Annotated in this window: 55 protein-coding genes and 1 tRNA gene (2 of these 56 cut by a window edge); 15 read left to right on the forward strand and 41 right to left on the reverse strand. The window is 36.9% G+C overall.

Annotated elements, in window-relative coordinates:
- The 10 genes from BM383_RS12195 to BM383_RS12240 form a co-directional block, all read right to left on the reverse strand.
- Positions 1 to 303: the 5' portion of an L-dopachrome tautomerase-related protein gene (locus tag BM383_RS12195; protein ID WP_093025425.1), read on the reverse strand. 816 nt of this gene lie to the left of the window's left edge; only the first 303 of its 1,119 coding nucleotides appear in the window; it begins with the start codon at positions 301 to 303; its stop codon lies beyond the left edge, outside the window.
- Positions 304 to 308: 5 nt separating this feature from the next.
- Positions 309 to 674: a VOC family protein gene (locus tag BM383_RS12200; RefSeq protein ID WP_093025426.1), complete on the reverse strand. Its 366-nt coding sequence runs from the start codon at positions 672 to 674 to the stop codon at positions 309 to 311.
- Positions 674 to 1,537: a shikimate dehydrogenase gene (gene aroE, locus BM383_RS12205; RefSeq protein ID WP_093025427.1), complete on the reverse strand. Its 864-nt coding sequence runs from the start codon at positions 1,535 to 1,537 to the stop codon at positions 674 to 676. Before aroE ends, BM383_RS12200 begins: the two co-directional genes overlap by 1 nt.
- Before the next feature lie 77 nt (positions 1,538 to 1,614).
- Positions 1,615 to 1,935 carry a putative quinol monooxygenase gene (locus BM383_RS12210; RefSeq protein WP_177229116.1) on the reverse strand — a complete coding sequence of 107 codons (321 nt, stop codon included), beginning with the start codon at positions 1,933 to 1,935 and terminating at the stop codon, positions 1,615 to 1,617.
- A 63-nt stretch (positions 1,936 to 1,998) separates the two neighbouring features.
- Positions 1,999 to 2,361 (reverse strand): EthD domain-containing protein, encoded by a 363-nt coding sequence (locus tag BM383_RS12215; protein WP_093025429.1) that lies wholly within the window; start codon positions 2,359 to 2,361, stop codon positions 1,999 to 2,001.
- A gap of 28 nt (positions 2,362 to 2,389) precedes the next feature.
- Entirely contained in the window at positions 2,390 to 3,016 is a 627-nt protein-coding gene (locus BM383_RS12220; protein WP_218157937.1) for a VOC family protein, read from the reverse strand.
- Positions 3,017 to 3,027: 11 nt separating this feature from the next.
- Positions 3,028 to 3,528, reverse strand: a complete 501-nt coding sequence (locus tag BM383_RS12225) for a PPC domain-containing DNA-binding protein (protein ID WP_245766580.1) — start codon at positions 3,526 to 3,528, stop codon at positions 3,028 to 3,030.
- Positions 3,525 to 4,112, reverse strand: coding sequence for a cupin domain-containing protein (locus BM383_RS12230; protein WP_218157938.1), 588 nt, complete (start codon positions 4,110 to 4,112; stop codon positions 3,525 to 3,527). Before BM383_RS12230 ends, BM383_RS12225 begins: the two co-directional genes overlap by 4 nt.
- Before the next feature lie 23 nt (positions 4,113 to 4,135).
- The gene (locus BM383_RS12235) at positions 4,136 to 4,420 is read right to left on the reverse strand and encodes a putative quinol monooxygenase (RefSeq protein ID WP_093025430.1); all 285 of its coding nucleotides are present in this window, start codon (positions 4,418 to 4,420) and stop codon (positions 4,136 to 4,138) included.
- A 17-nt stretch (positions 4,421 to 4,437) separates the two neighbouring features.
- Complete coding sequence (locus tag BM383_RS12240) at positions 4,438 to 5,802, reverse strand: amidohydrolase family protein (RefSeq protein WP_093025431.1); 1,365 nt, start codon at positions 5,800 to 5,802, stop codon at positions 4,438 to 4,440.
- 268 nt (positions 5,803 to 6,070) lie between these two features.
- Between BM383_RS12240 and BM383_RS12245 the strand changes: the two genes are divergently transcribed.
- The 3 genes from BM383_RS12245 (at position 6,071) to BM383_RS12260 (ending at position 8,644) form a co-directional block, all read left to right on the forward strand.
- The gene (locus tag BM383_RS12245) at positions 6,071 to 6,928 is read left to right on the forward strand and encodes an AraC family transcriptional regulator (RefSeq protein WP_093025432.1); all 858 of its coding nucleotides are present in this window, start codon (positions 6,071 to 6,073) and stop codon (positions 6,926 to 6,928) included.
- A 557-nt stretch (positions 6,929 to 7,485) separates the two neighbouring features.
- The gene (locus tag BM383_RS12255) at positions 7,486 to 7,770 is read left to right on the forward strand and encodes a DUF1896 family protein (protein WP_093025434.1); all 285 of its coding nucleotides are present in this window, start codon (positions 7,486 to 7,488) and stop codon (positions 7,768 to 7,770) included.
- A gap of 325 nt (positions 7,771 to 8,095) precedes the next feature.
- Positions 8,096 to 8,644: a hypothetical protein gene (locus tag BM383_RS12260; protein WP_093025435.1), complete on the forward strand. Its 549-nt coding sequence runs from the start codon at positions 8,096 to 8,098 to the stop codon at positions 8,642 to 8,644.
- A 24-nt stretch (positions 8,645 to 8,668) separates the two neighbouring features.
- Here the strand turns inward: BM383_RS12260 and BM383_RS12265 are convergent, their stop codons facing one another.
- Together BM383_RS12265 and BM383_RS12270 are read right to left on the reverse strand one after the other, a co-directional pair.
- The gene (locus BM383_RS12265; RefSeq protein WP_093025436.1) at positions 8,669 to 9,874 is read right to left on the reverse strand and encodes a site-specific integrase; all 1,206 of its coding nucleotides are present in this window, start codon (positions 9,872 to 9,874) and stop codon (positions 8,669 to 8,671) included.
- A 238-nt stretch (positions 9,875 to 10,112) separates the two neighbouring features.
- Positions 10,113 to 10,194: transfer RNA gene (locus BM383_RS12270), tRNA-Leu, on the reverse strand.
- 147 nt (positions 10,195 to 10,341) lie between these two features.
- Here BM383_RS12270 and BM383_RS12275 point away from each other — a divergent pair.
- From BM383_RS12275 to pth, 3 genes are all read left to right on the forward strand, one after another.
- Positions 10,342 to 11,283 (forward strand): ribose-phosphate pyrophosphokinase, encoded by a 942-nt coding sequence (locus BM383_RS12275; protein WP_093025437.1) that lies wholly within the window; start codon positions 10,342 to 10,344, stop codon positions 11,281 to 11,283.
- Positions 11,284 to 11,310: 27 nt separating this feature from the next.
- On the forward strand, positions 11,311 to 11,916 hold the full coding sequence (locus tag BM383_RS12280) for a 50S ribosomal protein L25/general stress protein Ctc (protein ID WP_093025438.1): 606 nt from the start codon (positions 11,311 to 11,313) through the stop codon (positions 11,914 to 11,916).
- A gap of 86 nt (positions 11,917 to 12,002) precedes the next feature.
- A complete protein-coding gene (gene pth, locus BM383_RS12285) occupies positions 12,003 to 12,569 on the forward strand; it encodes an aminoacyl-tRNA hydrolase (protein WP_093025439.1) in 567 nt (188 codons plus the stop codon).
- Between the two features lie 51 nt (positions 12,570 to 12,620).
- Here the strand turns inward: pth and BM383_RS12290 are convergent, their stop codons facing one another.
- The gene (locus BM383_RS12290; protein WP_093025440.1) at positions 12,621 to 15,299 is read right to left on the reverse strand and encodes a zinc-dependent metalloprotease; all 2,679 of its coding nucleotides are present in this window, start codon (positions 15,297 to 15,299) and stop codon (positions 12,621 to 12,623) included.
- Between the two features lie 185 nt (positions 15,300 to 15,484).
- On the opposite strand from BM383_RS12290, the gene BM383_RS12295 reads away from it, so the two are divergent.
- Entirely contained in the window at positions 15,485 to 17,569 is a 2,085-nt protein-coding gene (locus BM383_RS12295) for a zinc-dependent metalloprotease (protein WP_093025441.1), read from the forward strand.
- A gap of 109 nt (positions 17,570 to 17,678) precedes the next feature.
- Here BM383_RS12295 and BM383_RS12300 read toward each other — a convergent pair whose 3' ends face one another.
- Positions 17,679 to 18,074 carry a hypothetical protein gene (locus tag BM383_RS12300; protein WP_093025442.1) on the reverse strand — a complete coding sequence of 132 codons (396 nt, stop codon included), beginning with the start codon at positions 18,072 to 18,074 and terminating at the stop codon, positions 17,679 to 17,681.
- 24 nt (positions 18,075 to 18,098) lie between these two features.
- Positions 18,099 to 19,118 carry a phenylalanine--tRNA ligase subunit alpha gene (gene pheS / locus BM383_RS12305; protein WP_093025443.1) on the reverse strand — a complete coding sequence of 340 codons (1,020 nt, stop codon included), beginning with the start codon at positions 19,116 to 19,118 and terminating at the stop codon, positions 18,099 to 18,101.
- Between the two features lie 119 nt (positions 19,119 to 19,237).
- Here pheS and BM383_RS12310 point away from each other — a divergent pair, with 119 nt between their 5' ends.
- Positions 19,238 to 20,068 (forward strand): endonuclease/exonuclease/phosphatase family protein, encoded by an 831-nt coding sequence (locus BM383_RS12310; protein WP_093025444.1) that lies wholly within the window; start codon positions 19,238 to 19,240, stop codon positions 20,066 to 20,068.
- Here the strand turns inward: BM383_RS12310 and BM383_RS12315 are convergent.
- On the reverse strand, positions 20,055 to 20,414 hold the full coding sequence (locus BM383_RS12315) for a hypothetical protein (protein ID WP_093025445.1): 360 nt from the start codon (positions 20,412 to 20,414) through the stop codon (positions 20,055 to 20,057). The two genes, BM383_RS12310 and BM383_RS12315, sit on opposite strands and share 14 nt — an antisense overlap.
- A gap of 74 nt (positions 20,415 to 20,488) precedes the next feature.
- Here BM383_RS12315 and BM383_RS12320 point away from each other — a divergent pair, with 74 nt between their 5' ends.
- Positions 20,489 to 21,010, forward strand: coding sequence for a CvpA family protein (locus tag BM383_RS12320; protein ID WP_093025446.1), 522 nt, complete (start codon positions 20,489 to 20,491; stop codon positions 21,008 to 21,010).
- A 32-nt stretch (positions 21,011 to 21,042) separates the two neighbouring features.
- Here BM383_RS12320 and BM383_RS12325 read toward each other — a convergent pair whose 3' ends face one another.
- The 8 genes from BM383_RS12325 to BM383_RS12360 all read right to left on the reverse strand — a co-directional run bounded on the left by BM383_RS12325 (position 21,043) and on the right by BM383_RS12360 (position 30,199).
- A complete protein-coding gene (locus BM383_RS12325) occupies positions 21,043 to 21,795 on the reverse strand; it encodes a tetratricopeptide repeat protein (RefSeq protein WP_093025511.1) in 753 nt (250 codons plus the stop codon).
- An 11-nt stretch (positions 21,796 to 21,806) separates the two neighbouring features.
- Positions 21,807 to 23,576, reverse strand: coding sequence for a BatD family protein (locus BM383_RS12330; RefSeq protein ID WP_093025447.1), 1,770 nt, complete (start codon positions 23,574 to 23,576; stop codon positions 21,807 to 21,809).
- Between the two features lie 18 nt (positions 23,577 to 23,594).
- Positions 23,595 to 24,476 (reverse strand): tetratricopeptide repeat protein, encoded by an 882-nt coding sequence (locus tag BM383_RS12335; RefSeq protein ID WP_093025448.1) that lies wholly within the window; start codon positions 24,474 to 24,476, stop codon positions 23,595 to 23,597.
- Positions 24,473 to 25,522 carry a vWA domain-containing protein gene (locus BM383_RS12340; protein WP_093025449.1) on the reverse strand — a complete coding sequence of 350 codons (1,050 nt, stop codon included), beginning with the start codon at positions 25,520 to 25,522 and terminating at the stop codon, positions 24,473 to 24,475. Before BM383_RS12340 ends, BM383_RS12335 begins: the two co-directional genes overlap by 4 nt.
- Positions 25,523 to 25,531: 9 nt before the next feature.
- Positions 25,532 to 26,533 carry a vWA domain-containing protein gene (locus BM383_RS12345; protein WP_093025450.1) on the reverse strand — a complete coding sequence of 334 codons (1,002 nt, stop codon included), beginning with the start codon at positions 26,531 to 26,533 and terminating at the stop codon, positions 25,532 to 25,534.
- On the reverse strand, positions 26,533 to 28,239 hold the full coding sequence (locus BM383_RS12350) for a hypothetical protein (RefSeq protein ID WP_093025451.1): 1,707 nt from the start codon (positions 28,237 to 28,239) through the stop codon (positions 26,533 to 26,535). The genes BM383_RS12345 and BM383_RS12350 overlap by 1 nt, the downstream gene beginning before the upstream one ends.
- 1 nt (position 28,240) lies before the next feature.
- A complete protein-coding gene (locus BM383_RS12355; protein ID WP_093025452.1) occupies positions 28,241 to 29,107 on the reverse strand; it encodes a DUF58 domain-containing protein in 867 nt (288 codons plus the stop codon).
- Between the two features lie 90 nt (positions 29,108 to 29,197).
- Positions 29,198 to 30,199: an AAA family ATPase gene (locus tag BM383_RS12360; protein WP_093025453.1), complete on the reverse strand. Its 1,002-nt coding sequence runs from the start codon at positions 30,197 to 30,199 to the stop codon at positions 29,198 to 29,200.
- 182 nt (positions 30,200 to 30,381) lie between these two features.
- On the opposite strand from BM383_RS12360, the gene BM383_RS12365 reads away from it, so the two are divergent.
- Together BM383_RS12365 and BM383_RS12370 are read left to right on the forward strand one after the other, a co-directional pair.
- The gene (locus tag BM383_RS12365) at positions 30,382 to 31,245 is read left to right on the forward strand and encodes an aldo/keto reductase (RefSeq protein ID WP_093025454.1); all 864 of its coding nucleotides are present in this window, start codon (positions 30,382 to 30,384) and stop codon (positions 31,243 to 31,245) included.
- A gap of 12 nt (positions 31,246 to 31,257) precedes the next feature.
- Positions 31,258 to 32,013: an SDR family NAD(P)-dependent oxidoreductase gene (locus tag BM383_RS12370; RefSeq protein ID WP_093025455.1), complete on the forward strand. Its 756-nt coding sequence runs from the start codon at positions 31,258 to 31,260 to the stop codon at positions 32,011 to 32,013.
- A gap of 60 nt (positions 32,014 to 32,073) precedes the next feature.
- Here BM383_RS12370 and ygiD read toward each other — a convergent pair whose 3' ends face one another.
- The 4 genes from ygiD to BM383_RS12390 all read right to left on the reverse strand — a co-directional run bounded on the left by ygiD (position 32,074) and on the right by BM383_RS12390 (position 34,775).
- Positions 32,074 to 32,943: a 4,5-DOPA-extradiol-dioxygenase gene (gene ygiD / locus BM383_RS12375; RefSeq protein WP_093025456.1), complete on the reverse strand. Its 870-nt coding sequence runs from the start codon at positions 32,941 to 32,943 to the stop codon at positions 32,074 to 32,076.
- Between the two features lie 15 nt (positions 32,944 to 32,958).
- Positions 32,959 to 33,453 (reverse strand): VOC family protein, encoded by a 495-nt coding sequence (locus BM383_RS12380; RefSeq protein WP_093025457.1) that lies wholly within the window; start codon positions 33,451 to 33,453, stop codon positions 32,959 to 32,961.
- A 46-nt stretch (positions 33,454 to 33,499) separates the two neighbouring features.
- Positions 33,500 to 34,072, reverse strand: coding sequence for a YceI family protein (locus tag BM383_RS12385; protein WP_093025458.1), 573 nt, complete (start codon positions 34,070 to 34,072; stop codon positions 33,500 to 33,502).
- A 121-nt stretch (positions 34,073 to 34,193) separates the two neighbouring features.
- Positions 34,194 to 34,775, reverse strand: a complete 582-nt coding sequence (locus tag BM383_RS12390) for a Crp/Fnr family transcriptional regulator (RefSeq protein WP_093025459.1) — start codon at positions 34,773 to 34,775, stop codon at positions 34,194 to 34,196.
- A gap of 153 nt (positions 34,776 to 34,928) precedes the next feature.
- On the opposite strand from BM383_RS12390, the gene BM383_RS12395 reads away from it, so the two are divergent.
- Together BM383_RS12395 and BM383_RS12400 are read left to right on the forward strand one after the other, a co-directional pair.
- The gene (locus tag BM383_RS12395) at positions 34,929 to 36,065 is read left to right on the forward strand and encodes an ATP-binding protein (RefSeq protein WP_093025460.1); all 1,137 of its coding nucleotides are present in this window, start codon (positions 34,929 to 34,931) and stop codon (positions 36,063 to 36,065) included.
- A gap of 93 nt (positions 36,066 to 36,158) precedes the next feature.
- Positions 36,159 to 37,232: an alpha/beta hydrolase gene (locus BM383_RS12400; protein WP_093025461.1), complete on the forward strand. Its 1,074-nt coding sequence runs from the start codon at positions 36,159 to 36,161 to the stop codon at positions 37,230 to 37,232.
- 90 nt (positions 37,233 to 37,322) lie between these two features.
- Here BM383_RS12400 and BM383_RS12405 read toward each other — a convergent pair whose 3' ends face one another.
- Entirely contained in the window at positions 37,323 to 38,567 is a 1,245-nt protein-coding gene (locus BM383_RS12405) for a DUF4374 domain-containing protein (protein ID WP_093025462.1), read from the reverse strand.
- A 12-nt stretch (positions 38,568 to 38,579) separates the two neighbouring features.
- The gene (locus tag BM383_RS12410; protein WP_093025463.1) at positions 38,580 to 40,934 is read right to left on the reverse strand and encodes a TonB-dependent receptor; all 2,355 of its coding nucleotides are present in this window, start codon (positions 40,932 to 40,934) and stop codon (positions 38,580 to 38,582) included.
- Positions 40,935 to 41,035: 101 nt separating this feature from the next.
- On the opposite strand from BM383_RS12410, the gene BM383_RS12415 reads away from it, so the two are divergent.
- Entirely contained in the window at positions 41,036 to 42,007 is a 972-nt protein-coding gene (locus tag BM383_RS12415; RefSeq protein WP_093025464.1) for an AraC family transcriptional regulator, read from the forward strand.
- Between the two features lie 55 nt (positions 42,008 to 42,062).
- On the opposite strand, the gene BM383_RS12420 is transcribed toward BM383_RS12415, so the two are convergent.
- Positions 42,063 to 44,213 carry a M3 family metallopeptidase gene (locus BM383_RS12420; protein WP_093025465.1) on the reverse strand — a complete coding sequence of 717 codons (2,151 nt, stop codon included), beginning with the start codon at positions 44,211 to 44,213 and terminating at the stop codon, positions 42,063 to 42,065.
- A gap of 125 nt (positions 44,214 to 44,338) precedes the next feature.
- On the opposite strand from BM383_RS12420, the gene BM383_RS12425 reads away from it, so the two are divergent.
- A complete protein-coding gene (locus tag BM383_RS12425; protein ID WP_093025466.1) occupies positions 44,339 to 45,064 on the forward strand; it encodes a metallophosphoesterase family protein in 726 nt (241 codons plus the stop codon).
- Between the two features lie 217 nt (positions 45,065 to 45,281).
- Here the strand turns inward: BM383_RS12425 and BM383_RS12430 are convergent, their stop codons facing one another.
- From BM383_RS12430 to BM383_RS12475, 10 genes are all read right to left on the reverse strand, one after another.
- Positions 45,282 to 47,168 (reverse strand): sodium:solute symporter family transporter, encoded by a 1,887-nt coding sequence (locus tag BM383_RS12430; RefSeq protein WP_093025467.1) that lies wholly within the window; start codon positions 47,166 to 47,168, stop codon positions 45,282 to 45,284.
- Positions 47,169 to 47,183: 15 nt separating this feature from the next.
- Positions 47,184 to 48,359, reverse strand: a complete 1,176-nt coding sequence (locus BM383_RS12435; protein ID WP_093025512.1) for an aldose epimerase family protein — start codon at positions 48,357 to 48,359, stop codon at positions 47,184 to 47,186.
- A gap of 19 nt (positions 48,360 to 48,378) precedes the next feature.
- Positions 48,379 to 49,869, reverse strand: a complete 1,491-nt coding sequence (gene araA / locus BM383_RS12440; protein WP_093025468.1) for an L-arabinose isomerase — start codon at positions 49,867 to 49,869, stop codon at positions 48,379 to 48,381.
- 24 nt (positions 49,870 to 49,893) lie between these two features.
- Positions 49,894 to 50,598 (reverse strand): L-ribulose-5-phosphate 4-epimerase, encoded by a 705-nt coding sequence (locus tag BM383_RS12445; RefSeq protein ID WP_093025469.1) that lies wholly within the window; start codon positions 50,596 to 50,598, stop codon positions 49,894 to 49,896.
- Entirely contained in the window at positions 50,582 to 52,273 is a 1,692-nt protein-coding gene (locus BM383_RS12450) for a ribulokinase (protein ID WP_093025513.1), read from the reverse strand. The genes BM383_RS12445 and BM383_RS12450 overlap by 17 nt, the downstream gene beginning before the upstream one ends.
- A gap of 83 nt (positions 52,274 to 52,356) precedes the next feature.
- Positions 52,357 to 53,484: a glycoside hydrolase family 43 protein gene (locus tag BM383_RS12455; protein ID WP_093025470.1), complete on the reverse strand. Its 1,128-nt coding sequence runs from the start codon at positions 53,482 to 53,484 to the stop codon at positions 52,357 to 52,359.
- 24 nt (positions 53,485 to 53,508) lie between these two features.
- Positions 53,509 to 54,504, reverse strand: a complete 996-nt coding sequence (locus BM383_RS12460) for an arabinan endo-1,5-alpha-L-arabinosidase (RefSeq protein WP_093025471.1) — start codon at positions 54,502 to 54,504, stop codon at positions 53,509 to 53,511.
- A 234-nt stretch (positions 54,505 to 54,738) separates the two neighbouring features.
- Positions 54,739 to 55,515 carry a family 43 glycosylhydrolase gene (locus BM383_RS12465; protein WP_317040081.1) on the reverse strand — a complete coding sequence of 259 codons (777 nt, stop codon included), beginning with the start codon at positions 55,513 to 55,515 and terminating at the stop codon, positions 54,739 to 54,741.
- Positions 55,516 to 55,528: 13 nt separating this feature from the next.
- Positions 55,529 to 57,136, reverse strand: a complete 1,608-nt coding sequence (locus BM383_RS12470) for an arabinan endo-1,5-alpha-L-arabinosidase (protein WP_093025472.1) — start codon at positions 57,134 to 57,136, stop codon at positions 55,529 to 55,531.
- 27 nt (positions 57,137 to 57,163) lie between these two features.
- Positions 57,164 to 57,671: the 3' end of an alpha-N-arabinofuranosidase gene (locus BM383_RS12475; RefSeq protein WP_093025473.1), read on the reverse strand. The gene runs 1,049 nt beyond the window's last position; only the last 508 of its 1,557 coding nucleotides appear in the window; its start codon lies off the right edge, out of view — the gene reads right to left on this strand; the stop codon is at positions 57,164 to 57,166.

The raw sequence follows: 57,671 nt of genomic DNA on the forward strand, positions 1-57,671 counted from the left end.
ATACATTCCGTGTGGCGACACCAGCCAATCTTTTACCGGCTTTGCAGAAGGATAAACAAAGTTCTTGTCTGGCCAGGGCGCTAAATTGCCGTCTTTCAATTCTGCCAATGCAAATTCCTTGTGATTGTCTGCGTGTCTGGGGAAGCCGAGAAAAACCCTGTTGTCCGAACTCACGGCAATGCCCGACATATCGGGATTGGGCGGACTGATGCGGGCAATGACCTCATAGTTTTGCTGCGCCATTATCATTTGGGTTTTTAGGATGAGTAAAATAACCCAACTTAATTTGATCCATTTTCTCATTCGTTCTATAATTTTATGTGTTCTATCAATTCAAATCTGTTCCCGAAAGGGTCACGGAAAAAACAACGTTCCCTTCCTTCAATTTCGGACGAAAAGCTGATTGCCACCTGCTTTTCTTCCAAAAATTGTTTTGCCTGCATTAAATTCGAAACGGTAAAAGCCGGATGCCTATCGGAATGGCTCTGATGACCGTCTTCCTCCCGTAAATGCAACTGGATATCGCCCATTTCAAACCATATTGCGCCCCGTGGATGATTGCCGGAGATTTCTTTTAACTGTAACACCTCGGCATAAAATTGACGTGCCGCTTCTTTCGCTCCATGTGGAATAGTGATGAGTATATGGTCGATATTTTTTAATAAGTGGTTCATTATTCGATATTCAATATCTTTTTTAATGCAATGTGCATCACCGAAGGATCCACATCAACGCCGGTCCAATATTTTATTCCAATTACACCTTGGTTTACCAGCATATTCAGGCCGTTTACAGTCTTGCAACCTTTGGCAGAAGCCGTTTTGAGCAAATGCGTTTGCGGCGGATTATGGATGCCGTCTGCTATTACCATATTGGGCAGGATACTGTCAAAATCGATGTTAAGTTGCTGGTCCACATTTGGAAACAAGCCCACGCTGGTAGCATTAATTACGATTTCGGTATCGGGGGAAATGCTGTACTTTTCTGTCCAGGGATGATAAACTGCTGTTACCGGCGTATTTTTGTTCAGATTTCTCACTACTTCTTCGGCTCTTTCATTGGGACGGTTTACAACTGTAATAGTTGCAGCGCCAGCCAATGCCAATTCCACCGATACGGCACGTGCTGCACCGCCGGCACCAAAAAGTGTAATTTTTTTTCCAGCAGGGTCGACCACTTCTTTCAATGCCTGAACAAAGCCTTTACCGTCTGTATTTTCGCCAATCCATTTACCGTCACGGTTGACGATGGTATTGACCGCACCGATAATCCTGGCCGATTCGCCCAGACCGTCTAAGTATTGAATAACGCTGACTTTATGAGGGATAGAACAGTTGAAACCGGCCCAACCCATTGCTTTGGCACCCTCTACGGCCGCTTTCAGGTTTTGCGGGCTCACTTCGCAATTCAGATAACGGAAGTGCAAGCCGTGATGGCGGTAGGCGGCTTCTACCATCGCTACGGTTGGGTTTTCTGCCGCCGGCTGGGCAAAAGAACCCGTAATTGCCGGCAAAAAATCTATAAACGGTTTATCCATTTGTTTAATAATCTAATTCGTTACTGTTTGTAATAGTCTTTAGATATTTCTGTGTTCCAACTACAAATCCTTTTAATTTACTTGTGTAATGTGCTTACAGTGTTTAAGAATGTCACTTTATTATCTTGGCATTTACCTTGCAATTGTTTTCCGAAATCTTTTGTATGCTGCTGTTCTTTATGGGATACCAATGCTGCTTCATCTTTGAAAATCTCAAAAAGGACGACCGTGTTGTGCGCATCTTTTTTGGTGGAAAGAGAAAACAGCAAACATCCCGGCTCTTTGGATGCCTCAGCCTGGATAGTTTTAACAGCATTCAAAATATCTTTTTCATAACCTTCTTTTGGCGTTATCTCTGTGATAGCAGCCAGCGTGCCTTCTATTTTTTTCTGTGCCATAGCATTTATATTGTACAACATGAGTGTTGCAATGAGTATTATTTTTAGGGACTTCATAGCTTTTTATTTTAATTCGGTGATGTCTCCGATGATATCATCCTGATAACCCAGCATTACCAAAGTGTTGGCGTGATCGAGGAACGTCAGCTCATCAGGCCAAACCTTTTCTTTGTAAAAATCGGAGGAAAGCACTTTGTCCAATCCGTCTACACTGTCGAACCAAAGTTCTGCGGTGCCGTCAAAATCATTGACCCCAATCACTGCGGATTTTTCCTTGATGGGATGGGTCTGTAAGTAACGTATGACGTGGTCTTTGGCTTCAGGAATCTGCCTGAAGAGAGGACCGTGCTTTTCGATATGATGTTTTACAAATTCTTCTTGTGTCAATTTCGGGTTGCGTTTCAGCAACATGGTCATCTTAATCATTGCTTTATTTTTTTTTGCATTAACAGATCTATTTTTTCGGTGTCCAGCGGTGCAGGGATTTATCTTTAAGCCCGTCGGGATAGGTAATCAATTCTATCAACGTTCCCCAAGGCGCTCTTCCGTAAACACCTTTGTTGCGAGGGCCATCTTCCACATTCGCCAGTCCGTGTGGCGGAGAGAGCAATTCTCCACCGGCAGACGTAAACTGTTTGCAGGCAGCGTCGATATCATCCACATAGACTGCCATATGTTGAAGACCATAATCATTTAACCCGGCTGTTTTTTGCTGTGGCGCATCGGCAAATTGAAAAAGCTCGATAGTAGGCCCATTTCCAATCTGCACCAACCGCATGTGGATGATTTTACTATCCTTGGGAATACCCAATTGCTTTTCGGTTTCAGCACCGCTAAAAGGTTTATCTCGTTGCGGAAGGACATCATAAAGTGTTTTGGCATTCAATGCCTTTTCAAAAAAAGCCGATGCGGCATTCACATCCGGCACAGTCATCCCAACGTGGTCGATACCACGGAAATTATTTTCTATATTCATACCTTCTTTTTTGTTGTTTTCTTCTTTTTGCGACCCGTTATTGCAGGAAACCAATAGCAATCCTGAAACGGCAAGGGCGATAATATTTTGGGTTATAAATTTCATCCTCAATTGTGTTATTTTTCAAAATCGTAAAAATTCAATCCAACGTCTTCGTTCTTTATTTTTACCACCTTTGTATCTAAAGGATAAATGAAAAACTCCCCGGCTCCACGTATCTTGGCATCGAGCAAATGACCGGCCAACGCTGTATAGTCACTTTTTCCAAGCGTAATGTGGAGATGAAGTAGAGGCTTTCCTTCCGTAACCGAAATATTTCCGGAAATATTGGAGATTTCCATTTGCTCACTGTATGTTTTATCTACGTATTCCTTTGTTGTCGGGTCAAAGAATCTCAGCGTTGCCTCATTGGTCGCTCCAATACCTATAATCTGTCCTGCTGTTATTTTCTGTGACACCACAAAATCGGTGAGGGCATCCAATACACTGCTTTTGTCTGCCAAGCTTACGATATAGGCCGTGTTGACTTTACGGGCTGACCATTGATTTCCTGTTAAGTTTTGCGCCTGGAGGTTCATAGCAATGATGGATAATAAGATGGTTAAATAAATTTTCATTTTTTCCAGATTTTAGTCAATCCCGAACTTTCACCTGTGAAAGGGTCTTTATCGGGTAATTGGAGATGGGCAATCCTATTGTCTGCAGCAGGGCGTTCGCCTTTCTCTCCTTTCATCAAATCAGGACTTAGGTTATACGGATAAGCGCCCAAGACGGTAAAATCACTACTATGGCTGAGGCATTTGTGTCCTACACCAGCGGGGATAACGATGATATCGCCTGCTTCTATGTTCAGCTTTTTTCCCTTCTCTCCACCCAAATGCAATAAGGCATTGCCGCTGAAACAACCTAAAACTTCGTGGGTATTGCTATGGTAATGATGGAAGGGATAAACGCCCCACCGCCAGGTATTGGCCCAGCCATTGGCAGCGAAATGCTCCTCTAACCAGTCACCTCCAGTATTACCTCTTTGTGAGAACGCATTTTTGTACAAAAGCAAAGGAAACCTGCTATTGGGAATGCTTCCGTCATCTTTAAAATACAATATCTGCGGTTCTGCGTTGGTCATAGCTGATAAATGTTGATGAATAAGAAGCCCACCAAATGCAAGCGTTCCAGTCTTTATAAATTTTCTTCTTTCCATAACCCTATTTTTTTGAAAACATTCTAAAGCTTGCTTAGCAGGAATACTTCCATTGGTTTTTCCAGTAAATCCTGTGCTTTGTCTTTGAAAGCTACCAAATGAGTATTAGCCAAATGTTTTTCCAGTGCATTCCTGTCTTCCCAGTTTTCGTAGAAAAAGAACACCTGCTCTTCGGCACTTCCTTGGTGGAGATCATATTGGATACAGCCTTCCTCTTGTAAGGTCGGAGCTACAAGCGATTGCAAAAGCGCCTTAGTTTCTGCCACTTTCGTTTTTTTAGCTATTATTTTAGCGATTACTGTTAACATTCTTTAGATTTTATATTTTATTTTAATGGACCATTGCTCACCTCTTTGCCTGCTTTGTAAACGGAGAAGATATTTCGGGTTGCCTTGATGTTTTTTGCTGGGTTGCCGTTGAGAATTAATAAATCCGCGGTTTTTCCTTTTTCGATGGTCCCGAACTTATTGTCAATCTTTAGCATTTCCGCCGCATTTTTTGTACCTACAGTAATTGCCTGTAAAGGCGTAAGCCCCGCCTGAACCATCAGTTCCATTTCCAAATGCTCGCTGAAACCTTGTGCCCGCAAAGGCATCGCACCACTATCAGTTCCCATTGCAACGAGAATTCCGGCATCATACAATTTTTTCAGATTTTTGAGGGCCATTTCAAAAGCTTTCACATTCTTAACATAATCGGGCTCATTTTTTAAATCATTTTGATATTTGGCAGAAGTGATCATTTCATACACGCCGGGTTCCAGTGAATTTTTAAAGAAGGGATCTTTTACCCATTCCGGTTTGCGGGCATAGATGTAGGTAAACTCATCGAGGGAAAGCGTAGGAACATAGATAATTCCTTTGCTCTTTATCTGCTGAATGGTGGCATCATCGATGATACTGTCACGTATGCTGTGCCCGATAATATCGACGCCGTCGGCAATTAATTGTTTGGCATCAGAAAGATAATACAAATGGGCAGCTACCCGCAATTGGCGTTTGTGCGCTTCCTCTATGATTGCTTTATAGATTTCAGGTTTCATTTTGGTAAATTTTCCGCCAAAATCATCCACCCAAATTTTGACCACTTCGGGATTTACCTTTTGCAGGCTATCCATCTCTGCCGGAATCTGCTTTATGTCAGTTGGACGGTAAACATTATCCATTGCAAAGTTGATGGGCGGTGCTCCGTTTGGAACGCCAAAACCATAGCCAGCACTATGGATACGTGCTCCCGGCAAAAAACCAACGGCAGAACTATCCCTGATACCGCTTTCAAAAAGATACGGCCTGTCGCTACCCATTACCATAATGTTGAGCACACCGTAGTCTGCATATTTTTTGAGTTGGGAGAGTATATTATCCCTCGTGTAACTCTCTGCTTTATTGGTAGTACCTTTTAACGAACCAATATGAACGTGGGCGCTGATGAGTGCGGGCATACCATATTTACCCGAAAGGTTAACGGTTTTTACACCGACTGTATCCAGGTTATTTCCGATATTGGCAATGCTATCACCCTGTATCAGGATATCTGTATGTTTGCGGGGAGCGCCTCCGTTACCGTCGATGAGCGTAACATCTTTTAGTAAAAGCGTTTCTTTTTTGTTGCTTTTATCATTCTTGCAGGCAAATAATGCTAAGAATACTATAGCTATTAATCCTGACTGACAAAATTTTCTGATATTCACAGACTGTTATTTTTTCGGTTAATTAATTTCTCTGACTACTTCTTTAATTAAATTTCTGAAGTTTCTTTGTGTACGTGACACGGTAACAGACCAATCACTGCAAGTACGGGCTATGTCTACAGGAGCAGATTACCTGTCTTCGTGCAATATGTCGTACGATAATATTTAACCCCAGTCATTTAAAAACAAAGTTCAGCAATGTCATTTTGATAAAATTTGTAAAAACACAGGGTGTTTTTGTAAATTTATCTTATCAATCAAAATACCTATGAAAAAGATACAGTTCGAACAATTGGTCATCCACGATTATCAGGAAAAGACTTTTCATCTTCCCATACACAGCCACACTTATTACGAACTAGTGTATATCCGCAGTGGCGGTGGTATTCATTTACTCAACAGCAGCCGTTTGCCTTACAAAACCGGAGACCTTTTTATCATCAGTCCTGAAGATGAACATTATTTCGAGATTGCAGAGAAGACCCATTTTACTTTCATAAAATTCACGGACGATTATTTTTCGGGACATACGATTTACTACCAGGCTGATGCCTTTATTTCCCTCACACCGGAAACTATTATGCGCAATAAACTACTAAAAGAGGTAAAATTAGAAATGGATGAACCTTGCGTATCCATACTTAAAAACACAATAGAGAACATCGTGGCTTATAATTGTAAAAAAGATATTGCGCAATCGCCGTTGATGTTTTACCAAATCCTTTCTATTTTCGGACTAATCAAAGAGGCTGCTGCGAAGCTCAACATCAGGATTGACAATGGTGAGCCGGACAAGGAAGAGCTTATTTCATATATTCATCAACATATCTATAACCCCGGTTTACTTCAAATTAAAAATATTGCCGGACATTTTTCCATATCGCCCAATTATTTTAGTGATTATTTTAAAAATAAGTTTGATATCAGTTATCGAACTTATGTGAAAGATTACCGCATCAGGATTATCGAGAAACGTCTTTCGGTGCCATCTATCACGCTCTCACAAATAGCTGACGAGTTTGGGTTTACTGATGAAAGCCACCTGAATAAGTTTTTCAAAACGCATAAAGGTATCGCCCCTAAAGTGTATAGAAAGCTATACTTAGAGGGCAATGACTTGGCATAAGAATACGCAACATCATCTGACATAAAATATAGTACCATCAAGTTTGTTTGCCTTTTAAAAGAGCGATAATTGAATGAAAGATTAGTTGATTTGGCTATCCTGAATTTGTCGCGAAAAGAATTCTACTTTTCTTTTTCCAACTATATAGTACATCAATTCTTGCGAAATATAAATAGTATCAAAACAAAATTTTATGTCTTTGCCAATAATCGGATTAGCTTGAATTTCATAAGGGTAAGTTATTGAAATACATTTTTCATTAGCGCATAGGAATTCGTTTTTGAATTCAATCTTTTCAATCCCACTTTTTATCAGCGAAATGCAGAATGTTTTGTGAAAATGTCTTGGAAAGTCTTGAGCTTGATTTTCTATGGGAATGAAACCGATGTCGTTTGTTTTTGTCAATCTTAATAACTACAAAGTACAAATTTAACCTTTTAACATTAGGTATTACGCCAAATCCCGCCACGTAAAGCCAAACCCTGCCACTTCTTCAAAGGGGTTTCCCTGCTGCTATAATTTTAGGCTTCAAGTAAAATTCTAAACAAAATTATAGTATGGACACACATCAAAAAGACCTATCGTATTTCAGGTTACGACTGCAAGAATTATTAAACACCAGCTTCCCCGAAAAGGCACACGACCAAAAATTTATTGAGCAACGTTCTTCGTGGGCTACCAATGCCTACGAGGGTGCATTTAGTTCGGGAAATACAGTTGAACAATGTAACGAAATAGCCAACTACATTCTGTTTGAGGGCTTACACTTCTCCAAATTCGACACCGTTTTTCAGGTGGTATGCAATGAGTTTGATACCATAATGGCAGATGAGGAACTTTGACCGCCCTATCCATCCAATATTAAAATGGAAAATTAGAATATGAGAAAATAATGGACTATTCTCAATATCATGCTTCCTTTGATAGTTAAAGATCATTATTGCTATAAAAAAGCTAACTTTGAATTAAGCAATATTCAAGTTTATCCAGTGAGATCTTTTACTCTGCAGAATTAGAAAGATGTTATAGAATGACAACCTGTTTCTATACATCCAAAAACAAAACATAGCAATAAAAAATTAATGAAAAAAGTCATTTTAAAAAGCGGAAATATAATTCAAATAAAACTAAACCATAACCTAGGATATATATGCAAAAGTCGTTAATATGTGTGACTTTTCAGAGGATGATTTATCCAATACCTTTCATCTAATTATATACCCTTACTATTATGTAGTTGAAAATGAAAAAGATTACTCTCAAGAGGATTTTATAAAATCAGAGCCATTAACGGGGCCTCTTTTTGTTGATGATATAGTATGGTTGATACGAAAAAATATTTATAAAATTAAAGGAGATGTACCATTAAAGAGCTATGAAAAACGAATTCCAGCTTTTAGAGGATTTGCAGCTATGGTTTTTAAAGTTCACTACTATGAAGATGAAGCAACTCATTGGGATTATTTTGAAAGAGGCACACCTTTTAAAAGATTTGAGACCACTTATGATAAAGTTAAACATCTAGAAGATAATGTAGCACATGATTTTGAGGCTATTGAAATGCGCTTATCTATGGAAATTCTTCATCGTTCAGGTAAAAACGTTAAAGATTATTACAAACTGGAAGACTGGAGAGAACTAAGTTTGTATAATAATATGATATATAAAACTCCTTTTACTGAAGTACCTGATGATATGAAAGGTAAAGTAGAATAATTTTACCACATTTAAATTTTAACTCTATCCAAAAACTTTTTTAAGTTTTTGAACATCATCACTAAGCTTACGGTCTACAATCTTAGCATAATGCTGGGTAGTTTTTAAAGATTTATGGCCGAGCATTTTGCTAACAGATTCAATAGGAACTCCGTTGGATAAAGTAACGGTAGTGGCAAAGGTATGGCGAGCCACATGAAAAGTAAGGTTCTTATTAATTTCGCATATATCGGCTATCTCTTTAAGATAGCTATTTGTTTTTTGGTTGCTAGACATCGGTAACAAAGGCAAACCTTTTTGCTCTTCGTCATAATATTTAGCAATAATATGTTTGGCTGCCGGAAGTAAAGGAATATTACTTACGGTTCCGGTTTTGGTTCGTTTAACTTTAATCCATTGTTCTCCATCAATTCCCAAGATGATATCATCATGGGTTAATTTGGTAACATCGACATACGCCAGTCCGGTAAAACAAGAAAATATGAAAGCGTCCAGCACCTGTTCCAAACGCTCGTTGGAAAGTTCCTTTTCAATCAGCTTATTCAATTCCTCTTTGGTCAAAAACTCTTTTTCAATTTCTTGAGTTCGTAACTTGAAATTGTAAAACGGATCTTTTTCAATCCAGCCATTGGCATAACAAATACGAATTACCTTTTTTAAATAGGATAAATACTTCATTGCAGAGTTATGGGAAACGTGTGCCGTAGTTTTTAGGTAATAGATAAAACTATTGATATACTTTACATCAATATCTTTCACCAAATAATCCTTTGCGGAATAGTTTGCCAAATTAAAATCAGACACATGTCGCTTGGTTGTTTTGTAACGTTGCAATGTTCGCATGGTATAATCTTTCCCAACCAATTTTTCCATTTTAGCATTATGCTCGTCAAACACTTCAAGAATGTGTTTTCTGGAATCGTCTTTCCCTAAATAACGGTTGCGAAGTTTTAAGGCTGTAATATCTTGTTGCTTATCCATCATATCTTGATAAGCACGATATACATTTTTCTTAATCATGTCTAGGTTCCGGTTTACCTCTTTCGTAGTAGGAGAAGAACCCATCAATTTATTAGCCTTGGCATTCCATTTCTCCAAACTCACCTTTAAAAAGGTGCTTAATTCGGAGCGTTCTCCATTATAAGTAATACGCAAATAAATAGTACCAACGTCTAAATCTTGCACTTTACTTTTTCTGATATAGAATAATATAGATAATAATTCTTGCATAGGTTACACCTTTTTCTTTTTCAAAGATAGCAGATAGCAACCAAACACAAAAACAACAAAACCTTGATTTATAAAGATTTAATACTAATTCGGGCGCACCTGTAGTGACACCCGAAGTGCACCCGAATCACTCCCATATTAGTTGTATTTAATTGATTTTAATTGAATACTGAAAAAAGAAAAACCCTGTAAAATCTAGTGTTTTACAGGGTTTTAATATCATTTAATATGTTAAAAGTACTCGAGGTGGGAATCGAACCCACACTCCCGAAAGAACTGGATTTTGAATCCAGCGCGTCTACCAATTCCGCCACTCGAGCATTTTAGGAGTGCAAATGTAATAATTTTTTCCAATCCAAAAACAAATTAAATTAAAGAATTATCTTTTGGAGTTGAAAATTATTTCTAAATTTGCACCTCAATTTACACAACACAATATTAAATAACTACTAAACAACAATTTAGCTATGGCATATGTAGCGCCAGAACCTAAAATATTTGCTTGCAGACAAAGCGTTGAATTAGCTCAAGAAATCGCTAAAGAATATGGCGCGGAATTGGGTAAAATGACTTTCTCTACCTATAGTGATGGGGAGTTTCAACCATCCTTTGAAGAGTCTATTCGCGGTGCACGTATATTTATTATAGGTTCTACACATCCTGGACCAGAGCATTTAATGGAAATGCTTCTTATGTTAGATGCCGCCAAAAGAGCTTCTGCAAGACACATTACTGCAGTAATGCCATATTTTGGATGGGCAAGACAGGACAGAAAAGATAAACCAAGGGTTCCGATAGCGGCTAAAATGGTTGCCAATATTTTAGAAACTGCTGGAGCAACCCGAATTATAACCATGGATTTGCATGCAGATCAAATCCAAGGATTTTTTGAAAGACCTGTAGATCATTTATTTGCCTCTACTGTTTTTCTTCCATATGTGAAAAGTCTTGGATTAGACAATTTAACTATTGCTTCTCCAGATATGGGTGGTTCTAAAAGAGCTTATGCGTACTCAAAGTATTTAAACTCTGATGTTGTTGTTTGTTACAAACAACGTAAAAAAGCCAATGTTATAGAACACATGGAGCTTATTGGAGATGTTCGTGGTAAAAATGTGATTTTGGTAGATGACATGGTAGACACTGCAGGAACATTGACCAAAGCTGCAGATTTAATGATTGAAAAAGGCGCCATTAGCGTAAGAGCTATTGCAACGCATGCTTTGTTAAGCGGTGATGCTTTTGAAAGAATTGAAAAATCTGCACTTAAAGAATTGATCACAACAGATTCAATTCCTTTAAGACAACCATCAGATAAGGTAAGAAGACTTAGCTGTGCTAAACTTTTTGCAGATGTGATGCACCGAGTACAAGATAATGTTTCGATCAGTTCGAAATTTTTAATGTAAGAATTATTTTTATTTAAATTTTATATAATGAAGTCAATTACAATTAAAGGACAAGAAAGAGAAAGCGTGGGTAAAGTAGCTACTAAGACCTTACGTAATGCTGGAATGGTTCCTTGCGTGTTATACGGAGGAGAAAACCCAATTCACTTTTCAGCAGAAAGTATTGCATTCAAAGATTTGGTTTACACTCCAGACGCACACACAGCTGTGATTGATTTGGAAGGTGGAAAATCTTTCAACGCAATTTTACAAGACATTCAGTTTCACCCTGTAACAGATGAAATCTTACATATTGATTTCTATCAATTACATGATGATAAAGAAGTTACTATTGAAATCCCTGTAAAAGTTACAGGAAAATCTCCAGGTGTTATGGCTGGTGGAGTTTTACGTTTGGTTAACCGTAAACTAAAAGTAAAAGCGCTTCCTGCTAACTTACCAGATTATATCTATGCTGACATTTCTGGATTAAACATGGGTAACAAATTATATGTTACTGCGGTTGCTACTGAAGATTACAAAATTATGCACCCAGACAACACTGTAGTTTGTCAAGTAAGAATTTCTCGTGCGGCAATGAAAGCTGCTCAAGAAGCTGCAAAAGCAGAAAAAGCTGCAGGAAAGAAAAAATAATTCCTAAGCATAGCTTATACAAGAAAAGCACTCTACTTAGAGTGCTTTTTTTATTTTTGCATCATTCAGAAAAAATTCAGAAAAAAATGAAGAAGTTTCTCATTGTTGGCCTTGGAAATATTGGCTCAGAATACGACGAGACCAGACACAACATCGGTTTTAAAATTTTAGACGCCTATGCCAAAGAGCACGACCTCACTTTTGAATCGGCTAAGCTAGGAAGCATTTGCACCCAAAAAATTAAAGGGAGAGCTATTACATTTTTGAAACCGAGTACATACATGAATCTTAGCGGAAAGGCGGTAAGATACTGGATGGAGAAAGAAAAAATAGATATTCAGAATATATTGATTATTACCGATGATCTTAATTTACCATTTGGAACTATACGCCTTAAAGGTAAAGGAAGCGATGGTGGACATAATGGCCTTAAAGATATCCAGAATCAACTTCAAACAACCAATTATCCAAGATTTAGATTTGGCATTAGTGCTGAGTATTCAAAAGGTCAGCAGATAGATTATGTTCTTGGAACCTGGAGCCAAGAAGAGCAAGATAAAATGAAAGAACGTTTACAAAAGTCTATAGAAATAATTCCATCATTTGTACTTTCAGGATTAAACATAACCATGAATTCTTTTAATGGAAAATAAAAAAAGGAGTGATTAAAAATCACTCCTTTTTTATTTTCTTTCTTATAAATCTTATTGAATTACAATCTTCTTAGTTTCGGTACTTATTCCGTCAGAAACCTTCACCAAATATACCCCTGAAGAGACATTTGTCAAATTCAGGTTTTTAGTTAGACTTCCTGAGTTTGAAAATTCTTGAGCAAAAACACTTCGTCCTCTAATATCAAAAATACTCACGCCAATATTTTCGCCAGAATTAGAAGCCATGGATAGAGTAAAATTACCATTGTTTGGATTCGGATAAATATTGAACGACTGAATTCCTCCTAGCTTCGCATTATTTAGAGTTGCTACTTGACCGCAAATAGTAATTGACCATGAGTTGATATCTCCTGTATCACTACTATAATAATCTGCTGCTAGAAGTTCCCAATCACCGGCAGAAGACTCTCCGGAAAAATCCGATAGGTTTCCATCCGGGGCATATGTACCTACAGTTGGGTTTGCACAAACAATGCCCGAACCGGTATCGTCAAACGTAACAGTAAATGCATCTTGACCGGCACAATCTCTATTCCATAACAATACTTGAGTTCCATTTGGACTATTTAACCCTATTACAAGATCTTGTATGTACGTATGTGTAGCATCTACGGTTGCAGTTACACTTTGTACCGTAATATCTTCAGAAATGGTTACAGCATTTGAAACCACAGCACCAGGAGAACCTGCTCCCACTCCATCAGGAACTGAAAGTGTAGTTTCATTTGAATATGTAATACAAGTTTCCGTAAGGGTATAACCAATAGCAAAAACGCTAGAGTTTACATTATAGAAAATATTATCCGATGCTTTGACCATGATTCTACAACTTGTTGCTGCAAGATCTGGCACGGTGATATCTACACTTCCATCATTCGGAGTATCTTCAACAAGCAGTATATCAAAATTTGCCCCTCCATCAATAGATAAATATACATCTACATTGGCACCACCGGTTAATGTGTTTGTACTATTCACATCCCAAGTAATTGTTTCTGTAGTTCCTTGTTCCCAAGATGTTTCTGATGTGGTTTGAGACGTAACTTCAAATGGACCAACATTTCCATCTACAGTAATAGATACATCATCTCTAGAAGTTTGACCTCCATTAACCAATTCATTATCTCTTACCGTTAACGAAAAATCTAAAGACCTATCTACTGATGGTGTTACTTCCCAAGTGGAAGACAAAACTCCATTTAAAACAAGTGAAAGATCTGGAAAATATCTTTTTGGTGAAGACACTGGATCTAAACTACGATAATTTGGACCTCCGCTTGCTATTTGCACAGGTGGTTGACTGGAAATTTCATTATCTATTTGTTCCCAACAATAAGTTAAGTCATCCCCATCTGCATCTACAGCTGTTCCCTCCAATACATAAGGAGTACTCATTGGTATTGTATAATCATTCCCAGCATCTACAACCGGAGCCGAATTTCCGTTAGCAATATCATCTGAACATGTTGCCGTAAACAATACACAATTTTTCATTTGAGCAATGCTAACAGCATGGAAATAATCGTCTGAATTACTTTGAACATTAGGCGCACAAATACCTGCATATGCCATTATAGTACTTCCACTTCCTGGCTCTACGGCAGTGGAACTGCTTCGATTACCGCCACATGAATTGTTAAAGGTATGAGTTGCCCCAAACTGATGTCCCATTTCATGGGCTACATAATCTACATCATATGGATCACCAACTGGCGCTGACGAACCAGTAATTCCACGAGCTTTACTAGATGTACAAGGTACGTTTAGCTGAGCTAAACCTCCACCTCCAGTACTAACTGTATGTCCAATATCATAGTTAAAAATCCCTATTACATTATCTATTACAGTCTGACTTTGATTAATTAAAGCACCTGCATTGTTGTTACTAAAATTATCACTGGTGATAAAAATAATATCATCATTGTTATCTATCAATTGCATAGATACTGCCATGTCTCTCTCATAAATCCCATTCACACGTGTCATAGTCACAACCATTGCCGCTAAGACAGCTTCTTTTTGCTCATCGATAGTACCGTCTTGTACTTCGGCAGCGGCTATATGGTATGCTGCGTATTCTATGGTACATGCCATTGCCAAACGGTATGTTCTAAATATACCATCATCCATTGCAGGCAATTCATTCATGTAAGTGTTCATTTGCCTTTGTCCTAAATCATCTTCATCGGTAACTTGGCAAGAAAAATCTCTACTCTCAAAAAGATCACTTTTCTCATATACAATGTAATTAGATAAGTCCTTTGTATAAGTATCGATATAAATCACCTTGCTATTTGATGTAAATAGCATGGCATGCAACCCAAATTGGGTAACACTAAATCTGATGGTATGCAATGGGTTTGAAATCCCTTCCCCTACATAAGAATTTAGGCTAGGATATTTTGATAACAAACCTTCGGCTACCACAGGAGCATTGTAAATTCTGAAAGTTTCTAAATCACCATTTCCAACAGGAAACTGAAGCTCTACATTAGAGAAACCACCTGACAATCTTTTTGGTGCGTTACTAAGCTTATTTTGAATTTGAACAAAGTTCAATTGATATAAATCAAACTTATCTGGCATCGCTTCTCTCTCCATTAGGGAAGACCCTTCTATCCTATCTTCATTAATAGATATCCAAAGATCTTGCCCAAAGCAAGAAACTGTAAATATGCTAAATAAAGACCAAAGTAACAGTTTTTTCATGTAATTGAGTTTTTAGATTTTAAAAAAAATGTTATGCATTGTGCAATATAATATGAACTAATCAAATATTTGTAGAGATTTTTTACAGGTTGGTATATTTTTTAAATTTCATCTAAATATATTGTTAATATTTAATGAATAAAGTGCACTTTTGCAATCGAAAATAATCCAAAAAATACCCTCTTATGAGAAAAATTACTTTTCTTTTACTACTACTTTTTGCTGGTTGCCTGCAAAGTTTTGGACAGCAAAAGAAGAAAAACACCACTCCATTGACTCTCAATAGTGAAAATCAAAATTTCAAACAAGAATTTGGTTTTGTTCGTTGTTTGTCATCCGAAAATGAAGAACGCCTTCAGGAGTTAAGTCCAAATAGATTAACAACTGAAGAATTTGAAGCTTGGATAGCACCTAAAGTGAAGGAGATCAAAAAAAGAATTTTAGCTTCTCCGAATAACAAGACAATGGGTACTGTGGTTACCATCCCAGTAGTTGTGCACGTTATTCACGATGGAGATGCAGAAGGTGTAGACGAAAACATTTCATATGAACGCGTAGCCTCTCAGATTACTGTGCTTAATGAAGATTACCGAAGAATGGTAGGTACTCCTGGTTATAATGATAATGAAGTTGGAGCAGATATTGAAGTTGAATTTTGTTTAGCACAAACAGCGCCAGACGGCACCTTAACAGATGGTATTGACCGTGTAAATTTATCCGGCCACACTTGGAATCAATCTAACGTGGAAAGTGTTTTAAAACCAACTACCTATTGGGATCCTACCTTATATTTCAATATTTGGACTTGTGAGTTTGGAGGCAACCTAAACGGAGTTCTTGGTTATGCTCAATTCCCAAATAGTTCAGGTCTAGGTGGTTTAAGCACAAATTACGGAAATGCAGACACGGACGGTGTTATTCTTGATTGGAGATGCTTTGGGTCTACAGATTATATCTCAGGTGAAACCTTCTTCAGTGGATATGATAAGGGAAGAACATTAACTCATGAAATAGGTCATGCCTTAGGTTTACGCCATATTTGGGGTGATAATTCATCTTGTACAATTTCTTCTGACGGAACCGATAGTGGCCAAGATTATTGCCCGGACACACCACCCGCTTCTCAATCAAATGGTTCATGTGCCACTCCAATCAACTCATGTACGAATGATGACCAAAATGACATGGTTGAAAACTATATGGATTACACCTACGACACATGTATGAATATTTTTACACAAGATCAAAAATCTAGAATTTTAGCTGTTCTGGAAAACTCTCCAAGAAGAGCTTCTCTATTGACATCTACAGTATGTTCAGTTCCAGGACCAGATCAAGATAATAATGGAAAGTTAGAAATTGACACATATTCTGCATCTGTATGTGACTCTGATTTAGATGTTAATTTAAAACTAACCAACTTGGGTAGTATTGATTTAACAAGCGCCACTATTTCTTACACATTAGATGAAGGAACTGCAAACACCTATTCATGGACCGGCACATTGGCTTATGGTGATTCTCAAGAGATTACTCTACCTACAACTGGGGTTTACAATTCTGGAGATCATACATTTGAAGTCTCTATCTCTACCGTAAATGGTATAGCTGATGAAAATACTGAAAACGATACCGATTCTATAGAATTTTCTTTCTATTCTTTCGAATCTAATAGTGATATAAGCCTTGAGCTTCAGCCAGATTATTATGGATATGAGACCACTTGGGAGTTAACGGATTCTGATGGTAATGTTTTATACAATGGTGGCCCTTACGAACAAGGAAGTAGCAATATTTTTGGCTACTACTTAGATGATCTAGATGCACAAAACTTTACTCTAGAAGACGGCTGCTACACCTTAACAGTTTTTGACTCTTCTGGAGATGGTTTATGTAGTAATGAAGACTCGGATGCGGATGGTTATTTTAGTTTAATTGCGAATGGAGAAACGTTTTATACTGGTTGTGAGTTTAGTAATGAATTATCTGTATCATTCTACTTAGGAACTATGGGAACTGATAAATTTGGACTAGATACTATTTCTCTTTACCCTAATCCTGCATCTAATGTTCTAAACATTAACATTGGTAATAATGATCTTCCAGATCATTACACAATCTACAATACCTTAGGTCAACGTGTATTAGAAAGCAATATTTCATCTGAAAGTGATCTACAAATTAATACAAGTGCTATTGCAACTGGTATTTATATTGTAAAAATCACTAGCGGAAACCAATCAACTGCGATGCAGTTTATTAAAAAATAATCTAACCTAGAATTACATATACTCATCGGATGTCAAAATTCCGATGAGTATCTAAACAAAAAAATCCCGGAATATTCCGGGATTTTTTATTTGTTATATTTTCAACTTACTACTTGCAAAGCACTCCGTCTATTTCTAGAACAGGAAGGTTTTGCATAGCTCTTTCATTGATAGTATTTTTTCTGAAAATAAATTTCTTTTCAAACATTTTACCTTCTGCAAAGAATGTTACGTAGAATTCATTATTCAAGCGTAACACATCTTCTTGCATCAATTCTATTTTGCCGTATGATTTTGGCTCTAAAGCTTGAATAACATGGCGAAACGTTGCTGTTTTGGTCTCTCCATCATATCCTTTAGAAACAATCAAAACAGTTTCAATTGTATCTTCTCTGTCGTTTATAATGTAGGCATTCCAGTCTTTTCCTTGAAACTCTTCGTTCCACTCGTGCGCCACAGCAACGTAGACGTTTTCAACCTTTGGAATTTCAATATCTTTCTTCATTACTTCAAACTAAAAATTCCTGAATTATAAAGCTGATTTGAATTGCTCTAAGAAACGTACATCGTTCTCATAAAACATACGGATATCACCAATTTGATACAACAACATGGCTATACGCTCTATTCCCATACCAAAAGCAAAACCTGAGTATTCTTTAGAGTCAATGCCGCAGTTTTCCAAAACATTAGGATCTACCATACCACAACCCATAATTTCTAACCAACCGGTTCCTTTGGTAATTCGATAATCAATTTCATTCTCTAATCCCCAATAAATATCTACCTCAGCACTTGGCTCTGTAAATGGAAAATAAGAAGGACGAAGACGAATTTTAGATTTCCCAAACATCTCTTTGGTAAAATATAAAAGCGTTTGCTTTAAATCTGCAAACGAAACATCTTTATCTATATACAAACCCTCTACCTGGTGGAAAATACAGTGAGAACGCGCCGAAATAGCTTCATTTCTAAATACTCGGCCAGGAGAAATGGTACGAATTGGCGGTTGATTGTTTTCCATATAACGCACCTGAACAGAACTGGTGTGCGTACGCAATAAAACATCTGGATTCGTTTGAATAAAGAACGTGTCTTGCATATCACGTGCCGGATGATACTCTGGCAAGTTCAATGCGGTAAAGTTATGCCAATCGTCCTCTATTTCCGGACCTTCGGAAACGTTGAATCCTATATTTGAAAAGATTTCAATAATCTGATTTTTAACCAATGATATCGGGTGACGCGAACCTAAATTAATTGGTTCTGACGGACGTGTAAGATCTCCATACACACCTTTGTCTTCTTCAGCATTTTCCAGCGCTTCGCGAATTTCGGTAACTTTTCCTTCAGCTGCTTGTTTTAGCTGGTTAATGGTTTGCCCAAATTCTTTTTTAGCTTCTTTAGGAACATTTCTAAATTCCGCAAAAAAGTCATTCAATATGCCTTTTTTTCCTAAATATTTAATTCTGAAAGCTTCTAGTTCTTCCTTTGCTTTAGTATCAAATTTTTCAACTTCCGCAATATGCTCCTTAATCTTGTCTATCATGGCTTTTTACTTATGAAGGGCAAATTTAAAAATATTTTGGCTAGAAACAGGGAAAGATAACGTAATCTTCATCTACTGGTTTTCACCAAAGCATACCTTTGTATTATAAATATTTCAATATGAAAAAATATATCGCACTTTGCTTACTTGCATTTATGTGTACTTTTAGTTTTGCTCAGGAACTAAAAATGATGAGTTACAACATTCGCTACGGAAATGAAAACGATGGTGAAAATGCTTGGAGCAAGCGTAAAACTGCCTTAGTAGATCTTATTAATTATTACAGTCCGGATGTGTTTGGAACTCAGGAAGGATTAAAATATCAACTAGATTACATTACCGAAAACACTGATTATGCCTTTGTAGGCGTTGGTCGTGATAACGGAAAAACAGAAGGTGAATATTCGGCTATTTTTTACAACACCCAAAAAGTAACTTTAGAAAAATCGGCTACATTTTGGCTTTCTCCAACTCCTGAAAAACCTAGTAAAGGTTGGGATGCTGCACTGAATAGAATTTGTACGTATGCTTTGTTTACAAATAAAAAAAGTAATCAAAAGTTCTATGTTTTCAATGCACATTTTGATCATGTGGGCGTGAAAGCTCGTGAAGAAGCTGCCAAACTCATTCTTCAAAAAGTAAAAGAAATAAATACCGAAAATTACGCAGCATTTGTTACAGGCGATTTCAATTTAACTCCGGAATCTACTCCAATTCAAATATTCAGCAAATCACTTCATGATAGTCATGAATATTCCAAAACCAAACCATACGGTCCGGTTGGAACTTTCACGGGTTATGATTTCAGTATTATACCAGAAAATAGGATTGATTATATTTTCACAACCAAAAATGTTACGGTAAACAGCTACCGCGTAATTAGTGATTTTTCAGAATTTAAATATCCTAGCGACCATTTACCGGTATTTATTTCGGCTATGCTTGAATAAAATCTCTTTCTATAAAATAATGCACAATGGCTTCTTTCATTAAAACACTTTGTTCACCGGCTTTTAATGAAGGAAGTTCTTCTTTCACTTTGTAATGTGGCCAACCATCTGGATCTACAAACTCAAACTCATAAAAACCGTACGGTTCTAGCAACTTGCAAATAGCAATATGCATGAGGTTTACCTTATCGTCCTTTTTAAATTTTCTATGTACTTGTCCCAATTCTTGAACACCTATTAAATATATAATACTTTCCAAATCTAACTCATCGCCATCTGCAAATCTGTTGGAAAGTTGAGTAACCACTTCATTCCACTGTTCGCGGAGTTTTTCGTCTCTTGCCATCTTCAAAATTCTTTTCGTGATGGCAAAGTTACAAATACTATGTTGTAAAGTTTATATTTGTTAAAATTTAAGTAATGAACTACCTAGATATTGTTTTAGGAGCACTGCTGCTTTTTGGATTGGTTCGTGGATTTATGAAAGGTCTACTGCTAGAAATTGCTTCTTTAGTGGCTTTTATTCTTGGAATTTACTGCGCTATTCACTTTTCATTTTATGTGAGCGATTATCTAAAACCAAAACTAGATTGGGAAGAGAGTACATTGAATCTGGTTGCTTTTGCCATCGTTTTTATTGGTATTGCTTTTGGAATTCACTTCATAGGGAAGCTCTTGACCAAATTGGCAAATGCTGCAACTCTTGGATTGATGAACAAATTTCTAGGTGCCATTTTCGGATTTTTAAAAATTGGTTTGGTTCTAAGCGCTTTACTACTATTTTTTAATAGCACTAATAATCTAGTTCGATTTATTGACGAAAAAACACTGGAAGATTCTGTGCTATACAAACCTATCACATTAGCTGGAAAATTTATTTTTCAACGAATGATAGATAGTGAAATTGCAGGCGAAGAAGACTTTGAAAATATAGAACTATAAAAAAAGCCACTCAAATTTGAGTGGCTTTTCTTTTATAACTTTTTCACATCTGGTTCTGGTAACCAACCTGTTTTTCCGTCTGCGAGCTTTATTTTTCGCCAACCGTTGAGTTCATTCATTAACTCTACTTTGGTTCCTTCATGCAACATAAAAATCTCGTCTGCCGAGGCATTGGGTTCTGACTTTACATTCGTTTCCGGCACATAGACAATGGCAAAGTTACTGTCATGAACCACATCAAACTGAATGTATGCAAAAATATTGGTGACAATACACAGCAATAACATGATTCCTGCTAAAATGAAAAATATACGCTTTTGTAGACTTTTGTAGACCAGAAAATAGACACTCACAAAAATCACAAATAAGAACATGCAAACCACTCCAATTACAGCCCAACCATTATAGGTATACCTTCCTATGGTATTCTCTTTGAACTTTTGCCAATCAGTCTTTGGTAATGGCTGAATTGCATCAATAGTCATGTTTTTTGCAAAAGTGATATTGTTTTTAATATCGGCATCGTTTGGAGCCAATTGCAATGCTTTTTCATAGTAATAGATACTTGGCGCTATATGACTTAATTTGTAATGTGCATTGGCCAAATTATAATACAAATTGGCAGAGTCTTCTCCGTTCTTTAAAATTTGTTCATATTTAGAAATCGCATCTTCATATTTCTTCGCATTGTACAAATCAGTCGCTTTTCTGAACAATGCTTCATTATCTTGTGAAAAGCCCACAAAACTCACTAAGAATAAGAAAATATATATAAACTTTTTCATCATCATTCGTTCTAAATTTGTTTATCAATTTTCGTAATTACAGAAGCAGCTTTGTCATAATCTTGTTGCATAGTTACTTCTGAAGCTGGTGAATACCTTGCCAGTTCACAGCTTTTCAACAAGTTTACAAACTCATGAATATCTTCTTGCGCCACATCTTTTTCAGCTAGTAACTGACTGATTTTCTCTTTACTGAATTCAGATGTTTCAATATGTAACTTCGCTTTTAAATAATTGTGCAACGCCTTTTCTAGTGCCACATAGAAAGCTTCTTTGTTCCCTAAAGTTTTTCTGGCGGCCGAAAGATATTTCTTAGCTAATTTGTTCGCTTTTCTAATCTTATTTCCTTGTACGTCGGCAACGTATGCTTCACGTTTATTTCTTGCTAGGATCACAATAGGAATCAACAACAACGGCAAGTATAACAACACGTAATACAAGGTTGATTTAAAGAAATTCGATTTTGTTTTGGAAGTCAAATTTGGATCGATCTTTATGAATCTAAAATCGGTTCCTATACTTACTACTTCCTGCTTATTGGTTCCTGAAGGAATTTGCGTAGCTGCCACATTATTTGTTGGACCATCCAATACATTGATCTCGATTTCTTTTGAAGTTATGGTTTTGTAACTTTTGGTTTCAGGATCAAAATACGTGAAATTCACCGCAGGAATAGGATACTTTCCTTTGTATCTAGAAACAATCGTATAATCTTCCGAAACGCTTCCTTGCATACCAGATAAACTTACCCGAACATTTTCCTCGTATTCCGGATCATAGGTTTCTAAAGCACTAGGTGTTTTTAACTTAGGAAGCGTTAACAACTTCAAATTCCCTTTTCCGCTTACTCGCACATTCGCCATTAAAGACTCCGATGCTCTCAACGAATCTTTATTCACAGTTACATCAAAATTGAACTGACCAACCGCTCCTGAAAATTCTTCTGGTTTTCCTTCTGTAGGTAATGGTTTTACATTCAACTTCCTAGAACCTGCAGAAACTGTTTTATGAGTTTTTTCATAAATAGGTCTTCCAAAAAAGTCGCGTCTGCTTGTTGGCACGCCCACAGTGATATCTAACGAAAGTGGTTCTATGTTTAATTCTCCAGATTGTTGCGGATACAGTACCACTTTTTTCAATACCACATAGCGGTAGCGTTTTCCATCGTACGTACCTTGTTCAACCTGTAATTGATCTATATCTATATTCTGGCTCCAGAAGTTGTTGTACTTAGGATCATCTAGCGGTTGGAAATTTTCGATACTCACCGTAGAACTAAAATACAACTTGTACACTACAGAAACCGCTTCGTTCAAATATGGGTTAGATTTTGAAACTTCGGCAACCAAATGAAGATTTTCATCTGCAATTTGATCTGCACTTGGTGGTGCGTTCGGATTTTCTACAGCCGCAGTTACCGTTACCTCAACAGGCACTGTTTTGTATATTTTATCGTCTATCTCTATAGAAGCCTGACCAATTTTGAAGGTTCCTCTGGCTGTTGGTTGTAAAATATAAGAGTATGATCTATTGAAACTTCGTTTCCCGTTTGTAAAACTGAAACTTGTAGATTGACTAGGACCTGCTACTACCCGGAAATTATTGAAATCAGGTGGGTTAAAATTATCGCCATCTTGATTCATAGAAAACTCCACTCGAAGGCGTTCGTTGATACCCAATGTCTTCTTGCTCACTGTAGCCTCAAAGGTCACGGCATCATCTTGTGCCGAAACCCAAGAAAAGGTAAATAATACGAATATGAGGGTGATTATCTGCTTCATTTACTGCTTCATCTTAGATTACCAATCTTTCTCTGTTTTTACCGGAACTCCTTGTACTTTCTTAGCGTTTTGTTTGTCCTGAACATTTTTATCTTCTTGTTCAATAGCTTTCAACATTCGCTTTATCTGCTCTGGAGATGCTTTTGAAGGATTCTGTGGTTGACCATTTTGGTTTTGCTGATCTGGCTTCTTCTGCTGATCTTTTTTACCATCTCCTTGATCTTGTTGATCTTTGTTCTGGTCCTTATTTTGATCTTTTTGATCGCCTTGATCTTGTTTATTTTGGTCGTCTTTATCGTCTCCTTTGTTCTGATCTTTTTTCTGTTGATCTTTATTTTGCTGGTTATCCTGATTGTCTTTATTATCCTTGTTCTGATCCTTGTTCTGATCTTTGTTTTGCTGATCGTCCTTCTTGTCGTCTTTATTATCCTGTTGCTGCTTTTCTAGCATTTTCTTAGCCAACGCATAATTATAACGAGTTTCATCGTCTTTAGGATTGTTTCTCAAAGCATCTTTATAAGCATTTACCGCCTGCTGGTATTGCTTTTCTTGCATGTATACATTTCCTAAATTATGAAAAGCCTTGTGCTTTTCTGCTTTGGTTTCGGCGACTTCTGCCGCTTGCTTGTAGCGCAACAAAGCCTCATCATACGTTTCGTTTGAATAATAGGCGTTTCCTAGGTTATACTTTGCTGTTGCATTTTCACCATAGTCTGAAATTGCTTTTCTATAGTTTGCTTCAGCATCTGTAAACTTATTCCCTTTTAATTCTGAATTGGCATCAAATGTATAATCTATACTATTCTGCTTTGCTTTGGCTAAAGCCTCGTCTGTTTTTTCTTGTGCATTTACCAAACCGAATGCTAAAAATGCACTACAAAATACGATCAGTTTTTTCATTTCTCACTCTCTTTTTCATTAAACAGATTCAATTTCTGTACCCATTTTGTTTTGCGCTCCAACATCAATACGTCTATCAACAATAACAAAATTCCTGCTCCTAAAAACCACTGAAATTGATCTTCAAAATCAGCATACTGTTTTGATTCAAAAGTGGTTTTATCCATTCCGTCTAAAGTATCGGTTACATATTTTACAGTTTTCTCTGTATCTGAACCATTAATGTATGCTCCGTTTCCTTCTTCGGCAATTTTCTTTAGCGTTTCTTCATCTAACCTTGTGATCACCGTTTCACCGTTTTGATCTTTCTTGTAAGACATTACCCTTCCGCGATCATCTTTCATTGGAATTACGTTTCCTTTCGCTGTTCCAACTCCTATGGTATAAATTTTAATTCCTTCATCAACCGCATCTTCAATGGCGTTCAAATCTTCTTCTGAATGATCTTCACCATCTGAAATAATAAACAAAACCCGGTTGGTTTGTTCATCATCATTATAATATGTTTTTGCTAATTCTATAGCTTGGTTGATTGCCGTTCCTTGAGATGAAAGCATATCAGTATTCATACTCTGCAAAAACATTTTGGCCGCGCCATAATCAGTAGTAATTGGTAATTGTGGATAGGCTTGTGCTGCATAAGCAATAATCCCAACTCTATCACTCACCAATTTATTCATAATCTCTGAAACAATTCGCTTTGCTTTTTCTATACGATTGGGAGCAATATCTTCTGCCAACATACTTTTAGAAACATCAATAGCAAAAACAACATCTACTCCTTCTCGTTTCACGGTTTCCAGCTTGGTTCCCATTTTTGGGTTTACCAATGCCACAACAAAACAAGCAATAGCCAACAAGAAAACAACAAGTTTAAAAGCTGGCTTAAATTTTGATTTTGACGGTGCCAATTTGTTTAACAATCCTGTATTGGCAAATTTCTTTTGTGTACGTCTTTTCCAGAACTGTACTGCAAAAAACAGTAACAGTACTATTGGAATGATCGCAAAGGCATAGAAATATATTTTTTCATCAAACTGAACCATAATTCCCCTTTAAATAAAACTTCTGAATACCGTATTTCTTAATAAAAACTCTAATAATAATAATCCTAAACCGAGTAAAACAAACGGTCTGAATTTTTCATCAAAGTTGGTATATTTAAATTCTTCAATTTCTGTTTTTTCTAGCTTATTGATATCATCATAGATATTTGCCAAGCTAGCATTATTGGTCGCACGGAAATATTGTCCACCAGTTCTGTCGGCAATATTTTTCAATAAATCTTCATCTATCTCCACCTTACGCATTCCGTAACGGAAAGAACCGTTTGGGTTTTGTGCAATTGGCGTTTGAGCCATTCCGTTAGAACCAATTCCAATCGTATATACTTTAATTCCAAAAGCAACAGCAAGTTCGGCAGCATCTTCGGGCTCAATAGAACCGGCAGTTTTCACACCATCTGTTAAGAGAATAATTACTTTACTCTTTGCTTTGGAATCTTTCAATCTATTCACAGCAGTTGCCAAACCAGAACCAATTGCGGTACCGTCTTCAACCAATCCGTAATTTACATCTTCCAACGCTCTCAAGGCAATTGACTTGTCACTGGTAATAGGAGTTTTGGTAAAACTTTCGCCACCATATACCACCAAACCTATACGATCACTCGGGCGTTCTTCTATAAAGTCTGCGGCAACTCTCTTTAACGCTTGCAACCTATTTGGTTTCAAATCTCGTGCCAACATACTGGATGAAACATCAATGGCCATGACAATATCAATACCGTTGGTGGTTTTGGTTTTTGAACTGACATCGGAACTTTGTGGTCTTGCCATTGCTGTGATGAACGCAGCTAAAGCCAGTAATCTCAACACAAAAAGTAGCGGTCTTACTTTGGCCAAAAAAGATGATGATACCTTAAATCCATTAACGGACGACATGCGTAAAGCGGCCGTCTGTTTTTTTCGTTTCCAAACATACCATGCAATGGTTAGTGGAAGCACCAATAACAGCCAAAAAAACTGTGGATTTGCAAATTGAATTCCTTCTAACATTATTGTTGTGGTTTGTTTTCTTTTTGTTTATTCATAGAGTTTACCTCAATAGAACTTTCTATCCGATCTATAATATCTTGCGCGTAATCATCGTCTTGCCTAGACAAAATAATGACAGCTTGCTCATAATTATTGGTTGTAAACTGTATGATCTCATAATTTCCTGAAACCATAGTTGCACCATCTGCTCCTACTGGAAAATCTGCAGTACCGTAAACTTTAGTCCCCGTTCCACCATCTTGGCTACTGAACTCTTCTTGCTTGGTCACCATATTGGTAACTCCGTTTGCCTGTAGAAAATTCAATTTGTTTTGCAATGAAGCTTCTGCATTTGCCTTAGCGCCTTGTTGGTATTGAATAGTTCCTACGGTTACAAAAAAGTTATCCGTAACACTTCCGTATTGAAAAGTTTTAATGCTTTTGATAATGGAATCCTGACCTTCAGGAATAGCGGTTTCAACCCTTCTTAAAACCTTTGGTGTAGTCAATTTGATTGGTGGAAAACCATATTGGCTGGTAACCCATTCGCCTTGTTTCAGTTCTCTAGTTGGGTGTCCAAGCAGGGTATCTTTTACATTGGTAAAACCTAAATATCCTATAGCAACTCCACTAGAAATTATTAAAATTAAAACGGAAGCAATTACACCTACTAAAACTCGCTCTTTTCTTCTGCGCTTCAAAAGCATTTCGCGGTATGCCTCTGTTTCTTCCAATTGCTGTTCTGTTGGTGGCGGTAATGATTCTTTGGTTTTTACTACCACTTCTTCAATCACTTTGGTATCGGTATTTACCTGACTATCGTCTGGTTTTACTCTCGCAAATTTTACTAAATCTGCCTTTTGCAATACTTTTTTGAAGTTGGCAATAGTTTCTGATTCTAACTCTATGTTTCCACTATCCTGAAGCATTTCTAACTTTAAAAATAATTCGTCTGTAGTACTTTCAAGTGCAGAAATATGTGTTTCCTCTTCTAAATATCTTTTAACGATTATAGTTAATTCAGAATAGTATTCTTTGTGTTTTGACTCAATAATATATTTTGAATTTTCTAACCTTTTCAACTCTTCCATAGCTCTATCGAACGGAGGAAGCAATGCTATTTTTTCTTCTTCGGTCAATGGTTTTTTACGAATAACAAACCAGTAGATCAAGAAACCTATAATAGCTAAAGGAATTAAAATCCACCAATACGCAAGCCAATCGATATTTGATTTTTCAACCTCTACCAATGGTTTGATGTCGTACATTTTTTGTTTGGTGGTATCTACTACAACACCGCCTACTTGAACACGAATGGAGTCTAGCAAGTACTGCTTTTCGTTCACCAATATTTTCTGCCGTGGAATGTAATAAGCTCCAGAGTCAAACTGTGTTAAAGCATACTCTCTTTTCCAGATAAATTTATATGCTTCTTTTGTAGTATCTATTTTAGAAGCCTCTACCAATTCCAGAGGCATAAACGTTGCCTTTTCTGGAAACAATACGGTTGCTGTAGAATCTGCTTTTACCGTAACGGTATAATTGATCTGATCGCCTATTTTAATGGCCGTAGTATCTACTTTTTGCGAAACCTGTGGTTGCTCTTGAGACCACAAGGAAGTAACATTTACTAAAAATGCAACAAGGGCAATTGCTATATTCTTATATGTTTGTGATGTTACTCGCGCTTTAGAAATATATTTTGAAGTTATTTTCAAATGATTCATTTTATCCCCTTCTTTTAAAATAGCCCAATAGCTTTTTTACATAACTTTCATCTACTCTGCTACTCAAGGTACCGCTACCACTTTTGCTAAAAACAGTTTCAAAATACTGTACGTTTTCTTGATAATACTTGGTGTATTCTCTACGCACTTTTTTAGAACCTGTATTTACCAGCACTAACTCGCCTGTTTCGCTATCTTCCATTTGAACCAATCCTAAATTTGGAATTTCTTCTTCTCTAGGATCATACACTCGAATTCCTGTAACATCGTGTTTTTTACCAGCAATTTTGATGGTTTGCTCATAGTCTTTCGCCATGAAATCTGACATTACAAAAACAATTGCTTTTTTCTTCATCACACTACTTAGAAAACGAAATGCTTCGGCAATATTGGTTTTGGTGCTTTTTGGCTCAAACTCCAACATTTCTCTGATGATTCGTAAAACGTGTGATTTTCCTTTTTTGGGTGGAATGAATAGTTCTATTTGATCTGTAAATAGAATGACTCCTATTTTGTCGTTATTCTGAAGTGCCGAAAAAGCCAACGTTGCAGCAATTTCGGTAACTACTTCTCTTTTGAAAGCATTTTGAGTACCAAACATTTCAGATCCGGAAACGTCTACCATCAACATCATGGTCAGCTCTCGCTCTTCTTCAAAAACCTTGATATAAGGCTCATTGTAGCGAGCCGTCACATTCCAGTCGATATTTCGAACATCATCACCAAACTGATATTGACGCACTTCGGAGAACGTCATACCTCGACCTTTAAAAGTAGAGTGGTATTCGCCTCCAAAAATGTGATCGGACAACCGGCGTGTCTTGATCTCTATTTTTCGTACTTTTTTTAATAATTCTTTTGTATCCATTTCGCTTCAGTATTCACAGCTGTTGAATAGATTTTTGGTTCTGTTAGCTGTTCAAAAAACAACATTTTTCACACTACTGTTTACTGCTCTCTATGGCACTTCGATCTCATTAACAATTTTGCTAATGATTTCTAATGAAGAAATATTTTCTGCTTCAGCTTCGTATGTAATTCCAATTCTGTGACGTAGTACATCGTTTACCACAGCTCTTACATCTTCTGGAACTACATAACCTCTACGCTTGATGAATGCATAACATTTTGCTGCGTTGGCAAGGTTGATACTTCCCCTTGGTGAAGCTCCGAAACTGATCAAAGGTTTTAAACTTTCTAAATTATATTTTTCTGGATAACGAGTTGCGAAGATGATATCAAGAATATACTTCTCAATCTTCTCATCCATGTACACCTCTTTCACGGCTTCTTGAGCTCTTATGATTTGCTCTGTAGAAACTACTGGATTTACTTTTTCAAAAGAACCTTTTAAGTTGGCACGGATAATCAATTGTTCCTCGTCTAATTTTGGATAATCAATCACTGTTTTCAACATAAAACGGTCAACCTGTGCTTCTGGTAACGGATATGTACCTTCTTGCTCTACCGGGTTTTGTGTTGCCATTACAAGAAATGGTTTGTCTAACACAAAAGTTTCATCTCCAATAGTTACTTGCTTTTCCTGCATAGCTTCTAGCAAAGCCGATTGTACTTTTGCAGGCGCACGGTTTATCTCATCTGCTAATACGAAGTTTGCAAAGATTGGTCCTTTTTTAATGGAAAAATCATTGTCTTTGATATTGTAAATCATTGTACCTACAACATCTGCAGGTAATAAATCTGGTGTAAACTGAATACGACTAAAAGAACCGTGAACAGCTTTTGACAGGGTATTAATTGCTAGGGTTTTTGCCAATCCGGGAACTCCTTCAAGCAAAATATGTCCTTTTCCCAATAAACCAATTAACAACCTTTCTACCATGTATTTTTGACCAACAATCACTTTGTTCATTTCCATGACTAGAAGGTCTATAAAAGCACTCTCTCTCTCTATTTTCTCATTCAATGTGCTTATATCAACTGTACTTGTTTGCTCCATTTGTTTTTAGTTTTGTTGGATGAATGTATCAAGCTTTTTTTATAACAACGCAAATTGTCGATTTTATAAGATGATAGCTGTTAATAATAGGTTAAAAATTAACAACTAACTCTTGATTTAAGGAAGTTTTAGCGTTATAACTGTTACATTTGAATACTTCCTTTCTTAAAGGTGTTAAATTTATGAAAACTTTACAATTATCAAAGATTATTGCCGGAACCATGACCTGGGGAAAATGGGGCAAAAAATTCTCATCACAACATATTGCAGACCTTCAAAACTACTATGTAGGCAAAGGAATCACTTCATTTGACCATGCTGATATTTATGGTGATTATACTACCGAAGCTGATTTTGGAAAAGGTTTTGCTGAAAGTGGAATAGCTAGAGAAAAAGTACAATTTATCACAAAATGTGGTATTCAAATGGTATGCGAAAATCGTGATTTTGCAGTGAAACATTACGATTACTCCAAAGAACACATTATTGAAAGTGTTCACAACTCGCTAAAAAACCTACAAACTGATTATATAGATGTTTTGCTCTTACATAGGCCAAGCCCCTTAATGCATCCGGGAGTTATAGCAGAAGCAATTCAAGATCTGAAAGAGGCCAACAAAGTATTACATTTTGGTGTTTCTAACTTTACGCCTTCACAAGTTGCTATGCTTTCTAAATATATTTCGGTGGAAATTAATCAAATTGAATTCTCTTTAACGCATCATGAAGCCATGCTAAATGGAAGTCTTGATCAAATGATAGAGAACGACATTGTACCTATGGCATGGAGTCCGCTGGGAAATTATTTTACCAAAAAATATCCATCTTTAAAGCATGCTTTGAAGATTACAGCTAGTAAATACAAAACTACGGAAGACACCGTTCTACTAGCCTGGATTTTAAAACATCCGGCAGGAATTTTACCCGTAATAGGTACCACACAAAAAGAAAGAATAAACAAAGCCTTGGAAGCTTTGGAAATAAATTTAAGTTTAGAAGACTGGTTTTACATTTTGCAAATTGCAACAGGAAATCCAGTAGCCTAAAATTCAAAAAATATGAGTACAAAAACTGCTTTTATTACAGGAGCTACCAGTGGTATTGGCGAAGCCACTGCAAGACTTTTTGCTGAAAATAATATCAATGTGATTCTGTGCGGAAGACGTGCCGATCGTTTAGAAAAATTACAGACAGAGCTTGCTAATAAAGTAAGCGTACACACGCTATCTTTTGATGTTCGTGATAAAAAAGCTGTTGCAGACGCTATTGAAAGTTTACCTGCTGAATTTTCAAAAATTGATATCTTAATCAACAATGCCGGAAATGCACACGGATTAGACCCTATACAAACCGGAAGTCTTGAAGATTGGGATGCGATGATTGATATCAACGTGAAAGGATTGCTTTACGTTTCAAAAGCAATCATTCCTAAAATGATGGCGCAACAATCCGGACATATTATCAATATCAGTTCTATTGCCGGAAAGGAAGTGTACCCAAACGGAAATGTATACTGTGCCAGCAAACATGCGGTTGACGCACTTAACCAATCCATGCGAATGGACCTAAACGGAAATGGTATTCGAGTAGGCGCTATCAACCCAGGAATGGTAGATACTGAGTTTAGCGAAGTACGCTTCAAAGGTGATAAAGAACGCGCCGCAAACGTCTACAAAGGTTTTGATGCCTTAACGGCTCATGACATTGCAGATGTAATTCACTTTGTGGTTACCAGACCTTATCATGTGAATATAGTCGATTTGCTCATTCTGCCAACGGCACAAGCCAGCGCTACGCAAACGCACAAATCATAAAACACAAAAAAGCCACTTCTTCAAGTGGCTTTTTCTATTTTAAAACTAAATTATTTGGTTTTACCCTAACTTCACAGAAGTCATAGTCAATGATCCTGCGACTGCTTTGTCATTAAAAAACGAAACATCGTCTTTATCATTCTGCATTCCTAGCGTATACAGTAACGGCAAATAATGCTCTGGAGTTGGAATTGCATATTGAGCTGCTCTACCCAGTTGATGGTAATTAATTAGCGGCGTATGTGCCTTGTTCGAAATTAAATTCTTGAATTGTTCATTCAAATCTAACGCCCAATCATATCCATACGTGTCATTTATTTTATCCCAAGCAACCATTCTCAAGTTGTGCACCATGTTTCCGCTACCAATGATCAAGACTCCTTTTTTTCGAAGTGATTGCAATTGTTGCGCTAATTGATAGTGATATTGCGCTGGTTTTGAATAATCGATACTCAATTGTAATACCGGAATATCAGCATCTGGATACATGTGACGAACTACCGTCCAAGCACCGTGATCTAATCCCCAATCATGGTCTAAAACAATATCTGTTGAAGTCACTAATTTTGAAGTTTCTTCGGCCAATTCAGGATTTCCAGGAGCGTTGTATTGTACATCGAATAACGCTTGCGGAAAACCTCCAAAATCATGAATAGTTTCTGGGAAGTCCATGGCGGTAATTCGGGTTCCTTTGGTATACCAGTGTGCCGAAACTGCCAGCACTGCAGACGGTAATGGAATTTCTTTCGCCATACTCGCCCATCTTCTGGAAAATTCATTGTCTTCAATCCCATTCATTGGAGAACCGTGACCAATAAATAATACCGGCATTGGTTTTTCTCTTTCTTTTAATCCTGAAGCGAAATTATTCAACGATGATAATCCTATAGTTCCCATAGCCATTGTTTTTATAAACTCTTTTCTTTTCATATCAACCTCCTTAATTTAATCTGCTAAGGCTAGCAAAGCATCTAAATCTAACGGACGAACGTACATATCCAATTTTCCATCTGCTGTCCACGGCCATTCTTCTTTGGGTTTATCCCAGTACAATTCTACACCGTGATTATCGGGGTCTCTTATATACAAAGCTAAAGAAACTCCATGATCGGAAGATCCGATTCTTAAATTTTCTACCTGACTAATACGCTTGTAAATATTCGCCAAGTCTTTTTTAGTAGGATACAAAATTGCCAAATGATACAACCCTGTCCCTTCTCTGGTATCTGGCGCAGCGTCTTTACTGTGCCAAGTATTTAATCCTATATGGTGATGATAGCCACCTGCCGAAACAAAAGCAGCTTCTTCACCATATTTCTGAATCAATTCAAAACCAAGTAAATCACAATAAAATTGTATAGATGTATCAAGATTAGACACTCGTAAATGTACATGTCCTATTTGTGTTTTTGGGGGAACTTGATATTTTGAATCTTTCATAGGAATTACTTTTTAATGTGATTTACCTGATCTATTAAACTAGTTCTTATTGAGCAAACTCAGCATTCACTTCAATATTTACCTCATCACTGATCATTGGAGCAGGGAATTTTTCACCAAGATTAAAGTCTGAACGTTTTACTGTACCTGTAATTTGGAAACCTTGTGTCTCTTTGTTATTCATTGGGTTTACAGTAGTTCCTCTGTTCAAAGCATCTAAGGTTACTTTTTTAGTTACTCCGTGCATAGTTAAGTTACCAGTGATTTTCAACTTGTTTTTCCCTGCAGTTTTAACGGAAGTACTTTTGAAGGTTAGAGTTGGATATTTCTCCACATCAAAGAAATCGGCACTTTTTAAGTGATTGTTTCTAGCCTCCACTCTTGTGTCTATAGAAGCACTTTTAGCAGTAAAATTGAAAACAGCATCACTAAAATCTTTTTTAGAAGCTTCAATAGTAATATCTACATCTGTAAAAGCTCCAGAAATTGTATTGATTCCTAAGTGAGTTACCTCAAAACCTACTTGTGTGTGAGGGTCATCGTTTGTCCAAGTTGAAGCAGCAATAGTAAAAGCGCTTAATGATACAAATGCGATTGCGGCAAAAAATAATTTTTTCATGATTCTAATTTTATAATTGTTTTTTGAATTTCTACATGACAAATGTACCACCACAAGGCAGCCCAAATCATTGATCGAAATCAAGAAATACAACTATCGTCATCAAAATGAAAAAAGGAAGCTATTTTGCTTTAGCTATTCTTCGGCGTACACGGCTCAAAGTTTCTGGAGTTAAGCCTAAATAAGACGCAATCATATGTTGTGGTACTCGGTTAGCAATATTTGGATAGCGATTCATAAAATCGGAATAACACATATCGGGCGAACTGCTCATACTTGAATTGAAACGTTGTTGTAAAGCTACATAGGCAGCCGTAATTAATTCTCTGGTAAACGTTTCGTAGCAGTGCGATTGAGAAAGTAAAATTTCATGATCTTCTTTAGCTATGAGAATAATTTCTGAATCTTCTACCGCATCTATAAAAAGTGTAGCTGGTTCTTCCGTAAAAAAGCTATACAAATCGGCAATATGCCAACCTTCGGGCGCAAATTGTACAATGTGTTCATTCCCATTTTCATCAATTGTATAGGCGCGCAACATGCCTTTTTGCACAAAAAATGTATGCTTGCAAACCGCTCCTTCTTGTAGAAGAATGTCTTTCTTTTTCAAGCTTTTCAAAGAAAGATGTTTGCTTATTAGTGCTTTATCTGTTGTTGCTACAGGCGCTTTTTCATTGAATTTTTCAAAATAGAAATCGAACATTTACAAGCCTTTTAAAGAGCTTACAAAGTACGTATTTTTCTAAAAATAGTTGATAACCTGCTTACTTAGTTCATAAGTTTTACAATACGGTAAAGTTAATTTTCGTTTTTATATGTACATTTAAAAACAGCATCTAATCCTTTCTAAATCAAAATGATTAACAAACGACTTCTTGTTAAAAACCTACTTGCGCACAACGATGAAAATAGTTTTTATGACAAGAAACGTTTCATCAATATTGGTGAAAAAGAAGGAAAAGCCAAGTTTTTAAAACACGTTTGTGCGTTGGCCAACTCAAACCCCTGCAACAATTGTTTTATTGTGATTGGTGTAGAAGATGAGGAAAACAAAATTGTTGGAGTTGATTTCTTTGACGACAGTAAAATACAAAACCTCATCAATGCGTATTTAGACAATGCTCCACTAATTTCTTATGAAAACATTCCGTTTCCGCACTTGCCCGAAAATAAAGTTGTTGGCTTAGTTACCATAAGATCTAACGGAAAAGTTTGCGCACTCCGAAAGAATATTTGGAAGTATTATGGCGGTTCGGTTTTCTTTAGAGACGGCAGCATGAGCATGCCCAAAGTTTTTGATATTCAACTTAAGGACACCAATTCGCAAACCGTTGCTAAAATTGAAAAACAAGCCAGTAATAATATTGAGTTAACCCTGAACGGCGTTATTGATTTTCTCTACAATCGGCATAACGACTTGCAAGGACATTACAAGGTTTTTAAAGAGCAATTTGTGGTTTGCTGGGCCGGAACCACCAAAAAAAGTTTTGATAAAACCTATTATTCCCGCGTAGATATTGAGTTGATCAACGAACAGGTGAAACTGTTTTATTCGGCTTTGGATGAAGTGGAAATTATTTTTAACAACGATTCATTTTCCATTATTGAATATGTACATATTGGACTTCGGAACCGGAAAAAATACTATCCGCTAGAACAGGTTGAAATTTCCTTTTTTGATAACGGAACTTATAAAATTGAAAGCACGCTCTTATTTTCGCCTCCGCAATACGATAAAAAAACGCTGCATCATATCTACAACACCAACAATGCGATTCTGAATAAACTCAAGAAAAAAATTCCGTTGCGCCCACACGATCAGCGCGATTTGAAAAACTTACCAGCAACCTATTTGGTGTGTGCTTTGAACGGTTTTGAAGATGCAAGAAATCTATTGGAAGAAAACCGCTGGCTTATTAAAGATCATAACCGGGAAGTCTACGAATCACTCAAAGAATGTTTGCGAATTTTGAGAAAGGTAAAATATAGTTAAATCAGTTCATTTTCATAGATTTCGCAAGGGTTTTAGCTTCACAAAAGGTATCTTTACACTTCGTTTTTCATACCCAAAAAGATATAATTCCACATGAAAACAAAAATTTCCTTTTTACTGTTTTTTGTATTTACCAGTTTCGCTTTTAGTCAAGATGAGCCAATTACCATTGGTCATAAATTTCATTTAGAATCTAAAGTTTTAGGAGAAGATCGTGAAGTTTGGATTAGTCTTCCTAACAATTACAACGACTCTATTTACACCAAAGAAAATTACAGTGTTTGCTATTTTTTTGATGGTGACGCCCATTTTGAAAACATGGTTGCACAAAGCAATCGACTTTCGAGCGGATTGTATGCTTCTATGCCTAATACGATTATGGTAGGAATTTTACAAAAAGACAGAACACATGAATTAACCCCAACCAACATGAAAGCACCGGCAGATTGGAAACGGGTTGATTTTTCTAAAAGCGGTGGTTATCCTGATTTCTTGAATTTTATTCAGAATGATCTCAAACCCTATATCAATAAAAAATACAGAACTAATGGTTACGAAATTCTTGTAGGACATTCCTTTGGCGGATTGGCAACTACCTATACTTTCATTAATCATCCTGAGTATTTTGACGCGTATATAGCTTTAGACCCTAGTATTTGGTGGGATGATGCTTTACTTTTAAAACAATTAGATACAACATCTAATCTTGAAAAATTCAATCATAAAACTTTCTTTTTAGCCAAAGCAGACGATGTAGGTTCTGGCGACAGACATCATGAAGCAATTTTAGCTTTGAACACCAAACTAGATAGCCTTCAAACTAAAACCAACTTACGTTATCAATTTTCATTTTATGAAGGAGAAGATCATGGAACTGTGGTAATTCCGGCAGAATATGACGGATTACGTTTCATTTTCAAAGGCTATCAACTGCCTGTAAAAGCTGTTATGAAAAACCCGAATTTATTAAATGATCATTTTGAAGAAGTCTCTAAAAACTTAGGTTTTACTGTTTTGCCAAGTGAAGCTTTGATAGACAAATTGGCTAAGGTTTGTGTACGTCAGGGTTCTTTAAACCAGGCAAAAACATTGCTCTACAAAAACACTATTTATTACCCAAACAGCCAGCATGCTGCAAAACGCTACAAAGACTTTAAGAGTAAGTAATTTTAAAGCAGATAATATAAAAAAGCCTGTGATTAATAACCACAGGCTCTTTCTTTGCAAACTAAGGATATTTGATTTGACTCAAATAATTTATTCTTCAGCGTTTAATTTCCCAACTGCAGAAATGTTTTCAGCAACAACCTCAATACCTTCTGTCATAGTTGCTGTAGCAGCATCTACAATATATAAATGTGGATTGGTACTTGTGTTAATTGGGAATACAACCTCGTCACTATCTGCATCTACATAAGGAATTCCAACAGAGGAAATATCTTCTGGCACACCGGTAACCCAATCAAAAGTTTGGTTTACTACGTTTACAACTGCAAATTTATTACGTGTGTATGATGGTGACGCACTAGCCGAAGCTGCATCTGTAAACATTTGAACTACAAATGTATTTTCACCAACGTAATAGGTTCTGTATAATTTGTACCCATCAGAAGCAGCAGAGATATCAAAGAAATAATCTTCATCAAAAGCATATTCTCCATCATTGATCTTTAATACTCCAGAAGCTACGTCTGCATCATCAATAGCAGAAGAAAATACATAGGTATCTCCGTTTTCAAGAACTTCAATTCCCGTTTCACCCTGAGAACGAGATTGCCCTGCAACAGGACCTGTTCTACCTTCGTCTTCAATTACTTGTTGTAATTCTAAAGCTTCGTTATAAACCGCTACGTATGTATGGTTGTTGAAATCACTTGCAAAAGCATTATCGCCACCGTCGCTACCTGCTTTTATGGTTCTAAAACCAATTAGCAATTCATCATTTCTTTGCTCAACATCTGTAATGTATGCATACTCTCCATTACCCGCTAAAGCTTCGGTATCAATAGTAATTGGCCCTTCGATAGCCTCAGTTTCACCATTAACTGTATAGAAAGTAGCTACTGGAGATTCGTAGTTTCTAGAAGAATATTCAATATACATTTTGTTATTAAAAATTCCTTTACTCTGAATAGAAACCGTTAAATTTAGTTCTGATCTTGCTTCTAAGGCTCCTTCAGTATCTAAAATAAACGATTGTGTAGCTCCAGGATCTGACTGATTATATATAAATGAAAAAGCAGCTAGTTCTTTGTAAAAATACCATCTTGGCGTACCAATCACCTGTAATCCGTTACCACCTAAAGCAGACACACTTCCTTCGGTAATAGCCTCTGTACCCACTAAATATGAGTTTTCTGTATCGTCTGCAGCAATAATATATTGAGATGTTGCTGTGCTTCCTTCTGATCCGCTTGTACTAGTATCGTCATCGCTACATGAAACAGTTGAAATTACTGTTGCTAACGCCAACGCTACGTAAAATTGCTTTTTGAATAACATAGTTTATAATAATTAAAATTTATCTAAAAAATATCTGAGTTTAATGGCAAATGCTCTTCCCGGTTTTTGAAGACTGAAATTGTCATACAAGTCTTCATTTAAAATATTGGTACACTCTAGAGAAACATTATATTTTCCGTTTTTCATGCTATAGTTCACATAAATATCGTGCGCTACTTGGGTTGGAATTTTTCTTCCGCCATAGCTACTCCAGCTATAATCAAATTCATGAATATACAAGAGGTTATAGCTAAGACTTAAACGATCTTCTTTGTTACGAATATTCTTAAAGAAGAATGAAAAATCTGCGTTTCCGTAGAGGTAAGGCATATTCGGAATTCGATCATCGTAAATGGTACTTACAACCGTTCTTCCGGTTCTGTATTTTAATTTATTTCGAAGATTTTGATACGTAAAACTTGCTCCCGCTGTAAAGAAATCTGAATAATTATAGCGTGCTTCAAAATCTACTCCTCTGTTTTGTACTTTGGCCTCATTTCCCGGCTGTAAAGTTCCGGTTGAAGGACTTACTACTTGTCTGATGAAATCTTTAATATCTCTATAAATAAAGCTGGCATCTAGGTTCAACGAATTTTTAGAATTCATTACCCAATTGTAATTGGCTCCAAAATTGAAATTGTCGCTGCTTTCCGGTTTCAAATCGGTATTTCCTAATTCAAAATCGTTTCCGGCTCCAAACAATTCTCTGGCAGTGGGTAATCTGTATGCTTTTTCGTAAGAAGCTTTGGCCTGTAAATTTTCTAAAATAAAATAGGAAGCAGCACCTCCGTACCCTAATTCTTTGGTAGCTGTAGTTAAATGTTCATACTCACCATCCGATTCTGGATCTGCATATTGCCCTACCTGATTATAGTAATATTTTGAAAACAACGAAACATCTAGTTTCTCATTCATTTTATATTTATAACCAAGACCTAAAATATTTTTCAAGGTTTCACTAGGATACGCATCAGCAGCACTTGGTTCTACCTCATTTCTACTTTTTCTAGAAAATGTATTCAAGACATTGTTTACGGTAATGGCATGCTTTTCATTTACGGTATACGTAACGTTGGTGTTTACCGCTCCGTTCCTGTTTTTAAAAAACATACGGGTGTAGTTAAATTCTCCCGGCTCATCGGTGTCTACATATTCTCCCAACCAATTGTAGCGTCTTGTAGAATCATCAATATTAGCATTCTCCCCAAAATTGTAATTTGCAGAGAGCGACACATCTAAATTCTTTGTAAACAAATCCTTTTTACGGTAAGTAAGATTTGGCATCAAGGTTTGAGAAGTGGTGTATTTATCACCAAAAGCGATCTTCATATATGCCGGATGCTGTACTTGGTTATACTCGTCTCCCCAAGTAAAGCCAAGTAATAACTGGTCTGCAAACGATTTGTTTACAAAACCAATTTTACCCATTAAGGTGTAATTTCGGTACATATCATGAAAACGACGCACTTCTCTTATTTCTCCTGAATAAATATTGGTATCTAAATTCAAAATATCAGCATCTACTTTGTAATCGTTGTCTGAATAATTCTGAAAAGCCGTCAACCGTGCTGTAAATCCTGAATCTGCTGTGTAAGCCGCATTTACAAAAGATTTGTGGGTATTGAAAGATCCGTACGAATACGATGCATCTATGAAATTTTGTTTTCCGTTTTCGGTCACAATATTGATAGCGCCACCTAAAGCATCAGAACCAAAAGTAATAGGCACTACCCCTTTATAGACCTCTACACGTTTGGCTAAATTGATAGGAATATTGTTCAATTGAAAAGCCGAGCTAAAACCTTCCATAGGAATTCCGTCTATAAAAAACTTCACATGTCTTCCGGTAAAACCGTTCAGCATTACATTCATATCAGAACCTACGCCACCCGTTCTACGCACACGCACTCCCGAAACTCTTTCTAAAGCTTGCGAAATATCTAACGTAGTATTGTGTAGTGGTTGCGCATCTACAGCTACTACGTTAAAAGCAGATTCTTGTACATCTTTTAAAATAGATTTTCCAGTTACGCTTACGTCTTCCAGCAACATATCGGGGTCTTCTTCGAGTGCAATATTTAGCGTAATAGTTTTACCAGAAAATACTTGAATTTGCTGTTCTTGCTTTAGATATCCAAGTATTGAAATAAGCAACGTATGTTTTCCTTCTGGAAGTGTCAAAGCATATTTCCCGTTTTCATCACTCTCTGTGTAGTAGCTACTACTATTCTTGGAATATACATATGCCATAGGCAATGTTTCACCATCTTTTGTGGTAATTTTTCCAGTAACGGTTCCTGTTTGGGAGAATCCTATTGCAGCACAACAGATGCTGAAAATAAGAATAAGGTAGTTAGTTTTAATCACTTTCTTTTATTTAAACTAATTTTAAATAACTTTGCAAATGTATTTGAACCAACTGAGCTACAATGTCGGTTTTGGAATAAAATATATCGAAAAACGTATTTATGAAGATTCAATCTAAATTAAAAGAACTTCAATGTGACTTATTTTCCATAGATACTTCTGAAGTAAGTGAAGGAACGTGTATCGAAGAAAAAATAGCTTTAGATGAACCCAATTGTTCGGCAGTATCACAAATAATTTACAGTACAGATTTCTGTTTATTAAAAACTGTTTTTGACACGAAAATTGGGATTACAGATAATTTTTCGATCACCGGTGAATATATTCAATTATCTTATTTGACTGATGGCAATCCAAGAATATTATTAAACGACACCGACTCTCAGTTACTCAAAATAGGAAACTTGCAATTGTGTTTTTCTAAAAATACGTCGGCAGAAATTCACATGAACGAAGCTATGAAGTTTGAATACATTTGTATCTTTTTTACCAAGGAGTTTTTTATTCACCTCTTCAGAAACGCATCTTGGTATTGTGGTGATTCCTTTTTTAAAAAAGTTGCCCGAGGTGAGTATTCCGATTTGGGAAAATTACAGTTTCCGCTAAATCACACTTTGCACCAATTAACCCAAGATCTGTTTAAACTGACAATTGAAAAGCATTTAAAGTTTCATTTATTGCAACTTAAATTCAAGGAAATTTTCATACACATATCCAACCTTTCCGCTGACAACAACCTTCCGAAAAATTTAGATATTTCTGAAGATCAATATCAAAAAATTAAAAAGGTACATGCCTACGTAACCTTACATTTTCATAGAACGCCCACTTTAAAAGAATTGGCTAGAATGGCTATTTTAAATGAATTGCAACTCAAAACAGGGTTTAAAAAAATCTATGGAATTACGATTCGAGCTTACATCATTCAACTTAAAATGGAACGTTCCAAAAGTTTGTTGGCACGCTATTCTGTAAACGAGACTGCATCTATTTTGGGTTATAAAAGTGTTTCTCACTTTATTCAAAGTTTTAAAAAATTCTACGGTACTACGCCAAAACAAATTATCACATAAAAAAAGGACTTCTCCTGTGATGGAAAAGTCCTTCTATTAAATTTCGAATTCTATTTTACTTTTTTGAGACAGGAAAACCTCTATCGCGCATCAATGCATCAATCTCGGCATCTCTTCCTCTAAATAACTTGTATGCCTTGGCAGGATCCATTGCATTTCTTGGCGCAAACAAGTATTTCACCAATTTCGCAGCAACATCTTTATCATAAAATCCGTTTGGAGCTTCAGCAAACGCTTCCGCTGCATCAGACGTTAAAACATCTGCCCACAAATAGCCATAATAACCGGTAGCATATCCTTCACCAGAAAATACATGTCCAAATTGCGTGGTTCTGTGACGCATTGGTATTTCTTTTGGCATTCCTAAATTTTGTAATTGCTCCTTTTCAAACGCTTGAACATCGGTGATTTTATCAGGATCTGTAGTGTGATAAATCATGTCCATCAAAGCCGAAGCCATAAACTCGGTAGTAGCAAAACCTTGGTTAAAAGTACTCGCCTTTTTAATTTTCGCCACCAATTCTGCCGGCATAGGTTCACCAGTTTTGTAGTGCTTCAAGAATTTGTTGATGACCGCATCGGTGCTCAACCAACGTTCTAACAATTGAGATTGAAATTCGGTATAATCTCTAACGCCTCCATTCAACGTTGGATATTTAATGTCTGAAGACAAAAAGTGTAATGCATGACCAAATTCATGGAAAAACGTTTCCGCATCGTCCCAACTTACCAGAATAGGATCGCCCGGAGCTGGTTTTACAAAATTGGAATTGTTAGATGCCAAAACAGGTTTATTTCCTGTTAATTCCGTTCTACCACGATAGGTAGTTGCCCAAGCACCAGAACGTTTTCCGGCACGCGCATACGGATCTAAATACCACAAGCCTACAATATCACCAGACGTTTTATCGCTCACTTGCCAAACCTTTACATCTTCTTGAAAAACCGGAACAGTATCTGTAGACACCGGCGTAAATTCAAAATTGAACAACTCACCAGCTACATAGAAAATAGCTTTTCTAAGGTTATTTAGCTCTAAATATTGCTTTACTTCTTCGCTATCTAAACTGTATTTTTCTTTGCGTACTTTCTCCATGTAATATCTGTAATCCCACGGCTCTATACTGATATTTTCACCTTCTTTTTTCGCTAAAGTTTCCATATCATCCACTTCTTCCTCAACACGAGCTAACGCCGCCGGCCAAACTTTAAGCATCAAATCCATCGCATTTTCAGGATTCTTAGCCATTCTATCTTGCAAACGCCATTCTGCATAATTGTCGTACCCCATCAAAGCAACACGCTCATCTCTTAGTTTTAAGATCTTCGCTACAATTTCGTTGTTATCATGCTCATCGCCATTATTTCCTCGGGAATAATAGGTTTCCCAAACTTTTTCACGAAGTGCTCGCTCGCTGGAATACGTCAAAAACGGATCCATTGAAGATCGTGTGTTGGTAATTGCATATTCGCCAGAATGTCCACGTTCTTCCGCTGCACTGGCAGCCGCTTTCACAAAACTTTCCGGCAAACCACCTAACTGATCCTTGCTGATATAAGTAACATAATCTTCCTCATCGGCTAATACATTATTGGAAAAATCGGTATACAATTCTGATAACTGTTTGTTGATATCGGCATACTTTTTCTTGTCTTTTTCAGAAAGATTTGCACCGTTCATTTCAAAACGCTTATAGATAAGTTCTACGGTTCGTTGTGCTTCTGGTTCTAACGGTGTTTTTTGTGATGCTTCATACACGGTTTTGATGCGTTGAAACAAGGCCTCATTCTGAGAAATTTTTGAATTATATTCTGAAATTTTCGGAGACAATACTGCTTCTACTTCTCTAAATTCGGGCGTAGACATATTGCTACTGTAAATACCGTAATAGGTGAAAGCTCTATCAAGTTCGGCTCCTGATTCTTCATACGGAATAATAGTATTTTCAAAGGTAGCTGGTTCTGTATTTGCAGCTATCTCGTCAATTTCTTTTAAATGTTTTTCTATTCCTTTTTCAATAGCAGGCTTTACCAATGCTATCTCCATTTTATCAAAAGCCGGAACGCCACCATAAGGACCTTTCCATTCTTCTAACAATACATTTTCACTAGTCATATGTTCGGTATTCTCTTTGGTTTCTTGCGTGCAGGCAACAATGCCAGCCAGTAAAATAAGCACTGAGGCTCGTTGAACAGTTTTCTTCATACATTAAAATTTGGAAGTTGAAGATACAAACTTTAGCAGTTTAAGCATATTCTTTAAGTAAACTTAAACATAGATTACTTGGCTGCTGCGATATGTTTTTAGAAATTTGAAGAAAATATGTATTCATGAGAACCCTTGTTATTGGCGATATTCATGGCGGTTACCGCGCCTTGCTCCAAATTTTAGAACGTGCAAATGTTACCGAAGATGATAAACTTATTTTTCTGGGAGATTATGTAGACGGATGGAGTGAATCGCCAAAAGTGATTGCCAAATTGATTGAATTGAGAAGTACCAATGAGTGCATTTTCATGCAAGGAAATCATGATGAATTACTGTTAGATTATTTCCAAAGTGAAACCAAAAACGATATGTGGTTTATGCATGGTGGCGGAGCATCTGTAGCGGCATATGAAAAATTGAGCAAAGAGGAACTCGCTATACATATTGATTTTCTTTCCAACTTACAACATTACTACATTGATGATGAAAAAAGACTTTTCATCCATGCTGGATTTACGAATTTGCACGGAGTAGATTTTGAATATTTTCCAAAACTGTATTATTGGGACAGAACGCTTTGGGAACTTGCTTTAGCTATAGACCCTAGTCTTGAAAAAGATGACATTAGATATCCAAAACGCTTGTTACATTACAAAGAAATATTTATTGGCCACACACCTTTAACCAGAATCGGAGAGTCTACACCACAAAACAGAGCCAACGTTTGGAATGTTGATACCGGAGCCGCTTATAAAAACCCATTAACGATTATGGACGTGGATACCAAGGAATATTGGCAAAGTGATAACGTAAATGATTTATACCCAGAAGAAAAAGGGAGAAATTAATATATTTTTATACGATATTTTTTGTACTTTTAGAAAGTGTTTTTAAAACACTTTATGACTGATACTCTAAATTTCCCCATTTTCCCAACACACATACATAAACCCTTATTACTCTTTAGAAGATAATAAGGGTTCTTTTTTTAAATATGAAAGCCGCTATTACAAAATTGTAATAGCGGCTTTGCTGTTATATTTGGTTAGCTAGTAAAAATTCAATCTACCAGAAATATCCATATAAAGCTATTAGGATAATTACAATACCCATAGCTCCCATGAAGAATGTTTTGTCTGTTTTGAATAAATCTGTATCCACTTCATAAGCATTCTGATCTTGGAATGTACAGTTAGCATTGTTGTACATCATCAATGATAAGAATCCGAATAGGAAAGCTAATAAAACAGCAGATTCATATCCTAAATTGGTATAATCCAATCCGAAAAGCGTAGTACCAAATACTAGTGTAACTACTGTAGCAACAACTCCTAGAATACCAAAAATTAATCCGGCTAATTTGAATTGTTTACGTTTTTCATCTGAAATCTGTGTTGCAGGAACTCTGTTTTTATCAGTAATCGTTAAAATCACAGCAAGTGTAATCAAAATCACACAGGTATATCCCATACGTAATTGGAAAGGAACATCCGAAGCTGCAAATTTTAAAATGATAGAAGTTGGTAACGTAGCAATGGTTGTCCACAAAGCAGCTCTATTAGAAGCTCTTTTCCAGAAAAGTCCCATACCAAACACAACCACAACACCTGGATAAATAAATCCGGTGAATTCCTGAATATACTGGAATGCCTGGTCTAAACCTCCTAACAATGGTCTTGCTGTAAATACAGCAATGATCAAAGCTACTAAAGCAGAAATACGACCTACTTTTACCAATTTTCTTTCAGAAGCAGTTTTATCAATTACTTCTTTATAAATATCCATTGTAAAGATGGTAGACGTAGAGTTTAACATAGAAGCCAACGAAGAAACTACCGCAGCAATCAAAGCAGCAAATGCTAACCCTCTAATACCTGTTGGTGCAAAGTTTCTTAACAACCATGGATAAGCTTCATCCGATTTTTCAATAGTACCTTGTAAATACTGCGTTAACTCTGGGAAATCTCCTTGATGAGCAAAAATCACATACGCTGCAATACCAGGAATCACCACGATTAACGGAATTAAAATCTTCAAATAAGCTCCAAATAAAAGACCTCTTTTTGCTTCTTTTAAATTTTTAGCAGCCAATCCTTTTTGAATGATATACTGGTTGAATCCCCAATAACCTAAATTGGTTAACCACATAGCTCCTAAAATTACCGCAATACCAGGAAGATCTATAAATGGATCTTTCTCGCCTCCGGCACCATCAGAAATTAAAGATTTCCCTTTTTCAATAATCATACTAAAGTGAACATCATCTGGTGTAGAAACCACTTTGTGATATACCATGTTGAAACCGTCAATAGCGCTTCCAGTATCACTAATAGCTGCAAGTGCAAACCATGCCGTGATAAGACCACCACCTACAAGGAAAACCACTTGTAAAACATCGGTCCAAGCAACTGCTTTTAAACCTCCGTAAATAGAATACACACCAGCGAATAGTAACAATCCTACTACACCGTAAATTTTATCAACTCCTAAAATTTGTTCCATAGCGGTAGCTCCCAACCATGCAACAGAAGTTAAGTTTACAAATACATAAACCAATAACCAGAAGAAAGAAAAGAAGAATGCTACCCCTTTACCATAACGCTCTCTCGCAAGTTGTGGCATGGTGTAGATTTTCTTATCTAGCATAATTGGTAAAATATACTTAGCTACAATAATTAATGCAGCAGCAGCAATCCACTCATATGCAGCAATGGCTAACCCAATGGCATAACCAGAACCCGACATACCAATAAACTGCTCTGCAGAAATATTAGCTGCAATAAGCGATGCTCCAATTGCCCACCAAGACAAGGTACCACCGGCTAAAAAGTAATCTTTAGAATTTTTCTCTTCTCCTTTTTTATCACGAGAAATGAACAATCCCAAAGCCGCTATCAAAATAACGTATCCTATAAATATCCCATAATCTAAGGGCTGAAATCCTCCGTTCATATCGTTTGTTTGTATTTATTGTACTGAAAATTTATACGTCGTTTTGGTTTCATATTTCTCTCCCGGGTTTAAAACCGTAGAAGGAAATTCCGGTTGATTTGGCGAATCTGGATAGTGTTGTGTTTCTAAACACAAACCAGAACGTTGCTCATACATACCACCTGTTTTGCTTTTGTGGGTTCCGTCAAGGAAATTTCCACTGTAAAATTGAATTCCAGGTTGATCTGTATAAATTTCCATCAATCTTCCAGATGCTTTATGATGTAGCGATCCTACTTTTCTGAAACCCTTGTCTTGATCATTTAAAACCCAGTTATGATCGTATCCCATTCCGCGTTTCAGCTGTTCATCATCTACTTTAATATCTTTTCCTATTTCTTTTGGAGACGTAAAATCGAACGGAGTTCCTTCAACTTTTGTAATCTCTCCTGTTGGAATTAATGTTTCATCTACAGGCGTCATTCCGTCTGCATCTAGCATCAATTCATGATCTAAAATAGTATTGAATTTACCGGATAGGTTAAAATAAGAATGTTGTGTTAGGTTTACCACAGTTTTTTTGTCTGTTTCTGCTTCATAACCAATCTCTAACTCATTATCATCAGTTAAAGTATACGTTATCGTTGTAGTTAATTTCCCTGGGTAACCTTCTTCTCCATCTTCTGCAGTGTAGTGAAATTTGATGGTTGGTTCAGCAGCTCCATCAACAGGTTCTGCAGTCCAAACTCTTTTATCAAATCCTTTACCGCCGTGTAAACTATTTGGACCATCGTTTACGGTTAGTTGGTATTCTTCTCCGTCTAAAGAAAATTGGCCTTTAGCGATACGGTTACCATATCTTCCAATAGCAGCACCGAAGAAATATGGATTTCCATTAAAATATTCTTCTGGTGTTGTGTAGCCTAATACTACGTTTTCGTACTCTCCGTCTTTGTTTGGAGCTGTTAAAGAAGTAATAATTGCACCATAGTTGATTACGCTCATTTGCATTCCATTCTTGTTTGTTAGAATGTACTCACTAATTTTAGCTCCTTCAGGAGTTGTAGCGTACTCAGCTTTGGTAATAGGAAGCCCCACCGATTCTTCTTGAACCGTTGGAGCTTCTTGTTTTTTACTAGATTCTTTACAACTTACATTGGAAAATAGAAAACCAAAACATAAAAGGTATACACCTAGTTTCAAAGTTTTCATAATGTTAATTGGTTTAAGTTTATCTATAGAACTTATCGTTCCAGCGTAATGTATTTTTGAAATCAGATAGCTTAGTATCTTCATCGATCACAAGATATTCAATTCCGGCTATTTCAGCAAAATCTTCTAACTGTTCTGCTGTAACATTTTCGCTATAACAAGTATGGTGTGCTCCACCGGCTAAAATCCAAGCGGTACAACCAATTTCGAAATTTGGAAGTGGTTCCCACATAACGCGTGCTACTGGTAAGTTTGGCATTTCTTCGGTAACTTCTTCACCTTTAGTTTTGTTTACTAACAGTCTAAAATGGTTACCAAAATCCATTAAAGCAGCGTTTAAAGAATCGCCCGCTCTACCGTTAAATACCAGACGAACAGGATCTTCTTTACCACCAATTCCTAACGGATGCACTTCACAAGATGGTTGTTCTGCAGCCAAACATGGATCTACTTCTAACATGTGCGAACCTAAAACTCTAGGGGCAGCAGGATCTAAATGATAGGTATAGTCTTCCATAAAAGCATTACCACCTTCTAAACCGTGTCCCATAACTTTCATTGCACGTACTAAAGCAGCCGTTTTCCAGTCACCTTCTCCTGCAAATCCGTATCCTTTTTCCATTAAACGCTGAACAGCGATTCCTGGTAATTGTTTCATTCCGTAAAGGTCTTCAAAAGTATCACTGAAACCTTTGAAACCTCCATCTACTAAGAACTTCTCTAAACCAATTTCGATACGAGCTGCATCTACTAGTGATTGTCTTTTAGCTCCACCTTCTAGAAGGTCTTCAGTCATTTTATAAGAAGCTTCGTATTCTTTGATCAAATCAGCTACTTGTTCATCGGTAACCGCATCAATTAAAGCTACCAAATCTCCGATACCGTAAGAGTTTACAGAGAAACCAAATTTAGTTTCAGCCTCTACTTTGTCTCCGTCAGTAACAGCTACAAAACGCATGTTGTCACCAAAACGAGCAAATTTAGCACCTTGCCAATCATCCCAACCTAAAGCAACACGTGTCCAAGCTCCAATTTTTTGTTGCACAGCTTCTTGAGCCCAGTGACCAACAACTACTTTACGGTTTTTGCGTAAACGACTTACCATAAAACCAAATTCACGGTCACCGTGAGCAGCTTGGTTCAGGTTCATAAAGTCCATATCCATAGTTCCCCATGGAATATCTTGGTTGTATTGTGTATGTAAGTGTAATAATGGTTTTTGTAATGCTGATAAACCTCTGATCCACATTTTTGCAGGAGAGAATGTATGCATCCAAGTGATTACTCCGATACAGTTTTTTTCATGATTTGCCGCAACTAATGTTTCATAAATTTCTTCAGTAGTTTTTACAGTTGGTTTGAAAACCACTTTTACCGGAATATGGCTAGAAGCATCTAATGCATTTGCAATTTCTGTAGAATGTTCTGCTACTTGAGCAAGTGTTTCTGGCCCGTATAAGTGCTGGCTACCTGTGATAAACCACACTTCTTTTGAACTAATATCGATCATTTTAAATATCTGTTTGTTTTATTGTTAATTCTGACCGTAATACGCATCTTTTCCATGCTTACGATCGTAATGTTTTTTAATCAATGAATCTTTTAATCTTGGTGCTTGCGGATTAATTTGGCGTGTTAAATAGGCCATTTCTGCAATGGTTTCTAATACTTTGGAGTTGTAAACGGCTTTTGCAGCATTTTTCCCCCAAGTAAAAGGACCATGATTTCCTAGCAAGACCATTTCAACTTCTTCATAAGAAAGTCCTTTTTCTTTGAAACAGTCTAAAATTTGAATTCCAGTATTGTGCTCATAATTTCCTTCAATAAGATCATCACTCATTGGTGGTGCACAAGGAATATCGGCTGTTAAGTGATCGGCATGTGTAGTACCAAAGATTGGAATATCTAATTGTGACTGTGCCCAAGCACATGAAAATGTAGCATGCGTATGTGAGATTCCACCAATTTTTTCCCAATTCTTATACAAATATGCATGCGTTTTGGTGTCTGAAGACGGACGCATGGTGCCTTCGATAATATTGTTATCGTAATCTAAGATTACAATATCTTCTGGCTTTAATATTTCGTAAGGAACACCACTTGGTTTGATGGCAAAAACACCATTTGCTCTGTCCACAGCACTTACGTTACCAAAGGTATACACAACCAGCTTTAAAGCATCTAGTTGCATGTTCGCTTCGTAACATTCTCTTTTCAGCTCTTTATACTTGGAACTCATATTTATTTGCTTTTGTAGCAGCCTCAATAAATTCTGCTAATTGTTTGTATTCGTTAAGATACGCTTTGTACTCTTCTACTTGTTTCGCTTTAGGGAAATATTCTGCTTCAAAATCACTTCCTAAAACTTTACTAGCTTCAATTACATTTGGATAAATACCCGCAGCAACTGCAGCATAAATAGCCGCTCCTAATGCTGGTGCTTGGTCTGATGAAGCTACTTTAATTGGCATGTCTAAAACATTTGCCAAGGTTTGCATAATGAATGGCGATTTTCTTGCCACACCACCAATACCAATTACGGTGTTGATCTTTACACCTTCTGATTCAAAACGATCTACAATCATTTTAGAACCAAAACAGATGGCATTTACCAATGCTTTGAAAATATGTGGTGCTTTGGTACCCAAAGAAATCCCTTTCATAGCACTTTTCAATTCCTGATTAGCATCGGGCGTTCTTCTACCGTTCACCCAGTCAAGTGCTGTAGGAACTGCTTCGCTCATAGGAATACCTTCTGCCTGTGCAGCTAATGTTCTGATAAAATTGTCATTTACCTCAGCAACTAACTCTTCTTTTTGTTTTTCTGAAAGGATAGAAGACGTTAAAACCAAATTGTCTATTGGCCAAGATAATACATCTTTAAACCAAGCCAACACATCTCCAAAACCAGACTGACCAGCTTCTAAACCAACCATTCCCGGAATTACAGAACCGTCTACCTGACCACAAATTCCTTTCACACAAGTATCTCCCAATTCATCATAAGAAGAAACCATGATATCACAAGTTGAAGTACCCATAACACGTACCAAAGCATGCTCGTCTACTTTTGCGCCGATAGCACCAGAGTGCGCATCAAATGTACCTACTGCAATAACTGTATTGGTTGTTAGCCCTAATTTAGCTGCCCATTCTTCGTTCAAATTACCAGCAACTTGGTCTGATGTAAATGTTTCAGTATATAAATTTTCTCTTAAAGAGGCTAAATACGGATCTAGTTTACCTAGAAAATCTTCTGATGGTAAACCATCCCAGCTTTCATGCCACATAGATTTGTGACCTGCAGCACAACGGCTTCTTTTAAACGTATCTAAATCTTTATGATCTGCTAAAATATAGGTCATAATATCACAATGCTCCATCCAAGTATACGCAGCGTTTTTAACAGCCTCATCTTCTCTTGCAATGTGTAATATTTTTGCCCAGAACCATTCCGAAGAATAAATTCCACCTTCATATTTAGTGAAATCTTCACCACCCCAATTGGCAGCAAGCTCATTGATTTCGTTTGCTTCTTTAATAGATGTGTGATCTTTCCACAAGATCATCATAGCATTTGGGTTTTCTTTAAAACCATCTACCAATGCCAGCGGCGTACCGTCTTTGGTTACAGGAACCGGAGATGATCCTGTTGTATCTATACAAATACCTACAACGCTTTCGGGATCTACTTCACTTGAAGATACTACAGACTTAATAGTATTTTCTAATCCTTCGATATGATCTAAAGGATGTTGACGAAATTGATTGATACCCGGATTGCAATATAATTTTTCTTTCCATCTTTGATACCAATGTACTTCTGAAGCCAATTCTGCTCCAGTTTCGGTATCAATTAAAACAGCTCTTACAGAATCTGACCCGTAGTCTAATCCAATTACATATTTTTTCATCTGTGTAGACATTTTAGTTTTTACTTACTTTACAAATATAGCATTCTCTTTTTAATAAATGTATTTTTTACACTTATTATTTTTTAATAATATTCAAAAACGGGTCTTCCGCCTTTATCAAACTTAACTTCCATCATTCTGGCATGACGGTTAGGGTCATATAAAGGATCTGCTTTTATTTCATCCAACGGTCTTGTATCCGATGCTGGAACCACGGAAGGATCTCCTACAGCTTTTTCATAATCTCTTGCATGGTAAATCATTAATGGGTTTCCATTTTCATCTACAGTAAACGAATTGTGCCCAGGGCCATAAATACCTTTCGATTCATTAGTTTTTAAAACCGGATATCTAGATTTTGTCCAAGAATTTCTGTCTAGTAAGTCAGCATCTGCGTCTGCTTCCATCATTCCCATGCTGTAGCAAGAACCTGTTGCGCTTGCTGAAAAAGTAATGAAAATTTTTCCATCATTCTTAATTACTGCCGGACCTTCATTTACCCAAAAACCTATACGCTCCCAATCGTAATCTGGTGTCGTAAGCATGAACTGAACAGTTTTAAGTTTTATTGGCGATTCCATCTCAGCTAAATACAAGTTTGAAGCTGCAAATTGTCCACCAGTTTTTTCGGCCCAACAGAAATAGCGTTTACCGTTATGGTCGAAAACAGTTCCGTCTAAAGAAAAGTCAGTAAAACTCATCGGATCTTTATCTGCGGCTTGCATTTGTCCTAATTCAATCCATTCATCATTCAAAGGGTCTTGACCAGAACATTCAATGACATAGGGTCTCAATTTCCAAATATCGCTTTCTTCACTTCCTGCAAAATACACATACCATTTACCATCTAAGTAATGAATTTCTGGAGCCCAAATATGGCGACTCATTGGTCCACTTTCGTGTTTTTCCCAAACTCTAAATGGCTTGGCTTCTTGCAACTCTTCAATTGTTTTTGCACGTCTTATCTCAATGGCGTCATACGTAGGAACCGAACCGGTAAAATAGTAATATCCGTCAGTATGTCTGTAAATAAACGGATCTGCTCGTTGCAGTACAATGGGATCATTGGTAAGATTTGAGGCTACTTCCGTAGTCGTCTTAGCCACCTCTTCTTTTGGCTTTTCCTCCTGCACTTTTGTTTCGGTACATGAAGAAACACCCGCCAGAATAATAGCGGAAAGTGCTAAATGTTTGAATCTGTTTGTTTTCATATTGTGTTTGTTTGCTTTATTATTCTATTCCATAGGAGAAACAGTTGGCCAACCATCCTTCCATTGGATTTCTTTGATTGTTAATACCGGTGCTGCATTGCGCTTGGCATCATACGCATGAAAAATTAGATAATCCTTTCCTTCAAAAGCATACGTACTATTGTGTCCTGCTCCATACCAGTTTTTATTTCCTTCAATAACCAAAGTTCCTCCGCCTTGGAAAAGTGATTTTCCATCTTTGTCAAGATAAGGTCCGGTTACATTTTCAGAACGTCCCACGACTACTTTGTATGTGCTGTTTTCACCACGGCAACATAAATCCCATGATAAAAACAAATAGTAATATTGATCCTTTTTGAATATAAATGGTGCTTCTAATGCTGCATCTCCAGGATCGGAATCTTGCAACTCAAAACTACGCTCTCTGCGCGCTACGGTATGCCATTCTTGCGGTTCTGCAATTGATAATAAATCTGAATTCAGTTTTACCAATTTCAAACCGTCCCAAAAAGAACCAAAGGTTAACCAAGGTATATTGTTTTCGTCGAAAATTAAATTCGGGTCAATTGCATTCCACAAATCTCTATTGGGTTGTGATTGAATAACAATTCCATGATCTATCCAGTTAAAATCTGAGCTATTTGGATCTAAGGTTTTATTGGTAGCTACGCCAATTGCTGAAGTATTTTTAGCGAAGGCTGAAACCGAATAATACAAGTAATATTGACCGTTATGATACGATACATCTGGTGCCCAAATATGTCCTTCAAAATTTGGTACCACTTTATCTGTCCATTCTGGAATTTCACTAAAAACAGGTTCTAGTTTTTTCCAGTTTTGCATATCTGTTGATGAAAAAGCCGAAATACCCTTTCCCGTACAAAACAGGTAGTAAATGCCATCCTCTTCAATCATCACAGGATCGTGCACAAAAGTATCATTGGCTGGCAGCGGTTTCTGGGAAAACACACTGCCAACAATGAAACACAAACAAACAAATATATACGCTCTTTTACTCATGGTTTTATTTTTGGATTCCTTCGGAAGTCATAATCACACGCTTCATGCTTCCGTCTTCGTTGTATTCTAATTTATCAATACAAACCGAACGTCTGAAACTACCTCCGTTGGTATTTATTCCACCATTATGATAGATGAAATAATCTTTGCCTTTAAACTCAATAATTGCTTGATGATTGGTATTTGAGTTTCCGGCAATTTCATTTAAAATTCCTTTGTATTCCCATGGTCCAGTTACTGATTGCTCATAGCATACTTGATTTTTTCTGGAAACTCAGACGCGTATGATAAGTAATACCAATCCCCTTTTTTATGGATCCATGGTGCTTCTGTAAATTGAGGCAAATCGATGGTGTGAATTGGTCCATCTAGCTCAATCATATTCTCTTTCAGTTTTGCATATTTACACACTGTATTTCCCCAGAACAAATATGCTTGTCCGTCATCATCTATAATCACAGACGGATCGATATCATCCCAAGAAATTCCGGTTTGCGTAGTCATATCATTGGTAACAATTGCTTTTCCGATAGCATCTTTAAATGGCCCAACTGGAGAATCTGCTACCGCCACACCAATAGCTTTTCCAGGATGTGAATCATCGTGTTCCACGGTTATATACCAATAGAATTTACCGTTACGTTCTATTACCTGTGCTGCCCAAGCATCACCTTTAGCCCAAGAAAAATCTGTTGGTTTTAAGGGTACCGGATGCTCTTGCCAGTCTACCATATTGGTTGATGAATATACCAACCATTCATTCATTCTGTAAAAATTGAAATCATTTGGCGCTTCATCATGGCCAGCGTATAAATACACTGTATCATCATAAACATACGCAGCAGGATCAGCCGTAAATTTATCTTTAATAATAGGATTGTTTATAGCTAGCTCTTTTACTACTTTGCTCTCTGTAGAAGAAGTTTCTACCTCGGTTTTTTCCTGCTTTACTTGTTCATTGCAGCCTACTAGGGCTAAAGCTAATAAGCTATGTGAAATTATTTTTTTCATGTGTTGTTTTTAATTATGATTTGAGTTTACCCCAAATTGGTTTTCCTTCCGGAGTAAAACCGGAATAGGTTAAAGTTAATTTTCGGGGAGAAGCTTCCCAATCCCAAGAATTGAACACTTTACACTCGTTACCATCAATCAATAACGTATTTGTATCTTCATTAAAAGACCAATTACCGGATGCTCCACCAGAAACCGCTCCACCGCTAGTTAAGAAAAGTGTGGTAGAAGTCTGCATGGTTTGATATTGATAATTCATGATAATTTGTTCCCAAGTTCCTGCGATATCTTCAGCCGAAATAGCATCATCTGGTACGGCAGCGTATCTTTCTGGAGAAATTACTGGCCAACCATCAGAAGTCCATTCTATTTCACGTACATGTCCCATCATTACCGCATTGGATACATTGATTCCCGGAACGTCAACAGGTAATCTTGCTTGTGAAGCATAATACCAATCTCCGGTTACGTCATCCTGAAATACAGAGCAGTGGGAAAAACCAACCCATCCTGTATGATCATTAAATTGATATGGGTGTGTAAGCATTGGCCAACATTCTGCACCTTCTGTAACGTTTCCACCATCAATTCCATAATAGGGTCCTGTAATGGATGTAGCACGCGCAACTCTTGTATTATAGGCAACGGAAAGTTCATCATACGCTAAAAACAAATAGTAGTAACCAGTTTCTTCATTATAAATGATTTCTGGTCCTTCCAAAGCTTGCCATCTGTTTGTATTGATGTTTCCTCTTCCTGCGATTCGGGTTCCGTAATCTTCTAAAGAATTTAATTGATATGGTTTTCCTGTTACAGGATCCAACTGTACAGCTGCGATCCCAGTATGCCAAGACCCATACACTAACCATTCTTCACTTCCGGAAGAAATAACAGTAGGATCAATAGCATTAAACTGAAAATAAGCACTCCAATCTCCATTTCCTGTTCGGGTATAAGATTCCAATCCGTCTGGTTCAGAACAGATCACCATTCCCTTATCTTCCCATTGATTGCTTGCTAAATCTGTAGTTTCGGCCAGACCAATAAAAGCTCTTTCTGTCCAAGAAGTATTGGTATCATCTCCTACAATAGGATTGGTAACCACTACAGAATAGTACAAACGATACACTCCATTGTATTCATGAATGTACGGAGCCCAATGCCCGTATGTTGGAGTTTCTATAGGATCTAACTCCATTTCAGCTCGCTTGTTGTTTAAAGTATCTTTGATCCAAGTAGGTGTTTCACTAAATGCTGCACCTTGGTATTCCCAGTTCACTAAATCTGTAGACCTTCTGTAAGGAAAATGTCCATGTCCGTCATGTGCATTTCCATAAGATGCATCTGTTTGATACATGTAATAGTAATCACCTTGTTTTGTTACCGAAGGATCATGCACATTGGCTAAATTCCATTGTGATCGGTATGCCCAACTAGAAATTCCGGTGTAATTATCTGCATACGTAGGGCCATCAAAAGTAACCTCGGAACCACCTCCACCCGTTCCCGGATCGTCATCATCTGTTACTGGGTCTTCGTCTTTTGTACAGCTAACACTTAGCAGACCTGCGCAAAAAATTAACGCAATATTTTTCCAAAATCTTCTTTTCGTCGTCTTCATACCTATCCTATTATTTGAAATTCTATTTTATTTACCTTCTAAAACCACTACCGAAAATGGAGGTAATGTTACTGTGATAATTCCCTTTTTAAGTTTGAAATCTTCAAACTCCTTTGGTGCAATTGCTTCCGGATTATCAAAAGAATTATAATTCTGAAGTTTTGCTGATGTTAATGCTTCGCCTGTGAACTTTTTCACATTTAATCCTTCTACATTTATTGACACTTCCACAGCTTCTTTTGAATTGATGTTTACTAATGAAATATGGGTTTTACCCTCTTTTTCCGAAGCTGAAACAGAAACTGCCGGTAATTTTTCACCATTAAAGATGTAATCTGGCGCGGTTAATTTTACTGGAAGTAACGTGGCATCTTGATGCACGTTGTACATTTTCATAACGTGGTACGTTGGTGTAAGCAACATTTTTTCACCTTCGGTTAAAATTACAGCTTGCAAAACGTTTACTGTTTGCGCCAAGTTTGCCATGCGAACTCTATCTGCATGATTGTTGAAAATGTTTAACGTAATCCCGGCA

Origin of the sequence: Pustulibacterium marinum (assembly GCF_900116665.1) — a bacterium.
GTDB lineage: Bacteria > Bacteroidota > Bacteroidia > Flavobacteriales > Flavobacteriaceae > Pustulibacterium > Pustulibacterium marinum.

What these genes read in the sequence shown, in the direction of transcription:
- BM383_RS12280 (WP_093025438.1), top strand. Translation starts at nt 11,311, where the DNA reads ATGAAGTCAATTACAATTAAAGGACAAGAAAGAGAAAGCGTGGGTAAA.
- BM383_RS12290 (WP_093025440.1), bottom strand. Translation starts at nt 15,299, where the DNA reads ATGAAAAAACTGTTACTTTGGTCTTTATTTAGCATATTTACAGTTTCT.
- BM383_RS12340 (WP_093025449.1), bottom strand. Translation starts at nt 25,522, where the DNA reads ATGGTTCAGTTTGATGAAAAAATATATTTCTATGCCTTTGCGATCATT.
- BM383_RS12385 (WP_093025458.1), bottom strand. Translation starts at nt 34,072, where the DNA reads ATGAAAAAATTATTTTTTGCCGCAATCGCATTTGTATCATTAAGCGCT.
- BM383_RS12420 (WP_093025465.1), bottom strand. Translation starts at nt 44,213, where the DNA reads ATGAAGAAAACTGTTCAACGAGCCTCAGTGCTTATTTTACTGGCTGGC.
- BM383_RS12235 (WP_093025430.1), bottom strand. Translation starts at nt 4,420, where the DNA reads ATGTTAACAGTAATCGCTAAAATAATAGCTAAAAAAACGAAAGTGGCA.
- BM383_RS12310 (WP_093025444.1), top strand. Translation starts at nt 19,238, where the DNA reads ATGAAAAAATATATCGCACTTTGCTTACTTGCATTTATGTGTACTTTT.
- BM383_RS12260 (WP_093025435.1), top strand. Translation starts at nt 8,096, where the DNA reads ATGTGTGACTTTTCAGAGGATGATTTATCCAATACCTTTCATCTAATT.
- BM383_RS12405 (WP_093025462.1), bottom strand. Translation starts at nt 38,567, where the DNA reads ATGTTATTCAAAAAGCAATTTTACGTAGCGTTGGCGTTAGCAACAGTA.
- BM383_RS12395 (WP_093025460.1), top strand. Translation starts at nt 34,929, where the DNA reads ATGATTAACAAACGACTTCTTGTTAAAAACCTACTTGCGCACAACGAT.
- BM383_RS12370 (WP_093025455.1), top strand. Translation starts at nt 31,258, where the DNA reads ATGAGTACAAAAACTGCTTTTATTACAGGAGCTACCAGTGGTATTGGC.
- BM383_RS12345 (WP_093025450.1), bottom strand. Translation starts at nt 26,533, where the DNA reads ATGTTAGAAGGAATTCAATTTGCAAATCCACAGTTTTTTTGGCTGTTA.
- BM383_RS12245 (WP_093025432.1), top strand. Translation starts at nt 6,071, where the DNA reads ATGAAAAAGATACAGTTCGAACAATTGGTCATCCACGATTATCAGGAA.
- BM383_RS12210 (WP_177229116.1), bottom strand. Translation starts at nt 1,935, where the DNA reads ATGGCACAGAAAAAAATAGAAGGCACGCTGGCTGCTATCACAGAGATA.
- BM383_RS12350 (WP_093025451.1), bottom strand. Translation starts at nt 28,239, where the DNA reads ATGAATCATTTGAAAATAACTTCAAAATATATTTCTAAAGCGCGAGTA.
- BM383_RS12315 (WP_093025445.1), bottom strand. Translation starts at nt 20,414, where the DNA reads ATGGCAAGAGACGAAAAACTCCGCGAACAGTGGAATGAAGTGGTTACT.
- BM383_RS12335 (WP_093025448.1), bottom strand. Translation starts at nt 24,476, where the DNA reads ATGAAAAAACTGATCGTATTTTGTAGTGCATTTTTAGCATTCGGTTTG.
- BM383_RS12215 (WP_093025429.1), bottom strand. Translation starts at nt 2,361, where the DNA reads ATGATTAAGATGACCATGTTGCTGAAACGCAACCCGAAATTGACACAA.
- BM383_RS12295 (WP_093025441.1), top strand. Translation starts at nt 15,485, where the DNA reads ATGAGAAAAATTACTTTTCTTTTACTACTACTTTTTGCTGGTTGCCTG.
- araA (WP_093025468.1), bottom strand. Translation starts at nt 49,869, where the DNA reads ATGATCGATATTAGTTCAAAAGAAGTGTGGTTTATCACAGGTAGCCAG.
- BM383_RS12430 (WP_093025467.1), bottom strand. Translation starts at nt 47,168, where the DNA reads ATGAACGGAGGATTTCAGCCCTTAGATTATGGGATATTTATAGGATAC.
- BM383_RS12265 (WP_093025436.1), bottom strand. Translation starts at nt 9,874, where the DNA reads ATGCAAGAATTATTATCTATATTATTCTATATCAGAAAAAGTAAAGTG.
- BM383_RS12255 (WP_093025434.1), top strand. Translation starts at nt 7,486, where the DNA reads ATGGACACACATCAAAAAGACCTATCGTATTTCAGGTTACGACTGCAA.
- BM383_RS12415 (WP_093025464.1), top strand. Translation starts at nt 41,036, where the DNA reads ATGAAGATTCAATCTAAATTAAAAGAACTTCAATGTGACTTATTTTCC.
- BM383_RS12300 (WP_093025442.1), bottom strand. Translation starts at nt 18,074, where the DNA reads ATGAAGAAAGATATTGAAATTCCAAAGGTTGAAAACGTCTACGTTGCT.
- BM383_RS12330 (WP_093025447.1), bottom strand. Translation starts at nt 23,576, where the DNA reads ATGAAGCAGATAATCACCCTCATATTCGTATTATTTACCTTTTCTTGG.
- BM383_RS12325 (WP_093025511.1), bottom strand. Translation starts at nt 21,795, where the DNA reads ATGAAAAAGTTTATATATATTTTCTTATTCTTAGTGAGTTTTGTGGGC.
- BM383_RS12320 (WP_093025446.1), top strand. Translation starts at nt 20,489, where the DNA reads ATGAACTACCTAGATATTGTTTTAGGAGCACTGCTGCTTTTTGGATTG.
- BM383_RS12275 (WP_093025437.1), top strand. Translation starts at nt 10,342, where the DNA reads ATGGCATATGTAGCGCCAGAACCTAAAATATTTGCTTGCAGACAAAGC.
- BM383_RS12220 (WP_218157937.1), bottom strand. Translation starts at nt 3,016, where the DNA reads ATGAAATTTATAACCCAAAATATTATCGCCCTTGCCGTTTCAGGATTG.
- BM383_RS12360 (WP_093025453.1), bottom strand. Translation starts at nt 30,199, where the DNA reads ATGGAGCAAACAAGTACAGTTGATATAAGCACATTGAATGAGAAAATA.
- pheS (WP_093025443.1), bottom strand. Translation starts at nt 19,118, where the DNA reads ATGATAGACAAGATTAAGGAGCATATTGCGGAAGTTGAAAAATTTGAT.
- BM383_RS12200 (WP_093025426.1), bottom strand. Translation starts at nt 674, where the DNA reads ATGAACCACTTATTAAAAAATATCGACCATATACTCATCACTATTCCA.
- BM383_RS12450 (WP_093025513.1), bottom strand. Translation starts at nt 52,273, where the DNA reads ATGAAAAAATATGTAATTGGATTAGACTACGGGTCAGATTCTGTAAGA.
- BM383_RS12460 (WP_093025471.1), bottom strand. Translation starts at nt 54,504, where the DNA reads ATGAGTAAAAGAGCGTATATATTTGTTTGTTTGTGTTTCATTGTTGGC.
- BM383_RS12225 (WP_245766580.1), bottom strand. Translation starts at nt 3,528, where the DNA reads ATGAAAATTTATTTAACCATCTTATTATCCATCATTGCTATGAACCTC.
- BM383_RS12400 (WP_093025461.1), top strand. Translation starts at nt 36,159, where the DNA reads ATGAAAACAAAAATTTCCTTTTTACTGTTTTTTGTATTTACCAGTTTC.
- BM383_RS12365 (WP_093025454.1), top strand. Translation starts at nt 30,382, where the DNA reads ATGAAAACTTTACAATTATCAAAGATTATTGCCGGAACCATGACCTGG.
- pth (WP_093025439.1), top strand. Translation starts at nt 12,003, where the DNA reads ATGAAGAAGTTTCTCATTGTTGGCCTTGGAAATATTGGCTCAGAATAC.
- BM383_RS12230 (WP_218157938.1), bottom strand. Translation starts at nt 4,112, where the DNA reads ATGGAAAGAAGAAAATTTATAAAGACTGGAACGCTTGCATTTGGTGGG.
- BM383_RS12390 (WP_093025459.1), bottom strand. Translation starts at nt 34,775, where the DNA reads ATGTTCGATTTCTATTTTGAAAAATTCAATGAAAAAGCGCCTGTAGCA.
- aroE (WP_093025427.1), bottom strand. Translation starts at nt 1,537, where the DNA reads ATGGATAAACCGTTTATAGATTTTTTGCCGGCAATTACGGGTTCTTTT.
- BM383_RS12380 (WP_093025457.1), bottom strand. Translation starts at nt 33,453, where the DNA reads ATGAAAGATTCAAAATATCAAGTTCCCCCAAAAACACAAATAGGACAT.
- BM383_RS12465 (WP_317040081.1), bottom strand. Translation starts at nt 55,515, where the DNA reads ATGAAAAAAATAATTTCACATAGCTTATTAGCTTTAGCCCTAGTAGGC.
- BM383_RS12355 (WP_093025452.1), bottom strand. Translation starts at nt 29,107, where the DNA reads ATGGATACAAAAGAATTATTAAAAAAAGTACGAAAAATAGAGATCAAG.
- BM383_RS12455 (WP_093025470.1), bottom strand. Translation starts at nt 53,484, where the DNA reads ATGAAAACAAACAGATTCAAACATTTAGCACTTTCCGCTATTATTCTG.
- BM383_RS12470 (WP_093025472.1), bottom strand. Translation starts at nt 57,136, where the DNA reads ATGAAGACGACGAAAAGAAGATTTTGGAAAAATATTGCGTTAATTTTT.
- ygiD (WP_093025456.1), bottom strand. Translation starts at nt 32,943, where the DNA reads ATGAAAAGAAAAGAGTTTATAAAAACAATGGCTATGGGAACTATAGGA.
- BM383_RS12425 (WP_093025466.1), top strand. Translation starts at nt 44,339, where the DNA reads ATGAGAACCCTTGTTATTGGCGATATTCATGGCGGTTACCGCGCCTTG.
- BM383_RS12435 (WP_093025512.1), bottom strand. Translation starts at nt 48,359, where the DNA reads ATGAAAACTTTGAAACTAGGTGTATACCTTTTATGTTTTGGTTTTCTA.
- BM383_RS12445 (WP_093025469.1), bottom strand. Translation starts at nt 50,598, where the DNA reads ATGAGTTCCAAGTATAAAGAGCTGAAAAGAGAATGTTACGAAGCGAAC.